The sequence below is a fragment of the Cellulosilyticum sp. genome (genome assembly GCF_982396655.1).
In genome coordinates, this window is record NZ_CEVXFV010000001.1 from 1 (window position 1) to 57,671 (window position 57,671).

The 57,671-nt window shown below is 36.1% G+C and carries 56 protein-coding genes (1 of these 56 running past the window's edge); 1 reads left to right on the forward strand and 55 read right to left on the reverse strand.

Annotated elements, in window-relative coordinates:
- Window positions 1–78: 78 nt before the first annotated feature.
- The 50 genes from AC1VAQ_RS00005 to AC1VAQ_RS00250 all read right to left on the reverse strand — a co-directional run bounded on the left by AC1VAQ_RS00005 (window position 79) and on the right by AC1VAQ_RS00250 (window position 48,298).
- On the reverse strand, window positions 79–603 hold the full coding sequence (locus AC1VAQ_RS00005; protein WP_479903341.1) for an ERCC4 domain-containing protein: 525 nt from the start codon (window positions 601–603) through the stop codon (window positions 79–81).
- Between the two features lies 1 nt (window position 604).
- A complete protein-coding gene (locus tag AC1VAQ_RS00010; RefSeq protein WP_479903342.1) occupies window positions 605–1,243 on the reverse strand; it encodes an AAA family ATPase in 639 nt (212 codons plus the stop codon).
- A 20-nt stretch (window positions 1,244–1,263) separates the two neighbouring features.
- Window positions 1,264–1,791: a host-nuclease inhibitor Gam family protein gene (locus tag AC1VAQ_RS00015; RefSeq protein ID WP_479903343.1), complete on the reverse strand. Its 528-nt coding sequence runs from the start codon at window positions 1,789–1,791 to the stop codon at window positions 1,264–1,266.
- The gene (locus AC1VAQ_RS00020; protein WP_479903344.1) at window positions 1,784–1,987 is read right to left on the reverse strand and encodes a hypothetical protein; all 204 of its coding nucleotides are present in this window, start codon (window positions 1,985–1,987) and stop codon (window positions 1,784–1,786) included. Before AC1VAQ_RS00020 ends, AC1VAQ_RS00015 begins: the two co-directional genes overlap by 8 nt.
- An 11-nt stretch (window positions 1,988–1,998) precedes the next feature.
- Complete coding sequence (locus tag AC1VAQ_RS00025; RefSeq protein ID WP_054744137.1) at window positions 1,999–2,193, reverse strand: helix-turn-helix domain-containing protein; 195 nt, start codon at window positions 2,191–2,193, stop codon at window positions 1,999–2,001.
- Window positions 2,194–2,428: 235 nt separating this feature from the next.
- On the reverse strand, window positions 2,429–3,415 hold the full coding sequence (locus AC1VAQ_RS00030; protein ID WP_479903345.1) for a tyrosine-type recombinase/integrase: 987 nt from the start codon (window positions 3,413–3,415) through the stop codon (window positions 2,429–2,431).
- 172 nt (window positions 3,416–3,587) lie between these two features.
- Window positions 3,588–4,403, reverse strand: coding sequence for a sporulation transcription factor Spo0A (gene spo0A, locus AC1VAQ_RS00035; protein ID WP_334306972.1), 816 nt, complete (start codon window positions 4,401–4,403; stop codon window positions 3,588–3,590).
- 137 nt (window positions 4,404–4,540) lie between these two features.
- The gene (spoIVB, locus tag AC1VAQ_RS00040; protein WP_303243887.1) at window positions 4,541–5,824 is read right to left on the reverse strand and encodes a SpoIVB peptidase; all 1,284 of its coding nucleotides are present in this window, start codon (window positions 5,822–5,824) and stop codon (window positions 4,541–4,543) included.
- Between the two features lie 158 nt (window positions 5,825–5,982).
- Window positions 5,983–7,668 (reverse strand): DNA repair protein RecN, encoded by a 1,686-nt coding sequence (recN, locus tag AC1VAQ_RS00045; protein ID WP_303243888.1) that lies wholly within the window; start codon window positions 7,666–7,668, stop codon window positions 5,983–5,985.
- Window positions 7,669–7,689: 21 nt separating this feature from the next.
- Entirely contained in the window at window positions 7,690–8,142 is a 453-nt protein-coding gene (gene argR / locus AC1VAQ_RS00050; protein WP_302600089.1) for an arginine repressor, read from the reverse strand.
- A gap of 10 nt (window positions 8,143–8,152) precedes the next feature.
- Window positions 8,153–9,013 carry an NAD(+)/NADH kinase gene (locus AC1VAQ_RS00055; RefSeq protein ID WP_303243889.1) on the reverse strand — a complete coding sequence of 287 codons (861 nt, stop codon included), beginning with the start codon at window positions 9,011–9,013 and terminating at the stop codon, window positions 8,153–8,155.
- A 16-nt stretch (window positions 9,014–9,029) separates the two neighbouring features.
- On the reverse strand, window positions 9,030–9,920 hold the full coding sequence (locus AC1VAQ_RS00060) for a TlyA family RNA methyltransferase (RefSeq protein ID WP_302600087.1): 891 nt from the start codon (window positions 9,918–9,920) through the stop codon (window positions 9,030–9,032).
- Window positions 9,921–9,924: 4 nt separating this feature from the next.
- A complete protein-coding gene (dxs, locus tag AC1VAQ_RS00065) occupies window positions 9,925–11,796 on the reverse strand; it encodes a 1-deoxy-D-xylulose-5-phosphate synthase (RefSeq protein WP_303243890.1) in 1,872 nt (623 codons plus the stop codon).
- 118 nt (window positions 11,797–11,914) lie between these two features.
- Window positions 11,915–12,490: a hypothetical protein gene (locus tag AC1VAQ_RS00070; RefSeq protein ID WP_302599259.1), complete on the reverse strand. Its 576-nt coding sequence runs from the start codon at window positions 12,488–12,490 to the stop codon at window positions 11,915–11,917.
- 714 nt (window positions 12,491–13,204) lie between these two features.
- Window positions 13,205–13,651, reverse strand: a complete 447-nt coding sequence (locus tag AC1VAQ_RS00075) for a divergent PAP2 family protein (protein ID WP_302599260.1) — start codon at window positions 13,649–13,651, stop codon at window positions 13,205–13,207.
- Window positions 13,652–13,661: 10 nt separating this feature from the next.
- Window positions 13,662–14,540, reverse strand: a complete 879-nt coding sequence (locus tag AC1VAQ_RS00080; protein ID WP_302599261.1) for a polyprenyl synthetase family protein — start codon at window positions 14,538–14,540, stop codon at window positions 13,662–13,664.
- A gap of 2 nt (window positions 14,541–14,542) precedes the next feature.
- Window positions 14,543–14,764, reverse strand: coding sequence for an exodeoxyribonuclease VII small subunit (xseB, locus tag AC1VAQ_RS00085; RefSeq protein ID WP_302599262.1), 222 nt, complete (start codon window positions 14,762–14,764; stop codon window positions 14,543–14,545).
- Window positions 14,757–16,013: an exodeoxyribonuclease VII large subunit gene (gene xseA, locus AC1VAQ_RS00090; RefSeq protein ID WP_479903346.1), complete on the reverse strand. Its 1,257-nt coding sequence runs from the start codon at window positions 16,011–16,013 to the stop codon at window positions 14,757–14,759. The genes xseB and xseA overlap by 8 nt, the downstream gene beginning before the upstream one ends.
- A 33-nt stretch (window positions 16,014–16,046) precedes the next feature.
- A complete protein-coding gene (nusB, locus tag AC1VAQ_RS00095) occupies window positions 16,047–16,463 on the reverse strand; it encodes a transcription antitermination factor NusB (RefSeq protein WP_302599265.1) in 417 nt (138 codons plus the stop codon).
- A gap of 22 nt (window positions 16,464–16,485) precedes the next feature.
- The gene (locus AC1VAQ_RS00100) at window positions 16,486–16,866 is read right to left on the reverse strand and encodes an Asp23/Gls24 family envelope stress response protein (RefSeq protein WP_302599267.1); all 381 of its coding nucleotides are present in this window, start codon (window positions 16,864–16,866) and stop codon (window positions 16,486–16,488) included.
- 325 nt (window positions 16,867–17,191) lie between these two features.
- A complete protein-coding gene (locus AC1VAQ_RS00105; RefSeq protein ID WP_302599268.1) occupies window positions 17,192–17,989 on the reverse strand; it encodes a SpoIIIAH-like family protein in 798 nt (265 codons plus the stop codon).
- 12 nt (window positions 17,990–18,001) lie between these two features.
- The gene (locus AC1VAQ_RS00110; RefSeq protein ID WP_302599269.1) at window positions 18,002–18,571 is read right to left on the reverse strand and encodes a stage III sporulation protein AG; all 570 of its coding nucleotides are present in this window, start codon (window positions 18,569–18,571) and stop codon (window positions 18,002–18,004) included.
- Between the two features lie 12 nt (window positions 18,572–18,583).
- A complete protein-coding gene (locus AC1VAQ_RS00115) occupies window positions 18,584–19,156 on the reverse strand; it encodes a stage III sporulation protein AF (RefSeq protein WP_302599270.1) in 573 nt (190 codons plus the stop codon).
- Between the two features lie 19 nt (window positions 19,157–19,175).
- Window positions 19,176–20,345: a stage III sporulation protein AE gene (locus tag AC1VAQ_RS00120; protein ID WP_479903347.1), complete on the reverse strand. Its 1,170-nt coding sequence runs from the start codon at window positions 20,343–20,345 to the stop codon at window positions 19,176–19,178.
- Between the two features lie 38 nt (window positions 20,346–20,383).
- Entirely contained in the window at window positions 20,384–20,770 is a 387-nt protein-coding gene (spoIIIAD, locus tag AC1VAQ_RS00125) for a stage III sporulation protein AD (protein WP_302599272.1), read from the reverse strand.
- 29 nt (window positions 20,771–20,799) lie between these two features.
- Window positions 20,800–20,997 (reverse strand): stage III sporulation protein AC, encoded by a 198-nt coding sequence (gene spoIIIAC, locus AC1VAQ_RS00130; protein ID WP_302599273.1) that lies wholly within the window; start codon window positions 20,995–20,997, stop codon window positions 20,800–20,802.
- 32 nt (window positions 20,998–21,029) lie between these two features.
- Window positions 21,030–21,545 (reverse strand): stage III sporulation protein AB, encoded by a 516-nt coding sequence (locus AC1VAQ_RS00135; RefSeq protein WP_302599274.1) that lies wholly within the window; start codon window positions 21,543–21,545, stop codon window positions 21,030–21,032.
- A 52-nt stretch (window positions 21,546–21,597) separates the two neighbouring features.
- Window positions 21,598–22,521, reverse strand: a complete 924-nt coding sequence (gene spoIIIAA, locus AC1VAQ_RS00140; protein ID WP_302599275.1) for a stage III sporulation protein AA — start codon at window positions 22,519–22,521, stop codon at window positions 21,598–21,600.
- A 130-nt stretch (window positions 22,522–22,651) separates the two neighbouring features.
- Complete coding sequence (locus AC1VAQ_RS00145) at window positions 22,652–24,577, reverse strand: LTA synthase family protein (RefSeq protein WP_302599284.1); 1,926 nt, start codon at window positions 24,575–24,577, stop codon at window positions 22,652–22,654.
- 96 nt (window positions 24,578–24,673) lie between these two features.
- Window positions 24,674–25,231 carry an elongation factor P gene (gene efp, locus AC1VAQ_RS00150; RefSeq protein WP_302599276.1) on the reverse strand — a complete coding sequence of 186 codons (558 nt, stop codon included), beginning with the start codon at window positions 25,229–25,231 and terminating at the stop codon, window positions 24,674–24,676.
- A 74-nt stretch (window positions 25,232–25,305) separates the two neighbouring features.
- Window positions 25,306–26,388, reverse strand: coding sequence for a M24 family metallopeptidase (locus tag AC1VAQ_RS00155; protein ID WP_303243892.1), 1,083 nt, complete (start codon window positions 26,386–26,388; stop codon window positions 25,306–25,308).
- Between the two features lie 168 nt (window positions 26,389–26,556).
- Window positions 26,557–27,093 carry a shikimate kinase gene (locus tag AC1VAQ_RS00160; protein ID WP_302599278.1) on the reverse strand — a complete coding sequence of 179 codons (537 nt, stop codon included), beginning with the start codon at window positions 27,091–27,093 and terminating at the stop codon, window positions 26,557–26,559.
- A 13-nt stretch (window positions 27,094–27,106) separates the two neighbouring features.
- Complete coding sequence (locus AC1VAQ_RS00165; protein WP_302599279.1) at window positions 27,107–27,559, reverse strand: pilus assembly FimT family protein; 453 nt, start codon at window positions 27,557–27,559, stop codon at window positions 27,107–27,109.
- 12 nt (window positions 27,560–27,571) lie between these two features.
- Entirely contained in the window at window positions 27,572–28,423 is an 852-nt protein-coding gene (gene aroE / locus AC1VAQ_RS00170; protein WP_302599280.1) for a shikimate dehydrogenase, read from the reverse strand.
- On the reverse strand, window positions 28,395–28,904 hold the full coding sequence (locus AC1VAQ_RS00175; RefSeq protein ID WP_302599281.1) for a YqeG family HAD IIIA-type phosphatase: 510 nt from the start codon (window positions 28,902–28,904) through the stop codon (window positions 28,395–28,397). Before AC1VAQ_RS00175 ends, aroE begins: the two co-directional genes overlap by 29 nt.
- 81 nt (window positions 28,905–28,985) lie before the next feature.
- Window positions 28,986–30,275 carry a hypothetical protein gene (locus tag AC1VAQ_RS00180; protein WP_302599282.1) on the reverse strand — a complete coding sequence of 430 codons (1,290 nt, stop codon included), beginning with the start codon at window positions 30,273–30,275 and terminating at the stop codon, window positions 28,986–28,988.
- Between the two features lie 11 nt (window positions 30,276–30,286).
- Complete coding sequence (locus AC1VAQ_RS00185) at window positions 30,287–32,908, reverse strand: hypothetical protein (RefSeq protein WP_479903348.1); 2,622 nt, start codon at window positions 32,906–32,908, stop codon at window positions 30,287–30,289.
- A gap of 21 nt (window positions 32,909–32,929) precedes the next feature.
- Window positions 32,930–34,156 (reverse strand): type IV pilus modification PilV family protein, encoded by a 1,227-nt coding sequence (locus AC1VAQ_RS00190; protein ID WP_302599335.1) that lies wholly within the window; start codon window positions 34,154–34,156, stop codon window positions 32,930–32,932.
- A 10-nt stretch (window positions 34,157–34,166) separates the two neighbouring features.
- Window positions 34,167–35,375: a hypothetical protein gene (locus AC1VAQ_RS00195; RefSeq protein ID WP_479903349.1), complete on the reverse strand. Its 1,209-nt coding sequence runs from the start codon at window positions 35,373–35,375 to the stop codon at window positions 34,167–34,169.
- Between the two features lie 15 nt (window positions 35,376–35,390).
- Window positions 35,391–36,056, reverse strand: coding sequence for a PilN domain-containing protein (locus tag AC1VAQ_RS00200; RefSeq protein WP_479903350.1), 666 nt, complete (start codon window positions 36,054–36,056; stop codon window positions 35,391–35,393).
- Complete coding sequence (gene pilM / locus AC1VAQ_RS00205; protein WP_302599329.1) at window positions 36,046–37,056, reverse strand: type IV pilus biogenesis protein PilM; 1,011 nt, start codon at window positions 37,054–37,056, stop codon at window positions 36,046–36,048. Before pilM ends, AC1VAQ_RS00200 begins: the two co-directional genes overlap by 11 nt.
- Window positions 37,057–37,084: 28 nt before the next feature.
- On the reverse strand, window positions 37,085–37,648 hold the full coding sequence (locus tag AC1VAQ_RS00210; RefSeq protein ID WP_303243894.1) for a PulJ/GspJ family protein: 564 nt from the start codon (window positions 37,646–37,648) through the stop codon (window positions 37,085–37,087).
- Between the two features lie 25 nt (window positions 37,649–37,673).
- Window positions 37,674–38,348 (reverse strand): prepilin peptidase, encoded by a 675-nt coding sequence (locus tag AC1VAQ_RS00215; RefSeq protein WP_302599327.1) that lies wholly within the window; start codon window positions 38,346–38,348, stop codon window positions 37,674–37,676.
- A gap of 33 nt (window positions 38,349–38,381) precedes the next feature.
- A complete protein-coding gene (locus tag AC1VAQ_RS00220) occupies window positions 38,382–38,849 on the reverse strand; it encodes a type II secretion system protein (protein WP_302599326.1) in 468 nt (155 codons plus the stop codon).
- Between the two features lie 38 nt (window positions 38,850–38,887).
- The gene (locus tag AC1VAQ_RS00225) at window positions 38,888–39,937 is read right to left on the reverse strand and encodes a type II secretion system F family protein (protein ID WP_302599325.1); all 1,050 of its coding nucleotides are present in this window, start codon (window positions 39,935–39,937) and stop codon (window positions 38,888–38,890) included.
- A gap of 31 nt (window positions 39,938–39,968) precedes the next feature.
- Entirely contained in the window at window positions 39,969–41,033 is a 1,065-nt protein-coding gene (locus tag AC1VAQ_RS00230) for a type IV pilus twitching motility protein PilT (protein ID WP_302599324.1), read from the reverse strand.
- Window positions 41,034–41,047: 14 nt separating this feature from the next.
- Window positions 41,048–42,727 carry a GspE/PulE family protein gene (locus AC1VAQ_RS00235; protein ID WP_479903351.1) on the reverse strand — a complete coding sequence of 560 codons (1,680 nt, stop codon included), beginning with the start codon at window positions 42,725–42,727 and terminating at the stop codon, window positions 41,048–41,050.
- Between the two features lie 918 nt (window positions 42,728–43,645).
- Window positions 43,646–44,647, reverse strand: a complete 1,002-nt coding sequence (locus AC1VAQ_RS00240; protein ID WP_302599322.1) for a GGGtGRT protein — start codon at window positions 44,645–44,647, stop codon at window positions 43,646–43,648.
- 13 nt (window positions 44,648–44,660) lie between these two features.
- Window positions 44,661–45,353 carry an iron-sulfur cluster assembly scaffold protein gene (locus AC1VAQ_RS00245; RefSeq protein WP_302599320.1) on the reverse strand — a complete coding sequence of 231 codons (693 nt, stop codon included), beginning with the start codon at window positions 45,351–45,353 and terminating at the stop codon, window positions 44,661–44,663.
- Window positions 45,354–45,475: 122 nt separating this feature from the next.
- The gene (locus tag AC1VAQ_RS00250; RefSeq protein ID WP_302599318.1) at window positions 45,476–48,298 is read right to left on the reverse strand and encodes an insulinase family protein; all 2,823 of its coding nucleotides are present in this window, start codon (window positions 48,296–48,298) and stop codon (window positions 45,476–45,478) included.
- A 142-nt stretch (window positions 48,299–48,440) separates the two neighbouring features.
- Here AC1VAQ_RS00250 and AC1VAQ_RS00255 point away from each other — a divergent pair, with 142 nt between their 5' ends.
- Window positions 48,441–49,784, forward strand: a complete 1,344-nt coding sequence (locus tag AC1VAQ_RS00255; RefSeq protein ID WP_479903352.1) for a peptidoglycan-binding protein — start codon at window positions 48,441–48,443, stop codon at window positions 49,782–49,784.
- Window positions 49,785–49,958: 174 nt separating this feature from the next.
- On the opposite strand, the gene AC1VAQ_RS00260 is transcribed toward AC1VAQ_RS00255, so the two are convergent.
- From AC1VAQ_RS00260 to AC1VAQ_RS00280, 5 genes are all read right to left on the reverse strand, one after another.
- A complete protein-coding gene (locus AC1VAQ_RS00260) occupies window positions 49,959–51,329 on the reverse strand; it encodes an ABC transporter permease (protein WP_302596422.1) in 1,371 nt (456 codons plus the stop codon).
- Window positions 51,319–53,724, reverse strand: coding sequence for a COG1361 S-layer family protein (locus AC1VAQ_RS00265; protein ID WP_479903353.1), 2,406 nt, complete (start codon window positions 53,722–53,724; stop codon window positions 51,319–51,321). Before AC1VAQ_RS00265 ends, AC1VAQ_RS00260 begins: the two co-directional genes overlap by 11 nt.
- Window positions 53,708–54,454 (reverse strand): ABC transporter ATP-binding protein, encoded by a 747-nt coding sequence (locus AC1VAQ_RS00270; RefSeq protein ID WP_302596419.1) that lies wholly within the window; start codon window positions 54,452–54,454, stop codon window positions 53,708–53,710. Before AC1VAQ_RS00270 ends, AC1VAQ_RS00265 begins: the two co-directional genes overlap by 17 nt.
- A gap of 196 nt (window positions 54,455–54,650) precedes the next feature.
- On the reverse strand, window positions 54,651–56,417 hold the full coding sequence (locus AC1VAQ_RS00275; RefSeq protein ID WP_302596417.1) for a S8 family peptidase: 1,767 nt from the start codon (window positions 56,415–56,417) through the stop codon (window positions 54,651–54,653).
- A 14-nt stretch (window positions 56,418–56,431) separates the two neighbouring features.
- Window positions 56,432–57,671, reverse strand: partial view of a S8 family serine peptidase gene (locus AC1VAQ_RS00280; protein WP_302596415.1) — the 3' portion only. The gene runs 524 nt beyond the window's last position; only the last 1,240 of its 1,764 coding nucleotides appear in the window; the start codon falls outside the window, past its right edge — the gene reads right to left on this strand; the stop codon is at window positions 56,432–56,434.

Genomic DNA, 57,671 nt, shown 5'->3' on the forward strand with positions numbered 1-57,671 from the left:
ATACATAAGCACCTACTGGTAACTTTCTTTTAGCTCCCATAATTTCTGTTGTTTCATATCCATTCCACTTTTTCATTTTTATATTTCTCCTCTTTTTAATAGTTCTCTTAAGTTGTAAATTAGTGTTTTATATATAAAGTCACCACTATAGGTGCTATCTTTCATAAAAGTAACATGCAAGTTATACCTTGCCTCAAAGGCTTTAAGGGTAGCCATAAAACGTTTTTTGTCATAACCTGTATTGTAGTTACCCAAAAGAATATCCTCATAACTCGCATTTTCTATGAGTAAATAAATCATCCCTTTTGCCCTCTGAAACTCTGCCTCGATACGCTCTCGCCCTTGCGTGAAATTACCACTTAACTCATTCAAATTAGCCTTGCGTTCTATGGCGCATGTGTTCTGCAAGTAATAGGGCTTGTGCAGGTGTGGTAAATCTACTTTGAGTGTATAATCTCCTGTGTCTACCTTTTCATAACAATAAGGTATTTTATGTCTGTCAAAATAACCTATAATGTGCTCACACTTCTGCTCTCTTGTATCCACTACCACAACAGCACGCTTTAAAATCTCGTTTATTTCTTTATCTGTGTACTTAAACATCCTAGTACTCCTCTAATACCTTCAAAACTGGCACAATGTCATTATCAATCTCATCTTCTTCAAAAGCTCCAAAGGGTGTTTTAGCTGTGGAATTATTGCTGTGTGTTTCAAAGATATATCTGCCATTCTTACATTTAGCCAGTAGTACCACATTAAATTTAGACTCCGGTACCAATTTATTCAGCTTCTTACCTGTGGTTTTCATACGTGTCCATGTATACCCATCATCCGTATGCTCTGTTTCACTGTGAGCTGTATAAATAATGGTTAAATCATCCCTTAAACTACTGACAATATCTAAAATGTTATAGACATACGTCACTAAATCCATCCACTTATCAAAGCCTTTCTCCTTAGACCTTCTCATTTCTTCGCCTACCATAATGCCATTTAAGGTATCTATTACAATGTATTTCATATCCGTTTTTTCACTGATTCCCTTCATAAGTGCTAAGACTTTATTAGGATCATCTGTGGCAATGTAATTTTTATTTTCGCTATTATATTGCTGCCTAAATCCACGCCATGCACTTTTCTTTTTATCTGCATCTATAAAATAAGTCTCCTGTGGATTTAAGTTTCTTAAAGACGTTGTTTTTCCTGCTCCTGATTCACCTATAATACATATTGCTTTAGCCATTACTATTCCTCCTAATACTTCTAGTACTTAATCTCTAATTCTTCTGATTTTACAACCACACCTAATCCATCTATCTCAAGCATTTCACCTGTTTGGGTGTCTATGATATTCTCATCTTCAATAACAAGATTCTTTTTAAAGTCAGCCCATTTAAAAGATAAGACTTCTTTCTTATTAATAAGCTCTTCTCTATTATTCTTCTGTGCCCACTCTAAGAGCTTAGTTGCATCTTTTTCAAAATCTAATTTAGATTTCTTCACTACCACATCTCCATTAATAAGCTGCACTTTTCTTTGAGTCTTTGTTTCACTTTGTGGTACTTGTTCAAATAGCTCTCTTAAATATCTTTCTTTTTCTTCCTTTTGAGCTTTAAAGTAAAATTGCTTTTCCTCAAACTTATCTTTTAATCTTTCAACTTGCATTTTAAACATGGCTTCTAGCTCTGCAATCTTTGTATCTAGTTCCATAATATCTTCAACTAAGTTATCCATTTCTACTTTTACTTCTAATGCTCTTTGATCTATATCTAATACTGCTTTTCTACTCATTGTCTTTCTCCTTTAAACCAATATCATCAAGTAATTTACACTTAATCACATATTGTGCTGCTAAAACATCTTCCTCACAAAGATAATCCATAACTTCTTTAAAAAGGCTTTTATATCTTTCAATCTTCCACTTCAATATTGCATTCTCTACTGTAAGCTCTGCGTGTTCATTTAATAGTTTGCTTGTAAATTCCATAGCCTTTCCTCCTACATCTCAAATAAGTATTCAATGCTGAGGTGTGGAAAATAAACCTCTTTAATTTGCATTGCTTCATTTAAAGTAAAGTGACTTTTCCCATTCATCTTACCTGAGATAGTTGCTTCTCTTACTTTTAGAAGTCTTGCAAAGTCTTTTGCTCGTACATTGTATCTACTCATTTCTGCTCTTAAGTTTCTTAACATTTCTTTTACCTACTTTCGTTTTTTAGTGCTGTGCTTTCGCTACAAGAACATAATAAAAGTTAAATTTGTACTGGGAATGAGCCGTTTTAAAGCCTTTTTTGAGCCGTTCTTGAACCTGATATGAGCCGTTTTTAAACCTTTTGTAAGCCATTTTTTAACCCTTTATGAAGGAATAAAAATGGTAAAAAAATAGAGCTAAGCATTTTATATGCTTAACCCTTCATATGCTGTGTTTTTAGCGATGTCTCATTTTAGCTAATGGACTGAAATTTTGATATCCTTGTCTAATATCTTCATCTGTTAAATCTAAATACGCTTTTTCTGTTACCTCTACGCTGCTATGCCCTAGTATTTGACTTAGTGTAAATATATTCCCTCCATTCATCAAGAATCTCTTTGCAAAATTATTTCTTAATGTATGTGGAGATACATTTTTAAGTTCTATTCTTTTGCAGTAATTTCTAAAATTCTTTTCGTAAATATGATTTGTAAATGGATTTCCTTTATGGGTTGTAAATAGGTACTCACTATTAGTATAAATATCTTTATATTTCAACCATCTCTTAAGGAGCACATTCATTTCATTTGAAAAGTACACCATTCTATCTTTTTTCCCTTTTGTGTTCTGAGCTGGTAAAAAAATAACCCTCTTTACTAAGTCCGCATCTTCTATCTTTATAAGTAGACATTCAGTAATTCGCATTCCTGTATCCATTAGTAAATTAGTTATTATATAATCTCGATACTCAACATATTTTGATAGATCAAAGACTCTAAGTAACATCTTAAATTGTGTATCTGTAATAAAGTCTTTTGCTCGTCTAGGATTATGTGCCTCTTTTATTTTCATTGCACAATTCTTCTTGACTAATTGAAATTCTACACAATAGGTTAAGAATGCTCTTATATTTCTTAAGTAATTGTTTACTGTACTCGTGGATACTCTCTTTCCTAAATCCGTTCTATTATGTGGCTTATTAATATTCTTTGTATATTCATCTGTAACTACTGTATATTTGCCTCTATTCTTCACATATGAAAGATACTCTACAACTATCTTTTCATTAACCTTTTTAATATCAGTAATCTTATGTGTATCCTCACAATACTTTGCAAACATCCTTAAAGTTTGTTCGTATGATTTAATTGTTTTTACCGACAAACCTTTGGTTCGACAGTATACTAAATAGTCTTCAATTTGAAAGAAAAACTCGTTAAACATGCAAAAATCCTCCTAATCATTGGTAACATATCTAACCAATAAATTAAAAGGATTTATAGCTTTTATCTTAAGAAATTTATCGGGTTTACTACCCTAAAATCTGCTATTAGTGCAATAAACGCGTAAAAGTGCATCTATTTGCAAATCGCTCTACCTCTTGTGGCTCAACACTTTATCCCACTTGCATTTCAAGGCGAAGTCTATCTGCAATTAGTGCGATGAATTCGCTATTTGTTGGTTTCCCTTTACCATTATTTACTGTATAACCAAATAACATATCGATTGTATCCATTTTACCTCTTGACCATGCAACTTCGATTGCGTGACGAATGGCACGTTCTACGCGGCTTGGTGTGGTGTTGTATTGTTTTGCAATATTAGGATAAAGTTGTTTCGTGATAGAGTTTAAGATATCCATATCATTAATAACCATAATAATCGCATCTCTTAAGTATTGATAACCTTTAATATGTGCTGGTACACCGATTTCATGAATTACACTTGTAACTTGTGTTTCTAAATTATGTGCTGTTGGCATACCTTTTGACTTTGGTAATAATTGTGTACTTGCTGCTGCAACTTGTACTGAAGCTGTAATAGGTGCTGTTACCTTGCTTACTGCTGTAGCTTTTAGCTGACGAATACGATTAATAAGTGTGTCCATGTCAAATGGTTTTACAATATAATATTCTGCACCTAAAGAAAGTGCACGTTCTGTAATCTTGTCTTGTCCTACTGCTGAAAGCATAATAAAAAGTGGTCGTTTTTCAAAAGTCATTGTTGCCACACGTTCTAATACCCCAATACCATCTAAATAAGGCATAATAACATCCAATATTACAATATCTGGCTGTTCTTCTTCAATAAGTGTACAAGCCTCTTCACCATTAGCTGCTACATTCACAACTTCCATATCTTCCTGTCTATTTATAAATTCTTTTAAAATATCAGAAAAGTCCTTATTATCATCTGCAATTAGTATTTTCATTTTTGACTCTAACAAAAATATCCCCCCATTAGCTTATATTTTTAATTTTTATAACATTTATACTATTCATTATACCCTATCATAAAAAAAAATCAATACCAATATTTGTAATATTTATTTTATTTTTACATATATTTCTATCTTTTATCATTATTAAGCATATTCTCAATAAAAATTCCATATCCTCGCGTAGGGTCTTGGATAAATACATGGGTCACAGCACCGACTAATTTGTCATCTTGTATAATAGGACTACCACTCATTCCTTGCACAATGCCGCTTGTTAATGACAAGAGTTTTTCATCTGTGATTTTAATTACCATACCTTTTGAAGGCGCGCTACTATACTTTGTAACCTTTTGAATCTCAACGTCATAACGCTGTGGTCCATCTTGGGTTAAATCAGCTAAAATACTTGCTTTTCCCTCATGAACTTCATCTTGAAAAGCAATAGGCATTGGTGAAAAACTAAGCTCTTCTGTAAAACTGTCATTTAACGTCCCAAATATACCTAGCGGCGTATTATCTAAAACTTCTCCATAAACATCTTTATCATAATCTATAATACCACTTATTTCTCCTGGCTGCCCTTTTGCCCCTTTTTTTATTTGCGTGATATTTGTATTTACAATATCTCCTTCTCGAATAGGCATTAATTTTTTTGTTTCTGAATCGGTAATCCCATGCCCTAATGCCCCAAATTCACCTGTTTTAGGTGCTACATAAGTAATGGTGCCTATTCCTTGTATACTATCTCTAATCCATAACCCAATTTTATAAACATCATCTGAAGGAGAATACATAGGTGTAAGTGTTTCTTCTATTATTTCATCATTACGCTTTAATGTGACTTTAATAGGTTTGCCTTTAGATGCCTCTACAGCTTTCTTTAAATCCTCTTTTTCTTCTAATGCCTTATCATTACAGCTTAAAATAATATCACCAGGTTCTATAATTCCCTTACAAGGTGAACTATTCTTGCCATCGGTCTCAAAACTTCCCACACCTAAAACTAAAATGCCGTCCATATTGACACGAATACCTACAATTTCGCCACAGGGAATGACCTCTTCATAAGGTACAGCTTCTACTGATACTGTCTTGAGTGGAATAAGGCCAAAAAATGAAAGCTTTACATCCAAACTCCCTTCATCCTCTACCCGCATATAAAAAGGTTTACTTAAATTGACATTATCATTCTGTATAGGTGTATGGTCTGCGTTTTCAAGCTGCAAGGTAGTATCGCTCTTAAAACTCGCCCTAAAAGGAATTGAGAAATTAAATAAATGTTCTTCTCCTGCAACGATACGGACTTGTGTAGGCAAACAAAAATATGAGATTAAAAAAGGACCACTAATCATAAGCGTGATCACAATTGTTATAATGCTTATAAAGATAAGCTTTTTGCCTCTTGATTTCATGTATTCACATCCTACTTTTTTCTACTGTCATATTTTTAAGTTAACCTTTTTGCAAGGCATTTATACAGTTTAGAGAAAAATATGTTGAAAATATAAAAAGCTACTCTAGGTAGGATGAAATTTCCTTCCCTAGAGTAGCTTTTTGGTGTTATATTTATTTAACATGTTTGTTTGTAGTGATTTGCTAACGTTTTGATTTCTGCCGCGCTTTGAAGGGTATTTTGCGTAACAATTCCCCCCATCAGTCTACAGAGCTCTTCATGAATTTTTTCTTCAGTTAATTCTTCTAAGTGCGTTGTAGTACGCTCACCATCTACACACTTCTCAATGAGATAGTGTGTATCGCCCATAGCAGCAATTTGTGGTAAGTGGGTAATACATAAAACCTGACGGTCTTTTGCAATCATTGCTAGCTTCTCAGCCACTTTCTGTGCAGCAATCCCACTAATACCTGTATCAATCTCATCAAAGATGACTGTACTAATCGTATCGCCCATTACAAGCACTGTTTTAATCGCTAGCATTACCCTTGAAATCTCTCCACCTGAGGCAATTTTTGAAAGTGGGTGTAAATCATCACCTAAGTTGGTACGAATTAAGAATTCCACTTCATTTTGCCCATGCATATTGAAGGTATCTAGTTCATTAATAGCTACTTCAAATTTAGCATATGGCATTTGAAGATCATGTAAATGTCCATCAATCGCCACTTCTATTTTCTCAGCAATTTCTTTACGTCCTTTAGAAAGCACTGCTGCAAGTTCACCTAATTTATGTTCTAGATTTTCACGTTCTTCTAGTAAACGCTCTTTATTTTGCTCACCATCTAGAAGCTCTTCTAATTCTTTTTCACATTCTGTTTTATAAGCTAAAATTTCTTCAATGGAATTACCATATTTTTGTTTTAGACGATAAATTACATCTAAACGATTTTGAATTTCTAAAAGTAATTCAGGTGAATATTCTACTTCATCTGTATAGCGTCTAATCTGATAAGTAGCATCTTGAAGTTCTGCTTGGATAGATAAAAATTGATCATACAAACTTCTAATTTCAGCTGTAATATCACTAATGTCTTGGAGTGCATGAATTGCTTGTCCTAAAAGCAAAGTAGCACTTGCTTCGCGCTCTCCATCTAATAAATTATAAGACTTTTGACACTGTACCATGATTTTTTCTGCATGAGAAAGTACCTCGTATTGTTCCTTAAGATCTTCTTCTTCATGGGGTTTTAAGTTTGCTGCCTTAATCTCTTCTATTTGGAAACTGAGCATATCACGCATTTGCAAACGCTTACGATCATTATCTCCAATCTTATCCAGAGCAGTTTTTACTTCTTGCCAGCGCTCATAGGTCTTTCGATAGTCGTCTTTTACTGCTATGAAATCTTTTTCTCCAAAGCTGTCTAAAAGTCTTATATGTGTTGCAATATCTAGTAAAGATTGAGGTTCATGTTGTCCATGAACATCTATAAGTAATGTTGAAAGTTCCTTGACCACCTGACGCGTAGATGTTGTGCCATTGACCTTATAGTACGTACGCCCTGATTGATAAATACCTCTTTCAATGACAATCTCCTCATCCTCATAAGGAATACCCTGAGTCTCTAGGTACTTCAGTGCCATGCCCACTTTATCTTTAAATCCTAAAATAACAAAGGCATAATCTTGTCCTTTTCTAATAATTTGCTTAGAGGTGCGATTACCTATAGCAAATTGAATCGAATCAATAAGCATAGATTTACCAGCACCTGTTTCACCACTAAATATATTTAGTTTAGGATTAAGGCTGAGTTGTACCTCCTCAATAAGGGCAATATTATTAGCTTTTAAATAGGTTAACACCGTTAGATTGCCTCCTTAAATTTAAGAATTTAAAATATCTTTAAATTGATTCATAACTTCTTCAATATGATCTAAATGCTTTACTGCACAGAAAATCGTATCATCTCCTGCAAGTGTGCCTACAATCTCACTAAAGTTAAAAGCATCAATTGCAGAGGCAACTGCATTTCCCATACCTGTCAAAGTTCGAATAACAACAATATTGCCTGCATAATCCATGCTTACAAAAGCATCTTTGAAAACACGAATAACCTTTTCAGATACTTGCTGCTCAAAGTTAGCTAATGCTACATATTTTTGTCCACCACTGCGACTTGCTACTTTCGTAAGCTTAAGTTCACGAATATCTCTTGAGACAGTGGCTTGTGTGACACTAAAGCCTTCATTTTCTAATGCTTGTGCTAAATCTTCTTGTGTTTCTATATCTTTTTTTTGAATCAGTCCAAGTATTGTAGACTGTCTTTGTTCCTTCATTCCCATAATGTTATCGCCTTCTTTCTACCATCTTATCCCGTAATATATCAAAAAATTTGCGATCTGAGCATTTAATAAGTTTTGTTACATAAGGTGATTTTTCTATTTTCACTACATGCTGCGGTGTTAAATACATTTTCAGCTTACCATCAATACTAAGTGCCATGCTCTTATCATGATCTTCTAGCGTTCTAATCTCTACTATATCTTCTTTGGAAACAATAATAGATTTTGAATATAGCGTATGTGGACAAATAGGTGTAATCACATAAGTATTTGCCCCTGGCAGTACAATAGGACCACCCGCTGATAAATTATATGCTGTAGAACCTGTAGGCGTTGAAATAATAATACCATCTGCTGGATAGATATCACATAACTCCTTGTTCACACTAATTTGGAAGTCTACAATACGTGCAAAATTCCCTCTTGTTACATTAATATCATTAAGTGCATGAAATACTTGTACATCTTCACCTGGGCCTGTTACCGTTGCACGAAGCATCATACGCTCATCAATGGTATATTCTTCATTTAATATTTTCTTAAGTGCCACTTCCATCTCTCTTACTTCAATATCTGCTAGAAAACCTAAGCGTCCTAGATTGACACCAATGATTGGTACATTTTGCTTACACGCATCTTCCGCTACACCTAAAATCGTCCCATCACCGCCAATGGCAATAATGCAATCACAGTGACGGTATAGATTCACGCCTTCTAAAACGCCAACCTTTGTCTGAAGTACCCTTGCCACTTCATCCATGGCATATACTTCTAGACCTTCTTTTTCAAGCCAAGCTGCAATTTGTTCTGTAATACGAAAATCCTTATCCTTAAACCTATTAGGAATAATGCCTACACGCTTCATCATATCCCCCCGTTATTTATAGACTTTGATGTGATGCTGTTACAATATCATAAATTACCTTGTCTTTATCTGCTGTATAATCTTCTGTTTGCTTTTTACTTAAGTGAATAAGATATTCAATATTTCCTTCAGGTCCTTTAATAGGTGAAAAATCTAAGCCTAATACACCAAAGTTTAACGTTTTTGCATAATCCCATACATTATGGATTACTTGTTCATGTACTTTTGGATTTCTAACAACGCCATGTTTTTCAACTTGCTCTCTACCAGCTTCAAATTGTGGCTTAATGAGTGCGACAACTTCTGCCTCACTGCTTAAGAGCAAACTAACTGGCTGTAATACTTTAGTCAGTGAAATAAATGAAACGTCAATTGAAGCAAATTCAATGTCCTCTTCTAAGCGGTCTCTTGTTAAATAACGAATATTTGTTTTTTCCATGCAGACAACTCTAGCATCTTGTCTGAGTTTCCAAGCAAATTGCCCATAACCTACATCCACAGAATACACTTTAATCGCACCATTTTGTAACATACAATCTGTAAAGCCACCAGTTGATGCACCTACATCCATACATACTTTATTTTCTAAAGTAATCTCAAAATTAGCCATCGCCTTTTCTAATTTCAAACCACCACGACTTACATATTTCATCTTTTCACGTACTTCAATCGTACTACTACGTTTCACTTTAAGCCCGGGTTTATCTTCTCTTTGTCCATTGACAAAAACAACACCGGCCATAATATATGCTTTCGCGCGTTCTCTCGATTCTGAAAGCCCTCTTTCAAAAATAAGCACATCAAGTCGCTCTTTGCTATCTAGTATTTTCTGGTCAATTACAACCTCTACTGTTTCTGCTGCTAGAGCTTTCTCTAATGCTTGTTGTTCTTCTTCTCTGCCCTTCATCTATTTACTCGCTTTCTTTAATATGCTCTAAAATTTTTGCTGTTAAGGATTTTGCATCTAAGCCTTCGCGTACAAGTACAGCACTTACTTCACCATGTGAAATCATACCAGTCTCATAGCCAAAAGCTTTCCCTTTAATCGCGTGGCTTTGCATCATAAGATAAGCAAAGATGCTTTCACCAAATCCGCCTTCTAGTATACCATCTTCTAAAGTGAAGAGATAGTCGTAGTGCTGAGCTACCTCATCTAATCCTGCCTTGTCTAATGGGAATAAACAAGGTGCTTCAATAACTGCCATATGGATGCCTTCATCTTCTAATAAGCTGCTAATCTCTAAGGCAGTTTGCATACTACGCCCACTACTTAGAATAGCCATAGTATTGCCTTGTTTTAAGGTTTTCAAACAAGTCCATTCATCACAGTTTTTAAATGCCTTATCAATCTGACTGCCACCTCTAGGATAACGAATAGCCACTGGTGCCTCAAGACTTAAGGCATAACGCATAGCTGATTCCATCTCTTCCGGCATTTTAGGTGATAAGATTGTCATGTATGGCATGTTTTTAAGGAAGGCAATATCATAAATACCTTGATGTGTCGACCCATCCTCGCCTACAATCCCTGCACGGTCAACACCTAAAACAACAGGTAATTTTTGAAGACATACGTCATGTAAAATTTGATCATAAGCACGTTGTAAAAACGTAGAATATATGGCCACAAACGGATGATAACCACTGCTTGCCATTCCTGCTGCAAAAGTCACTGCATGCTGCTCTGCAATCCCTACATCAAAGAAATGTCTTGGATAACGTTTAGAAAACTCTAAAAGTCCCGTACCTTCTGGCATTGCCGCTGTAATGCCCACTACTTTTGGATTATCTACTACAAGCTTACACATGGCATCACCAAAGGCACCTGAGTAAGTCCCTGCGCCACCTTTTTTTAGGCTTTCTCCTGTCGCAATGCAAAATGGTGCTACGCCATGAAAACTACTTGGTTTTTCTTCTGCAATGCGGTAGCCTTTGCCTTTTTTGGTTTTCACATGAATTAAGATAGGCCCCTTCATTGATTTCACATTTTCAAAAAGATGAATGAGTTCTTCTAAATTATGCCCATCTACTGGCCCTAAGTAAGTAAAGCCTAATTGCTCAAATAAAGTATTTTGAATCATAAAGCTTTTTACGCCTTCTTTAGTACGTTTAAGTGTCTGTACCATATGATCTCCTACTACGGGGACCTTATGTAGTACATCTTCTACATCTGCCTTAACGCGTAAATAATCTTGACTTGAACGTAAATGATTTAAATATTTGCCTAGTCCTCCTACATTTTTAGAAATAGACATTTCATTATCATTTAAAATAACGATTAGATTTGAACCACCACGTCCAGCATTATTGAGTGCTTCAAAGGCCATTCCACCTGTTAAAGCGCCATCCCCAATAATAGCAATGACTTCATTATCTTCGCCAGCTAAATCTCTGGCCTTCGCCATCCCTAATGCTGCTGAAATAGAGGTAGAGCTATGACCCGTTTCAAAAACATCATGTTCACTTTCACGGCGTTTAGGAAAACCACTCATGCCACCTATTTGTCGCAAGTTTTTAAACTCTTTTCTTCTTCCTGTGAGGAGCTTATGTACATAAGCTTGATGGCCCACATCCCATATCATCTTATCTTTGGGTGAATCAAATACATAATGAAGTGCTAGGGTGAGTTCCACAACACCTAAGTTAGACGCTAAATGTCCTCCTGTTTTTGACAAGGATTGCACCAAAAAGCTTCTTGTCTCTTTTGCTAATTGCTCAAGTTCCTTTGCATTTAAATTTTTTATATCATTTGGGCTATGAATCTTCTTTAGTAACTCTAGCATATTCATTCCTCTTTCTTTTCTTAATATTTCTCTCTATTTTATATTGACTATTATCTACGCTATAGGATACATACTTTCCTAGTCTACAAAAAATGACAACCCCTATTAGATTGTCATTTTATACTTTGTGCCTGTTAAATAATTTTTTAAGATGATAAATTATAAGCCCTACATAATAGACAATATACCTGGCGCGTTCTATAGCAAAGCTTTTTCCTAAAGCCTTTCCCCCAACTGTAAGGGCTGCTACAAATCCGCTCATTGCAATAGATAATATAACTGATTTTATGCCAAAACCTTCTTCTATAGCGAGTACAATAGCTGTGGCTGTACTTCCTGAAATAATACCAGCAATATCACCAATTACATCATTCATCAGATTAGCCACCATAGGTGCATTACGGACAAGCATAATACTCTCCTTTGCCCCCTTCACCTTTGAAGCGGCCATGGAATGAAAGCTTACTTCATCCACCGAAACAACCGCATTACCAATTCCATCAAATAATATCCCAATGAGGATAATCATAATCAGCATCAAGAATGCAATTAGTAATGGCACATCACTTAATAAAACTTCAAAAATGTAACTAAAAAGCGTAGCAATCACGAAGGTTACACCTATCGTAAGCCCCAATGATTTTGCTGTTTGCTTCTTAACTTTTACCTTCTTAAACTTTATCTTTTTTGGCATAAATGTACTCCTTTACGTCGGCTGATCACCCACTTCTCAAAATATAAGATAATAATGATTGTAAATTTTGTGGCATATAGTCTAGCAGGTTTTCCCAAGTAAGTACTTCTTTGTCGCCAAAGTAGCGGTTTCCCTTTAAACCTACCTCAAGAAATAAATGCAAAGTGCACCTATCTCTCACGCCAGATCGCCTTAATAACCACACTGTAATCCAATCACGATTTCCCTAAAGAACGGTCTAGGAGTTTTCCTCAAAACAATCTGAAATGCTCCTATCCTCTTTTGCGAATCAGGTTTCTATCAACAATAGGCTAGACTTTTTGGCCGAAAAGACTAGCTGTAAATTGATGTCCCCCCTCTTCACTCAAGGCAGGCTACACTACCCACAGCTAACACCGCATGGTAGGTTTAATCCTAAGTCGTACATCATCCCCTATGAGGATGTGCACAAGCATAGGTCTCCACGGTAAAAGGGTCAACGCCCATATGCCCTTATGGATCGCCCTCAAACCTTAACCCCCAGTATCAGCCCATAGCGGGGCGCTACAAGCCAACACCAGGAACTTCATCGATATGCCCTAAAACGGATTTTTAGGCCCGTCTTCAAAGCATCTCAGATTGACTAGAATACCGCATCTTATTTTTTGAAAAGCGCGTCATCAGCCGCTTTTAGAACATTATAACAATAAGCCTACGTTTTTTCAACGTTAGGCTTTACATGAATGCTAAAAGGCCAATGACAATCCCTAAGATACAACCTGCTGCCACTTGAAGTGGTGTATGACCTAAAATCTCTTTAAGGCGCTGTTCAGCATTTAAATTAGGGTCCTCTAATACTTTTATAATCTGATTAATCATTGCCGCTTGTTTTCCAGCTTGAAGCCTTACATTGGCTGCATCATACATAACGATGAAGCTTAATACTGCTGCAATGGCAAAGTAACTACTATCATAGCCATTCACCTGTCCTATGCCTATAGCCAGTGCTGTTACAAAGGAACTATGTGAACTTGGCATTCCCCCTGATGAAATAAACTTTCTAAAGTCTATTTCATGTTCATGTACCAGTGTAATAATAAATTTTAAAAGTTGGGCAATAAACCAACTTAAAATTGCTACACCTAGAATTTTATTTGCAAATAATCCTGCAATACCATTCATTCATCCACCCTCAATTTCTTCTTGTAATAAGCTGTAACGCAATTTCTCTCAATATTTTTGTGTCTCCACTAACATGATCTAGCACTTTAATTGCCTTTTCAGTAAGTGTCTTTGCAATCTCATAGCATTCTTCTACAGAATAAAAAGTAAGGTACGTTGTTTTATGATTTTTACTATCACTTTGAATTGGTTTTCCTAGCTCTTCCATTGTTGATGTTTCATCTAAAACATCATCTATAATCTGAAATACTTTACCGATATACTGACCATAGGCTTCTAAAGCGGCAATTTCCATCGGTGTGCCATGACCTAATATTGCACCCATTTTAGTGGCTGCTGCTAAAAGTGCACCTGTTTTATTAAGATGGATACGATCTAATGTGTCTAAATCAATCGTCTTATTCTCACTTGCCATATCTAATATTTGTCCGCCAACCATACCTTGTGCACCACTGGCATGACTTAACACATGCGCTGCACGTACCTTGGCCATATCTTCGGATACAAGTGCATCCTCCAACATTAGATTAAATGCCTCGGTTAATAAAGCATCACCCGCTAAAATAGCTGTAGCTTCATCAAATTTTTTGTGATTTGTAAGTTTTCCTCTACGATAATCATCATCATCCATAGCAGGTAAATCATCATGAATCAGTGAATACGTATGAATCATTTCAATGGCACATAAAAATTTTCCAATATCTTCGTTGCCACCGACGCTTTCATAAGCAAGCTGCATGAGTACTGGTCTAATACGCTTGCCCCCTGCTTGTAAACTATAATTCATCGCTTCATATAGTCTTCTGAAATCATCCATCGGACCCATTGGTAAAGCCTTTTCTAGGTAATCATTAACTTGTGCCTTATAGAATGCATAATCTTTCTCCAAGCCTAATCCCCCTGTTCTATTTTGTGATATTGTCCCTGTTCATATACATAGATTTCTTGCTCTGCCTTTGTGAGAATCTCATTGCAAAAAGCTGCAAGGTCCATTCCTTTTTTGTATTCTTTAATGCTTTCTTCTAAAGTGATATCGCCACTTTCAAGACGCTTTACACTTTCTTCTAAGGCTAAAAGTGCTTCTTCAAAGTTTTTTGCTGGTTTTCTAGCCATTGTTTTCTTCCTCCTTGCATCGCTTTGCCGGTTTCTTGCCTTTAGTCCTATCATATGTGCTGCTTACACTTGCACTGAAACTACCATCTGCCACAGTAATTTTAAGCTGGTCTTCTACTTTTATATCGTTCACAGACTTTACAATATTTCCTTTAGAATCCTCTACAAGTGCATAGCCTCTTTTTAAAGTATTTAGAGGTGAAAGCTTTTCTAACTTCTGCAGTGCAATTTCATACGCCTTGCTACTTTCGTGCACCTTTTTCGTAAAACCATAATTAATCGCTTGCATGAGGTGATCTACTTCTTGCATTTTATTTTTGTAAAATAAATCTTTTCTTGCGTAAATCGGTCTACTTGTTAAGTACTCAAGCTGGCTACGTGCATTCTTTAAACGTGCATTCACCGTATATTGCATATTTTGCATAGTACGCCCTATACGTGTCTCTAGTTCCTGTTTAGAAGGAATAACAATTTCTGCTGCTGCTGAAGGTGTCGCTGCTCTTTTATCACTTACAAAATCAGAGATGGTAAAGTCTATCTCATGGCCTACAGCAGATACAATAGGAATTTCTGATTCAAAAATTGCCCATGCCACTGCTTCTTCATTAAAAGCCCATAAGTCTTCTATAGACCCACCACCTCTGCCTAGTATAATTACATCTACTTTTTTTTCTATATTTGCAAGTCTTATGGCCTCTACAATCTCACCTACTGCATATTCCCCCTGTACATGTACAGGATAAATATAAAGCGGAATACTTGCACAACGTCTACTAGCAACTTGTCTAATATCCTGAATTGCTGCACCCGTAATGGATGTAATAACACCTACACGTCCTGGAAATGCAGGTATCTGTCTTTTATATTTTTCGTCAAATAAACCTTCACCGGCAAGTTTCACCTTAAGTGCTTCAAATCTTTCATATAAGACGCCCATACCTTGTTTTTCAACGTCTTGTACATAGGCTTGATAAACACCTGTCTTTTCATAAATGGTAATACGCACACGAGCATATATTTTCATACCTTCTGCTAGTCTAAAAGAGAGCCTTTTAGCATCTCTTTCAAACATCACAGCATTAATACTGGCTCTTTCATCTTTAATTGTAAAATAAACATGTCCTGAATGATGATATTTACAGTTTGAAACCTCACCTTGAAGCCATAGGTCATTAAGCATATAGTCTTCTTCTATGAGGTGACTGACATAACGATTCACTTCCCATACAGATACAATTTTTCTTTTCATTCTAAGCCTCTACTTTTCTTAAGCCTCTATCTTTTAAGCTTCTACTTTCTTAAGTACACTTCCTAAAACACCATTAATGAATTTAGGTGATTTTTCTGTACTATAAGCTTTTGCAATTTCAAGTGCTTCATTTACAGCTACTTTATGTGGTACATCTGTATATTTAAGTTCATAAATTGCAAGTCTTAAAATACTAAGGTCTACCTTAGCAATACGACTGATGCTCCAGTTTGTTGCTGATTCAATAATCGCTGCATCAATTGCTTCTTTATGTGCTAAAATGCCATAGTAAGTCTCTTCAATAAATTGAAGAAGCCCTTTATTAACATGTTCTGTTTCTTTTAACATTTCAATTTTTTCGTTATAGAGACGGTCACAATCTTGTTCTTCATGGAATGTCCCTTCATATAACATTTGCATAATAAGTTCTCTCGCACTACGTCTAGTCATTTTTTCCTCCTAATACTTCCTCTTACTCTTCTTGACCTTTATCAAAACTTACACCTACTACGTGTACATTAACTGATACAACTTGTAAGCCAGTCATTGTTTCAACTGAGTTTTTGATTTTTTCTTGAATTTCTAAGCATACTTTATGAATTTTAACACCGTATTTTACAATAACAGCTACATCTATGAAAACTTCAGCTTCACCAACTTCTACTTTGATGCCTTTAGATTTCTTTTTACCACTAATAGCTTGTACAAAATCTGCCTTGCTTGGAGCAGTACCTACTACACCTGCAACTTCTAAAGTAGCAATTTCTGCAATTACTGCAATAACATCGTCCGCAATTTGAACTTGATCCATCTCACATGTTGTCTCTAGTCCTACGATTTTTTGTTCGTCCATCTTAATACCTCCTATAGCAATAGCTTCATACTTATGTTCCTATTATATACAAAAAAGATAAGCGTTGCAATTTTATTTTAATTCCCCCTTAGAAAAAAAAGGAAACCTTACTTAAAAGTATCGCTTATTTTATGATAAATATTCATCTCACCATACATTTCCTTATCTTCCATGCCCTAACTTCACCCACAACACTAACCATTCATCTGCTACAAATAACTCCCTTTTTAATCAATAATGAATAACACATAAATTAAAAGTACCTAATGAAAAGTAAATTCTCATTAGGTACTTTTAGGCTTTCTTCACTTTTTACGCTTATTATCTATTTCTCACTCTTAATCGTGGAATTAAGTGGTGTAATCTTAATCTTACCTACGCTATATCCTGTCTTACGATTAACGATTTCTTCAATTTGTGCAATATCAGAATCTGTTAATTCGCTCTTACTGATGACGACATCTACGCCATCATCATCAATACGTACATAGACTTCTTTAAATCCTTTTGCACGAAGAAGTGCTTCAGCGCTGCTTTCTTTTTCAATACGTTCTTGAATCTCAAGTAAGTTCTCTGCTGCCTTTGCCTTAGTTTCTTGGTCTAAATTTTCATTTGCTACATATTGTGTAAGCTTTTCTACTTGTGACGCACGACTTTGGTCACGAAGTAATTTTTCTTCGGCAAAGTAATCTGTATCTGCACTTTGAGCTGAGGCTTGATTAGTATTAGCAGCTGCAGTAACTTCGCTTGTTACAGGTTCTTTCTTTGTAATAAGTGCTTGAAAACCTTGGCCACCTTGTTCTTCATCTTCTGGAAGTACCGCATCGTCATTTAAATTAAATGTCTGGTCTGTTTCATTTTGTGCTACCTCGTCAGTTGCTGCTGCTTGATTCTTGTCACCTTCCACCCCATTAGATAAAGCTTCTTCACTTTGACCATTAGCAGCATCATAAGGCTCAAAGAAGTCCTCTTCTTCTGGTAGATTTTCTGCATTAAACGTAGTATTATCCACTAAATTCATAGGCGTATTACTACTAGGTTCTTGTGTGTTTAGATAGGCTGCAATAGCAATCATAAACACCAAAACCGTAATAATGATTTGATTTCTCTTGACATTAAACATTCCTTTTTCCCCCTAGCATTGTTTTTTTAATACTGAAACTTTATGTACTGGAACATCTAGCAAGCTCGCAACAGCTTCTGTAATTTCACTTCTTACGACGCTATCATCTGCTCCTTCAGCTAATATAAGTACCCCTTTAATCTCTGGTTTATTTTCTTTGATTACATAAGGAGTATTGCCACTTTGAAGCACAACCTGATGATTACTACTTATATTTTGGCTACTTCTAGTACCTCCTGCCTGGTCCTTTTCATCTGTTTGCTGGCTGCTCTCATTTTTATCTTCTGCAAGTACCTTTTCCTCATCGGAATATGTTGTTACCATCACACTTACCTGTCCAACCCCCTCCATTTTCGTTAAAATAGAAGCAAGTCTCTTTTCAATTTGCTGTTCATATGTTGCATCATCATTTGCTGCCTCTTTTACTGCTTGTACGGGTGTTACCTTTTTGCTATTGTTGCTACCAGGCAGTGGCATAAATGTTAGTAAAATACCGACTACCGCCACGCCGATAGCAATTAATAAATATTTCTGCTTCTTACTATCTTTTGTTGCTTCTTGAATTTTACCTTTAACCCCCACATGCGTCCCTCCTTAATTCTTTTGTACTGTAATATATATATTACAGTCTTGTACGTTATAGAAGTTATTAAGACAAGTTTTTATTTTATTTTTTAATTTTTCTTCATCACCATCTACTGTATCGCTTTTATTACCAATATGTATGGGGGCAATTTCAATCACTGATTGTGCTTTGCCATCCCCTACCGTAATATAAATATCTTTCATCTCCATCTCTTCATCACAAGTTACTTCTACATTTGTCACTTCTATTTGTAGTTGTTCTTCCAAAACACTTTTCATGCCTTGCTCATAAATTTCTTTTAAGCTCTCTTGCTGCTTATCAAGTTGCTGTTTATAATCACCTGTTACCTTGTCACCTGAAAGTCCTAACTGTCTTTCATATCTTTGAATATATGCTTCATAGCTTTCACCACCCGATGGCAAAATGGCTATAATCGGTTTTAACAAGGTATAAACTAAAATACAGCCTAAAACAAGTTTAATGTACTTACGATGATCCGTATCTGGAAAGACCATTTCAATCACAATTACAAATAACATCATCCAAATAAGTAACTGCATATATCCTCTTATCTGCTCCATACTTTATGCCACCTCTCTTCTAAACTACTTGGCCGCCTACACTCATGCAAATCACCAAGACGACAATACATAGTACCGTTACAATTCCTACAGCACTCATAATGAACTGACAGCCTTTAGAAAGCTTCGTGGCAATATTAGCCATCTTTTTATCACCTATAGGTTCAATGACTGCACCAGCTACTTGATAAACAATAACGTAAGCAAGTATTTTAATAAGTGGAATACTTACAATGACTATAATCCAAAAAATCACTGCAATAGCAAATGTATTTTTAATAAGTCCTAATGCACCTGTAACAAATTCTAATGCACCACTGGTGGCATTTCCGACTACCGGAATAAAAGCTGCAGCAAGTTTCAAGGTAGATTTCTTAAGTGCGACATCTACATAAGGAAGCGTCATACGATAAACACCTAATAACGAAATACTGACACCTACAATCGTTACTAGCACCCATTTAATCCCTTTATAAAAAAGTTTAATAAACTTATCAATTTTAAATTCGCTGCTCATGGTACTTACAACCTCTAGAATTACTACTGAAATAATGCAGGGTAGTACCAAATATTGTACAATGCTACTCATTAAATCAAGTGTCCCTACAATAACCGGTGCCATAGCTGTTGTGGAACTAATATAGCCGGTAGTTGCCATAAATGCTAATAATGTTGGCAAACATACATACATTACCTCACACAACTGTTTAATTGTTGTTTGTGCCAAATTAACCATCACTTGAAAAGATTGCACTACACTTAAAATAATGACCATATAACAAACAAAGAAACCTATTTTACTTGTGGCCTTTGTTTTAAAAGAGGTCGTTAGCACCTGTAATAAATTACATAGTAAAACAATTAATATAAATCTGGCACCAATCTGAACAAACATCCCAACTTCTTCAAAAAGACTTTTACCTATTAAATTTAAAACACCACCTACGGTTAACTCTTTTTCACCTTTTAAAAGTGCTGTCATTTCATCCTTTAAGCTAAAATCTTTATCTCCCGGAAGTGCCGTTTGAAGCTGATCCTCCAGATTTTCAATCTGTTCCCAATTAAAAAGCCCTACGCCATAATCAATGACATCCTGTTGCCCTGTGTCTTCCGCTTTAGTGGAAATCATGCACAATATAAAGCTTAGGAAAATCACAATAATTAGGCAAACGATTTTCTTTTGTCTCATGCCCATCCTACCTTTCTACTTAGTTTTTTTTGCTTTCACTACAGTAGATTGGCAATCATATCTACTAATGCAAAAATAACAGGTGAGGCGACCACAAAAATCATAACTTTCCCTGCAAACTGCACTGCATTTCCTAAAGCCTCCTCATTAGCATCCTTACACAGTTGATAGCCAAACTCTGCTAAATATGCTATCCCCACTACTTTAAGTACAATATTTAAATACAAATTATCCATCTTAATACGTGCCGCCAAATCATAAATAATTCGAAGGACACTACTAAGCTGCGTCGCAATGAAAACCATTAAAATAACAACACCCGCTAAACGAATGTAAAATTCACTGCCATATGTATCCGTTTTAGTAAATAGCTTAATAAGTAACGTAGTGGCCACTGCAAAACTCACTAATCTTACAATCTCCATATAAACCTCCCCTTAATAAGCTTTTATCTTTAAAATGTAAACATCGTCTCCACCACTTGAAAAAGTTGTCCCACATGTTGTGCTACTACATAAAGCGCCATAACAACACCAACTACTGTAATCGGCAAAATCACCTCATCTGCCCCTGCTTTCTTAAGGAGCGTATTAATAATGGTAATACAAATGCCTAGACCAGCTAATTTAAAAATCACATAAATATCAAACATTTTTATGCCTCCTCTTTCCTACTTCTTAAACTCTATATCAAAAAAATACTAATACAAGCGCCTATAAAAAAGCCTAGATATTTATTAAGCTTTGTATTTTTATCATAATGCTGCTTTGCGTCTAATGTCCTTGCCTTGAGGCTTGCTATAACCATCTCAATATTCTTTTCCTGCATCTCTTTATCTAGATAACCACAAGCTTTACCAAAACCATTTAAAACACTGTAGTCTTCCTCCTTCAAATAAAGATTCTGCTTTTCTTCCTCAATAGCGTTTTGCCACATTTCCTCTATATTCCAGGAAGTCTTCTCAGCCATTTGTTTTTCAAAGTTCCCAAAAACCTTGCCTACATCACGGCTTGCAAAACGTATGACAGCTTTACAAGCTTCTCTCAAAGGTGTCAGCTGATAGTCAATGTCTCTTTTTAAAAGTTCAAAGATATAAATAAAATTTTCAAGTTCCTTGATACGCTTTCTTTCCCATCCATCTATGATAAAACCGCTTACGGTACATCCTAGTAAAATAAAGCTAATCCCTATAAGTTTCACCTTCTCCACCTCCTCCTTTGTGTCTTCTTATATCTTTTCTCACCTATGACTTCTAGATTTTAATAATCTCTTCAATGGTACAAGGCCCCTTATGATGAGATAAAATTATAACTCTTTCAAATGCACCTTCTTCAAGTAGTTGCTTTAAAAGGGGCTTCTTTTTACACTCATCTAAGTCTCTCCCATGTACCGTACATAAGATGCTCACCCCAGCACAAAGCATTTCTTCTATCGCCCCCACATCCTCTCCCTTGCCAATCTCATCAACTGCCACCACATCAGGTGCCATAGAACGTAGTAACATACGCATGCCTTCTACTTTAGGACAATTATCTAAAATATCTGTTTCAGGTCCCAAATCATTTTGCGGTGTCCCTAGATAACACGCACCAATCTCGGAACGTTCATCTACTACACCCACTGTATACGGACCAAATCCCGAGAAACCATAACTAAGCTGACGGATTATGTCTCTTAAAAGTGTCGTTTTACCACATCCTGGTGGGGAAACAATCAAGGTGTGATACACTCTATTTTTCCCTACAATATAAGGCATTACGCTACTTGCACACCCTATCACTTCATGGGCAATACGTATATTCATGCCACTAATATATTTCAGCGTCTTAATTTCATTATGTTCAAGTACTGCTTTTCCAACGATTCCTATTCGGTGCCCCCCCTCAATAGTAATAAAGCCCTGTTTGATTTCATCTTCTAAAGCATACAAAGAAAAATCACTAATACACTTCAAGATGTTTTCCATATTTTCTCGTTTCACCTTATATCCTTTATGCAATGCTGTCGTGACACCCTTTTCATTCAAACCATACTTCTGACCATTTATACGCAGTATAATAGGTTGGTTCATACGCAGTCTGATTTCTTGTAATGTCTTAAAAACTTCAGGTGAAATATGCTCTAGCATTTCTCTTAAAGGGCTCGGCATCTTTTGAATAAATCGTTCTCTTTCCATACCCTCTCCTCCTTTGTAAGCCTTGCGATATTCTAATATATGCAAACCTAGGACGAGCTAGAACAAAAAAAAGCATTTTTAAATCTAGCGTGCTCCTAGTTCACTAGATTTAAAAATGCTTTCATAAGCGTTATTCCTTTTTCTTTTCCTGCTCTCCATCTGGCAAAGTCTGCACCACTAATTGCGTCGGTGTATACAATGTATTGTCATCAGTTAAGTAACCTTTGCCCAGTACCATATCATATCCTATTAAATTCAGTTTATCATAATAATCTTCATCTGATTTAAAAAGCTTTTGTGCGCTGCCTATTATTCCTTCTGGTAAATGATAGGCTTCAAATAAACTAGGATAAAGTGTATACGCTGGTTTCGGTGCATCCTTTGATACAATGCCTTCTGGTATTGATTCATTACTTACAATGAAAAACGGTACCTCATAGCGTGGATATGTTGAATCGGCTGTAATCACATCCATTGTCGGAATATGATCTCCATAAACAACCAAAACAGTAGGTTCTTCATTAGATTGCACAAAGTTTATTAACTTTCCAATCATTTTATCTGCTTCATGAAGCCGGTCCACGTAATCCTGTACTTGACTTACTGCATCCTTCCCCACATTACCGCTCACTTTAATCTCCTTATTTTCAGAGACATAATCATAATGATAACTAGAGTGTGTCCCAACCGTAACAGCAAATATAAAGTCTAGTTCAGAGGTCTCCTTTAAAGTCTTTTCAATATAAGGCAAGAACACTTCATCCTTTGGCCAATCTCCCATATATGTCACATTTTCCATACCTTCTAGTGGAATAAATTGTTTGAAGCCCAATTTATTATAATTTTCACTGCGATTATAAAAGGCACTATTATTATTATGCATAGCCGTTGTATAGTATCCTGCTTTTCTTAGAAGTTGTGGGGCAGATTCAAGGCCTCTATCATCTAACTTGCGGCTTGTATAAGGTACTTCCGCTGGAAACAGCTCCGCAATACGAATACCTGTTAAAATCTCAAACTCCGTCCTTGCTGTATTAATATCTGGCATTTGTAATATTCCACCATTTTTTCCTTCAATAAAGGGACGCATATAAGGAATTGGGTCCTTATCGTAAGTCACGCCCTTTAAACTATATGGATCAATGAATGACTCTACTTGTAAAAAGATAATGTTAGGTTTTGCACGCCCACTTTCATCTTGCTTGTTTATATCTTCTTCAAGCGTTTTCTTCAATACTTCCATACGCCCTTCATCATAGTTCTCAGGCACATAACCTAATTGACTCTCATATGATGCTAAGAAACTATATAAAAAGCCATCTTCTTCATAATCCTTAGTAATATCCTCATTTTCTTGCTGGCGACGTGCTTCTTCTATTTGTGTCACTTTTTCTACAGGTGTTATACGTTCACGCATTTCTTCTAACCGCTTAAGTTTTTCTTTGATACGCTGTAAACTTATACTTTCATCATCTGTGGCTATTGTCTCTTCTTCCTCAGATAATATTTCATTAATGTTTTGTGCAATTTCGTCTGCTTTTTGTACTTCTATGATAGCTACTGTATTTAAAATCACTATCACTGCCATGAAGGTAACCAAAATTTTAGGATGACGTATTTCTGAATGAAACTTATAGCTATTGACTAAAAATAACGTAGCCCCTAAAACAAGTCCACCTATAATAATAACAAGCGGCATAGATACATATTTATTGGCAATAGTAAGTCCATCTTTTAAAATAAAAAAATCAGCCCATCTTAAAGGCAATCCTCGAATCACTAGCATAATTCGATTGGCATATGTCAGTCCTATTAATGTAATACTAAACGTATTAAATACAAACAGCATCTTATGAAAAAGAACGCAAGGTGCTGTTACAATAAGTACAATAAGATAATTTAATAAAAATACATCCATATGTTGTAATAAATAAAGACCACGTGTTTTCAATGAGGTTGCACTAATACATTCAATTGTTATATATAACAGTAAACTAAGGCTCATCCATAATTCTATTCGTTGACCAGCATTTCTATATCTATTTTGATCTTCCATCTTTTTCACCCATGCTCCTCAAATTTACAATAAAGTGCATTTTTTGCCACCTAAATTAAAAAAGCAGCTGGCGTATACCTGCTGCTTTTTAATTTATTATGCTCTACCTGTGTATTCACCTGTACGTGTATCGATACGGATTTTTTCACCTTGGTTGATGAATAATGGTACCATTACTCTAGCACCTGTTTCAACGATCGCTGGTTTTGTAGCACCTTGTGCTGTATCACCTTTGATACCTGGTTCTGTTTCAGTGATTTCAAGTTCTACTGAAAGTGGTGGTTCAATTGCAAATACGCTACCTTGGTGAGATGCAATTTTAACCATTTCGTTTTCTCTAACGAATTTTAAGCTATCGCCAACTGTGTCAGCGTTAACTGCGATTTGGTCATAAGTATTAACATCCATGAAGTGATATAATTCACCATCTGAATATAAATATTGCATATCTTTACGTTCGATATGAGCTTTTGGCATTTTTTCAGTTGGACGGAAAGTTTTTTCAACTACCCCACCTGTTTTGATATTTTTAATTTTACAACGTACGAACGCAGCACCTTTACCTGGTTTTACGTGTTGGAATTCAATAATTTGATAAATATTACCTTCCATTTCGAAAGTAATACCATTTCTAAAATCACCTGCTGAAATCATTACATTTCCTCCTAATATTCTTTTCACATATAGTGTAAACTACATTGTTATAATTTTCAACGATTTTTTTTGTACTACTTGATAATTATAAGCTCTTTTGGCGAATGTGTCACGTTTAAAATGCCATTTTCTGTCACAATCACCATATCTTCAATTCTAACGCCACCAAAGCCTGGCACATAGATACCTGGTTCTACTGTCATCACCATGCCTGCTTTTATAACTGCTTTTTCTGCTGGAGAAAATCTTGGACTTTCGTGGATGTCAATTCCTACGCCATGACCAAGTCCATGACCGAAGCAGTCCCCATATCCAGCTGCTGTAATAATATCCCTTGCAATTTTATCGACTTCTTGCCCTGTCATTCCTGGTTTTATTTGTTCAAGCGCAGCTTTTTGTGCTTTTAACACTGTATTATAGATTTCAAGATGTTTATTAGTTGGCTCACCAATTAAAATGGTACGTGTCATATCAGAACAGTAACCTTCATAAATACAACCGAAATCCATGACTACAAAATCGCCTTCTTTAAGTGTTACATCTCCTGGCACAGCATGTGGCAGAGATGATTTTGCGCCACCTGCTACAATAGAGTCAAAAGATGTTCCAGAAGCACCATTTTTGCGCATGATGCGCTCAAGTTCTAAAGCAATATCATTTTCTGTAAGGCCATTTCTCCAGTTGGCTTCAATAAATGGCACAATGCCTTCAAAAGCTAAGTCACCAATGCGTTCCGCCTCTGTAAGTTTTTTTAGTTCTTCTTCATCTTTAATTTGTCTTGCTTCTTCAATGAGTTTATCTGTTGGTACGAATTCAAACTCTGTATTTTTGGCAAGTTCCAAATAAGTGCTGTAAACAGTATGTTCACTTTCAAATCCAATACGCTTAGCACCCTCTTCTTGTGCTATTTTAAGAGCTGAGCCAATTAGTCCTAGGGTACCTTGATTGAGACTTTCAAAGTTTGGGCATTGAATGCTCACTTGTTCCATATAACGAAAATCAGTAATAATCACTTGCTTTTTCTCTGAAATATATAACATCGCACTAGAGCCTGTGAAGCCACTTAGATACATACGATTTGCTTTACTTCCTACAAGAATGGCATCTAAATTTAATGCTTTCATTTTATTTAATAAAGTTGTTATTCTTCTTTCCATTTTAACTTCTCCTTTATGTGCAGTTTTCTGTCATTATAATTTTTACATTAAATATCTTAGTTTTTATTTTTGTACATTATTAAACAATAGTATAACTATTATTAGACAATAGTATAACACATTTTGTATGTAATGCGTTGTCTTATGCCAACTTTATATCGATTAGTGTTATAAATTTGCGTACTTTTCATTCAGTGAATCATTTCCATCTTTCATAAGCGCCTTCAAAATGCTAGCTACCACTTCATCTACTGTTTTTCCTTCACATTGAATCATTTCTTTACTTGCCGCATCATAAAGTGCTTCACGCCCCTTATAACGCATATGTACTTCATCATAACTTGTAGCAAGCGGTCTTGCTGTATCACCCGCAATACGCTGATAAAGTGTGTCAAATTTCCAATGTAAATAAAAGGTCGTCTTTTCTGCTAATAAGGTGACATTCTCAGGCGTTACAATAATACCTCCGCCTGTAGAAATAACAGTGTCTTCTTGCTGAAGTGCTTTTTTCAAATACTGTGTTTCTAGACTTCTAAAATAAGCTTCCCCTTTTTGGGCAAAAATATTTGCAATGCTAGTGTTTTCCCCTTTTGCAATTTCTGTATCTAAGTCGACCCAATGCCAACCGATCTTCTTTGCTAAGACTTCTCCTACAGTAGTTTTCCCACTACCCATAAATCCTATTAAACATATATTACTTGCCATGTCCCACCTCTTATCATATTGATTCAAAGTAGACTGTGGTTTTTCCTGTGGCTACTCTTATTGTAATACGCGCCTTTTTCTTCAGACCCTGATGAATTAATACAATGGTGCCTGCCTGTGAAGGTGCCATCTTCCCATGAAATTTAATATCTTTGCCTGTCATAAATGTTCCGTCAGCATTTTTTGTAGGAATTGTCACCTCATCCCCCACTTCTATTTTATAAAGTGGGATATTATTGCCCTGTCTGATATAAATCTTCTGCTTTGTACAATATACGTTATATTGCTTTCCTGTGGCCACAGCTCGTTGTTGTGCATATCTAATGCCCTGCTCCACCTTAGTCACAAGTGCCTTAAACTGCACTTCCTGTACAATGCGTGTACTAAGTACAACCCCGCTGCCTACTATACTACTTAATAAAATAACTATAATCAGTTCTAAAAAAGAAAAGCCCTTTTGATTCACTTTTTCTCCTTATTATTTAAGCAATTCGCCCTTTATTTGGAGAACTTTTTCCTTATCACAGCGCATATGATGCATTAACTCAAAGGCAATCACGGCTTGATAGTATAACATACCAAAGCCATTGATACATGTGCATCCCTTCTTTTTAGCTTCCCTTAAAAACAACGTTTCCCAAGGTTCGTAAATCAGGTCAACAGCTACCTTTGCACTTTCTAAGACACTTTGACTACACTTTGGCATCTGTGTTTTTAAAGCACCCATTCCTACACCTGTTGTTTGAATCACAAGATCGGCCTCTAATTTGAGTGCTTCTTGGTCTTCATACACAAAGGTAGGTACCTTAAAGTACTGCGCCATATGTGTTTGTAAAGTCTTAGCATTTTCTAATGTACGGTTAATAATGTAGATTTCTTTTGCCTCATCGGCTACGGCTGTGTAAGCTGCATAAGCTGCGCCTCCACTTCCTATAATTGCCACTTTTTTATCTTTCCATTCCACAAGATGCTCTTTTAATGAAAGTGCTAGACCTTTGGCATCTGTATTATGTCCTATGTAGCCTTTTTCTGTATACACTAATGTATTGATAGCCCCCACCTTTTGGGCTTCTGATGCGACTTCTACTACATATTTAAACATTTCCTGCTTATGTGGCATTGTTACGTTTAAACCCTGAATTCCTAAAGCATGCGCACCGCTTACAGCTTCTTTTAGATTTTCCTTTGTAACACAAAAGGGCACATAAACTGCCCTTTGTCCTAAACTTTTTGCAAGTGTATTATGAATAAGAGGTGATAAAGTATGTTCTATAGGATTACCAATCACGCCACATACTTTATCACTTCCCTTGATGTACGCGTCTTTCATATGCTCTTATCACCCTTTTTTCTATTCCTCTTTTAACTTTTGTCTTCCATTCATCCTTGTCACTTACTGGTTTTACTAAAATGGTTTTAATTCCCGCTAAGTTGCCACCATATACATCTGTAAAAATTTGATCCCCGACAATCACAGCTTCTTCTTTTTTACATGCCATTAAATGAAGGGCCTTTCTAAAGTTTTTACCAAGTGGTTTTTGAGATTCATGCAGTGCAATTACCTTAAGCTTTTCATTAAATTTTACAACGCGGTCTTTTGTATTATTTGAAACCAATGTAATTTTAAAGCCTTCCTCTTGCAATTTCGTAAAGAATTCAATTATTTCATCATGGGGTTCCAGCACATCATATGGAACAAGGGTATTATCTATATCAAAGATAATACCCTTGATGCCTTGTGCCTTTAATTCTTCTAAATCCATATCATAAATCGATGCAATATACGCTGTTGGGTATAACTTTTTAATCATTGTGAGCCTCTTTTTTAATTACTTTTTAGTCATTTCTCTCTCACCCAGGTTATCTATTTGAAGCTTAAGTATACTTTTCCGCTAATGTCTACTGACATTTGACATACTTGCATTATAGTTTTCCTCAGTGAGTGATTCCATATTCACGAATTCAATAAATTCCACTTTATCGCCATCCATGCCTACAAAATACTTATATTTATAATATACTATTTCATTATTGCTTAGTAAAGCTTTAATTGGCAAAGTCACCATAAAACGCATTTGCATCTTTGTACTATAAATGCTCGGTATGATTTGAATCGTATCGGCTGTAACTGTTATGGCGATGATATTGTCCTTATAAGGATTAATTGTATCTGAAAAAGCACTTGCATAACTTGTCGGTTCTAAAATCATCTCCTCTAGAAGCCCCTTTTCTTCCCAAAATAATTTAACAGCTTCATATCCCGTTTCTAGCGCCTTATGATAATACTTAAAATCTTCTTTGAAGCACCCCATCATTTGATTAAAAATTTTCTCTATTAACATTTTTTCTTTTACATTCGCTGTCACCTTATAAGCGACTCTTGTGACATGCTGATTGCACGTTGCCTTTGCTCTTGCATTCTCTTGTACCATTATAGGCTGCACCTCTTGAATGCTTTTTATCTTTAAAAATTCTCCTGACGCTACTGTTACCCAATATTTTTGTATAAGCTTAATCTCATCCTTTTTCTCATCTGTTGCAGCAACTGCATAAATGTAATCATCCGCTTCTGGCATTTCTTCATTTTCACTATATGTTAAAACACTTCCCGTCTGACTTAATACATTTTCTCGTAAATCATAGTAACCTGTTTCAGCTGCCCATACATAATTTTCTTCAAACGCCCTTAAGTTTTGAACCGGGTTAACTGTGGTAGCTGCCACTTCATAGACTATGTCTTCTCCCCGCAACCGTGTGGATATAATCTCCACTTTCTCCAATCTTCCGCTACCATATGTAACATAGTCATTAATCATTAATTTTTTAGGTAGCTGAATCTCATTGCATAAATACTGTTCCCCAAGCTTTTTCTTAACATCTGCACTCAAATAATTCCCTATTTTATCTAAAATGCTTTGTTTATAACTTTCTAAGTTCTGCCAGTATGCACTATCCACGCGCGGATAATTTCTATTTAAACTTAAAATTTCTTCTTCAGATAACGAAAAGTACTGCGCAAAGAAACTGTAAAAATCTGTTTCTGTAAATTGAATCTCTTCTGGCCGTTCTTGCCACTTCGGTAAAACTTCTGTAATTTCAGCTGTTCTTTCCACCGTTTTATCTTTACACCCTACACTCAAACTCATTACTATCACAACTGCCATATACAGTATTTTTTTCATTCTATCTCCTCCTATTCCCTCTCCTTCCTTAAATGCTCAATCTGCACTTTAATATCTTGTGTTTGTATTTCAAGCGCAGAATCTGTTCTATAAAATACCTTTCCTGCAGAATATTTTAACTTTTCATCTTCATAAGGGCCTAAAATCTGCTTTAAGTCAGTATTTTCTTTATATTTCGTAATTTTAAGAGCATCTAATATCTGGCGCATTAAAAGAGCGTCGGATACGTCTATCTTTAAAATCATATTCGGGTCATGGACTATTTTAAGTTGACTGCCTTCACCTACTACAAGTCCCGGACTATAATTTCCCTGCTCCGTTTGCCCTGTCATACGTATAGCTGGATTTGTAGGATTGCTGCCTTCATGTGCCCCCCCTACAATGATACTTCCTTCTATTTTTACCTCACCTTGAATCTTCACATCACCCTTACTGATAATTACGCCCTTAAACGTATTATTTTTTTGGCCTTCTTCAATTGTCAGCGTCCCATTTCCTGCATTTACAACAATACTTGGATAAGCTATACCTTGTCCATCAATTTGTACATAAAATTCATCCATCGAAATTGTTTGGTCATCTGCAATAAACACTTGTATTGGCTCACTGTAGCACCAAGCATGTGCCTTATTAGGCAGTTCACCTATCACATCTTCAAAATTTAAAAGTTGCGGTCTATTTTCATCATTCACAGTACCATAAAATACGCTTCTTTTAGCCGTCATATAACTACGCAGTCCCATATAATTCTCAATATACTTATCATCAGTATACGTTTTACCATACATAAGCTGTCTGCTATACCATGCATAATCCCGCTCTAGTTCACCTAAGTTTCTATAGTAATTAGCATGATTTCTATCTTGTTCTATAATATATGCAAAAGGCAAGTAGTCGCCATAGTGTTCTGTAAAATCTGCAATTGATGGCCGCTCTACATCCGTCGATAAAAAACCAGTCATAAAAAATTTTTTAGCTGTTAACTGATTTTTTAATCCTGCACCTGTTGTAATCTCTCCATTTGCAGTAATCTTAGCTGGTGCATAAGAGGTTTCATTTATATTGCTATCTCGTATTTGAATTTTATTTTTTTCAATTTCTTCATAAAAAGGTGAATCGGGCGCTAAATAACTACCATTCGCAGCCTCATCCTTTCCTTCACTATAGCCCTCCCATAAGGCCACTTGTGTAAAAGGCGCACCTACACTTTCCCACAGTTTCATAGGCCTTGCATCTTCCCACAAACGCATATAAGGTTGTCCACTTACTAAAATACGATAAGCTGAAATTACCGTATTAAATCCTCTTGCAAAAACGCAGCTACTATCGTTGGACACCTCCCACTGCTGCTGTAAATGCTTCCCAGATTCTACTTCTAAACTACTGCCATCATTAACGCCAAATATTACCCCCCCAACATCAATTCGGGAATCTCGCACGCCTTGGCTAATCATCACATCATTACTTGTAAATACATTTTGCCCCACCTTAATCCACAAGTTGCTGCCTTCTTGGTTCAACCCCTTTTGATTCGCTGTTTCTTCATCACCATCATCTATTAAACCTACCGTTCCTGCAATAATATCCCCTGTGTCTACCAAGATTCTTGTCCTTAAATCATACGATGTATTCGCCAGCCATCCATTGGTGGCTACAACATTATAAATACATGCAAGGTCTCCATTTTTTATATGTAATTCTCCCCCATTACTTACAACAATGCCACCCGTCTGCCTGGCATCTACCTCATCATTTAACGCAAGATATTCTACTCCCCTGCCATCTGCTTTATAAGTATGCCGTCTAGCTATCCCTTTCACTTGCATGTCCCCTTCTTCTATAATCAAACTTCCTCCATCAGTAATGACCACATCAGAGAAACTAATAAGCCCGCTAGCTACAATTTCTGGTGGTTGTGCCGCCCAAGCGTATTTTTCATGAATCTCATGTGGAATTTCCTCAGGTATAACAAGCATGACATCGGCAATCACCGTCTGACTGTCATAAATTGTACCATCTTCTGTATTTTTCGTTTGTGCTGTTCCAATAAGTTTAAAACGACTTTCATCAATTGCATTTTTCTCTACCTTCTTCACCACTTCTCCTTTGACTGTTATGATGGTCTTATAATCATTTGTATCAATCTGATCACTTTGCACTTCATAAGTAAAAGGGGGCTCGTTTATAAAATTTTCCATAATAAATGCATATAAGTATTTTTGAATATTTTCTCTTAACCCTTCCTCACTTTCTTCACCAGCCTTAGATGTTTTAATCATCAGTTTATCCTGATCATAATAAAATAGGTCATATTTTTTACAGCCCGCCTGCCCTTCCATAGCTTGTACTCTTTCATTTAATGCAGTCGGTGTCCCTAACTTAACCATATATTCATCTGTCAGCTTTTGAATGATATAAGGCATTGCATGTGCTAATGACTTATTGATTGCATCCACCTGTTTTTCTACACCTGATTTTGCCAAATAATAGGTATTGCTTGTCTGCCGCTCCACCATTGACACATCTAACTGCACATTAGCTATATGTATACAGCTCACAACAACTATAGTAAGTATCAAAATTACAATGGCGGTCATCAACATAATGTTTCCACCTTGTTCCTGCCTACGCATATTTTTCCCCTTCATTTCATTTTACTCATAGCTATATACATCTATCATTTGTTTTACAACCTTCCCCGCTTCTCCTATCATTGGCTTCATATCTCTGGTAACAATTGCAATGATGAAGTTATCCTTAAATCCTATATCCTTGGTATATTGAATACTTGTTTTACTATGTATTCCCTTATCAACCGCTACGATTTCTATCTTTTTATTGCTATGTTCTAAGCTGCCGTCTTTCACATCCTCATTATTCTGACTACCTTCTATCACTCGTATTACCTGATTTCTTTGTGTTTGATTCACAAATGTCAAGGTGAGCTTCTCATTATCCTCTAATGTTTCAAGACCATTACGCCCTAAAAGCTGTCGTATATCTACATTAATAATGCTCATTTCATCAGACTTGTAATCAGTTCCCATTATGCTTGTGTAAATAATTCCTATAAGTCCCTTGTTATTTTTAACTGGCTTTGGTTCTTCCATTATAATTTTCTCTCCACTGGATATTCCTGTTATCCCTGAAGAATCATTAAGTTTACCACTTATATTCTCTATCCCTTCTTTGCTTAATGTAATCGTATGTTCGCCTATTACTTTTAAACCATCCATTTCCCTAGGTGCTAACTGGGCTTTCCAAAACTTCGTTTTTAAAGCTTCACCCATTTCAAAGCTAATTTTTCTACTCTCTACTTCATAGTCATTAAAACAATATATTGGATGTGTATAAAATTTAGCTGCTCGTTCTAAAGCCTCCTTATTAAACACTAAAGCCTCTTTACTCCTATCGATATTTTCTGTGCGCCATATGGCCACTTCATAGGCATACCGTTCACTCCCATAGCGTTTGTCCATAACTTTTTTATCTAATGCTTTAAAATCTTGTTCCCATAAAAAGTCAGAAAGTAGACCTTTTTCTAGAGGTGTGGTATCTATATACACCTCTTCTAAGCAAATTTCAATACTTCTTCTCGCTTCGCCTCCTACTGGATACTCTAAAATCTCATGATTATCTTTTTGCTTCTTTAATTTAATGTCTTGTGTTAACTGTTGTTTGATTCTTTCTAATAAGGCTTCTGTATACACTGTACTTTCCGTCAAAGCCTGTGCTGTCCCCCGCACTTTATTACTGGCTACAAAACTCATACAAATGGGCCCGATTACACTGGCAATTATAAGCATACAAACAAGTACTTCCACATATGTAAAACCTGCTGACACCCTTTCTTCATACCTTTTATGCATTCTTTTTATCATTCTCCTCCCCCTACTCATCCTCAGTAAGTTTTACATTTCCCTTTGTTTCTCCTGCTTGTACTTCTTCATCAAACTTGTCATAAATATGAATATGACTTAATAAGCTCCCCTCTAAGTCCACTTGTATTTCATCTTTTCCATAGTTATAGACATAAATATGTACATGAGGCATGGCATTTTGTACTTGTCGCATACTTGAATGAATATATAATACAGGTTGCTGCATTATTTCCGCACAAGTTATCTGTTTAACATTTCCATTTTCATCTTCCATAGAAAACTCATATCCTGCCTCATTAATTGTAATCGTAATATATACATTGCTTTGTGTAACAAGGCCTAAATATTGCTTTTCTTTACCTGGCCCCATCAGTTTATATGTATCTCCTGATGTTAAAATATCTTCTACATACAACTCAAAAACTGAATTTAAATACGGTATTTCTTCATATTCTTCTACCCGATCTGCACTTAGCACAGATGATGACATCACAACTTCCTCCGCTTGCCCCTTACCTGCCAAACGATTTGCAAATCCCACACCATCAAATGGTTTGGCATTATTGTTAATGCTATTAAAACTTACGGCATATTCCTCCTGCTCTTCTTCCATTTCTGCTCTGACATAAATAGAAAAGTTTAACTGTACAGATACTACCTCTGATAAATCTTCTCCAAAAAAGCCTTGTAATGTTTCTAGCATCTCTTCATTTTCTGTGAGCTGTAACTGATTATCTATCTGAATATTATTCATGTGAATAATCTGATATGCCCCATTGATATTCTCAATAAAATCCTTTACTTCCCCATAATAACTCGTAAAACTAACATTATAATCTTTTTGAATAATGGGTATCATCTCATCTTTAATAGGTACACTACTTACTTCTACAACTTGTACATCATAAAACTTATTGGTATCAAAAATACTATAGATTTCCCCTAATAGTTTTGCAGTAGATGCCATATTGGGCATCGTGCTTTTCACAGCCTCTTGCTTAGACCTTATAGTTTCTAATTCTTTTTTTGTTTCAGGTAATTGCTTTAATCCTTCTTCTAATCGTACTATATACGCTGTTGTCTTTTGAATCTCATTAACCTGATTATTAATCTTAGCTTGATCTTTACTATAAATATTAACTAAATAATATCCTTGTGCACCTAATATGAAAACAAGCAATATCATAGAACTTATTTTCTTCCCCCCTATAAACTTCATCCTAACTGCCCCCATCTACCATGCTTCATCTTCTTCTAATACTTCCTCTATGTCTTCCTCTGCAATCACCTGTGACGCTGTTATTTCCTCCACACTCCCTATTGCTATCGTATAATTATAATAAGACATTCTTTCTCTTTCTTGCTTGTCTGCGGTAAAGCTTACATTGCCTCCGCCATATTTGCTTTCCAAGGTTGTCACATAACGCAATACGGCATTATAATTTGAAGCAACACCTGCTAAATTAATTGTATCCCCCATTATCTCCTCACCCGCTGTAAGGCTTAATGACTGAATAACTACACCTGTAGGTACACTGGTCGTTAAACTATCTAATATTCGTACACTAATAAAATTGGAGCTTTTTAGTGTCTCATATCTTTCTGTCCATACCTTTAATTCAGCCTGTGCCGCTTCTAACAATTTCATTGCCTCATCTACCCCTTCATACTTAGAGACATTGACCTTTGCTTGTAAGGTATCTAAAGTTGCCTGTTGCGCCTTAAGCCTTATGTGAGGTATGATTACACTCACTATAGCAAATACAATGCATTCTATAACCAAGATCCCTATACCTATGTATTTATAACTTCTCATTTGTCGTTCCCGGCTATACATGACAGGGAGCAAATTAATTTTTTTGATATCTTGCTTCATACCTTCCCCCTCTCTATAACCCATTAATAGCTCCTAATATATTCATAAAAAAGCGTCTATATGGCTCAAATTCAACACCAGTCTTTTCAGTTACCCTACTAAATTCACTCAGTTTTTCTACAGGTATATTCAGCGCTTTAGCAATACAATTTTTAATCCCTTTAATATTAGCGCCACCACCCATTAAATAAATCTTTTCAATAAAGCTATTTTCAAAACTTGCATAGTAAAATTGCAAAACACGTTCTAATTCTTCAATTAAACTATATTTTATCTGCTGATGAATCACTTCTTTTAAGTGCAACTCCTGAGTACACGCCTCCTCTTCACCCTCTAATTCACCCAGTTTTTCATTAACTACCTCATTAATATTTTCTACACCAAAGTCAATCGTCTTTGTAATCACTGCTTGTTCATCTACAATAACCGTTACCACTGTACTACTTGCGCCAATATCTAAGACCATCAAATGACTGGCTGTCTCATAAAGGATGCCGTGTACTTTACCAAATGCAAATTCTAGTGCTTCTGAAGGAATCGTAATCAAGACAGGTGTTTTCTTTATACTTCTTATAAGTTCTGCAACTGGTAAAACAACTGTATTAGGTGCCGCTACTAAAAGTATTTCATTTTTAATTCTGCCTTTCTCTTCTCTTTCTCCTACAATTTTATAATCTATTTGATAAAGATCCTTTTTAACCGGCAAATACTGTTCTACTTTAGTCTCTAAGTTTCGTTTCATCAGTTTTTCTGGCTGCTTATCCACAGTAATCTTGCGAATAATGATATGACTACTTTGAACAACACTTACCACCTTACGTGCTTTATACTTCTTATCATGTATTTCATTTAATAATACAGATTTAATGACTTCCAAGTCCTTGAGCTGTCCATTACTTATACAGTTTGGCGGCGTATCAATCAAAGAAAACTTTTGAATCTCTAATGTTGCTGCACTTTTAACCACTTCTATCATTTTGATGGTATGACTTCCTATCTCTATCCCCATAATATGTTCAGCCATCATTTCACCTCTTTCAAGTTCCAAGCTTTTAATCTATTTTTTCTTTATAAGCTAACGATTCTGTAAAACTCATTTGTTCTCCCATTGTTTGATTTACACCGCCTATAACACATGTAAAAGTAATATAATTTGAATCAGCCATTCGTACCACCTTCAATTCATCTACCAAATCACTAATCAGATTTTGCGTATCACTTTCTTTCCCTTCATAAAACAAACTATATTTTCCTTGCTTAAGATTATAAATACTGTTTTTTCTAAGCCTAATTTCACCCACTGTATTTTCTGCTGTAACATACTTAATCTCGTCTAGCATTCCTTTTATTTCTAAATCAGAATCTTCAGCGCCATTTTCAATCACTTTAACACTGCTGCCATCTTGTACCTTAATGCTTACTTTAGTGGCTCCCCTTATTTCATCTCGAATAAAATCACTTACAATACGTATCTGTTCACTGTAATTCACCTTTGTCCGAAACCTTACAACTCCCTCATAAATATTAGAAACAGTTACAATCATAACCTGTAGTAAAACAGCCGATAACATAATACTAAGCACCATTTCTAATAAACTAAAACCCTTTTGTTTCATCAACCTCCTCCTTAACTCATACTTTTTATACCTCGGCTCCCCATATCAACATAAACATTGTGGCAACACACAGAAAAGGACCAAAAGGATAAGGTTCACTCTTTTTCCTGATTACTAGCAAAATAGCGCCTACGCCTATTGCCATGGCACAAGCGATTATCAGCATTGTACAAAGTTGCCAACTTCCTATGAAAAGGCCTAGCATGCCCATTATACGCACATCCCCAAAACCAAGTCCCTCTCTGTGCATTAACTTATTAGATATACTATAAATAAGATAAAACCAAATGTATCCTGCACCTCCAGCTACAAGACCTGCCCATAAATAACCCCAATCCTGATAGATGATACTTAATACTACCTTAAATCCAATTCCTAAAAGGCTCCCAAATATAATTATGGATGTGGGTAAAATCATACACCTCATATCAATGAGACTTAGTATAATAAGCACTATACAAAAGCTCATATTCATCAAAGTAATTACAGACATACCTTCTGCGAAAGACCTGTCTTGCCTCAAATAACAAAATCCCAAAACAAGCCCCGTATAAACACCAGTCAATACATAACGTCTAATTCTCTTGTACTTACTATCACACGTACGACCTTTCCCTTTAGGCTGCCACCTCTTCTCCATATACTTATTCAAGCAACATCCCATCATCATGCCTAATATCATCACAACAACTTCTTCCATTACCCTCCTCCTTCAGTAACCAGTCCTCACATATTATTTAACATTTAAAGTAACATCCTTCTCACCGTCTTTTACAATCCATATATCTTTATTCGCATCATTTACTTTTAACATATCATAGTTTGCTTCATCTACTACCAACACAAAATGATTTAGCTCCCCAGAAAACTTACAGGCCGCTGGCGTTGTTTGAAGCATTAACTTGGAATCCATCAAATACTTCGTGTCTAAATAGCCATTTGCAAGCAAATCCTTTAGCACCTTTCCTTCATTAATATCACCATCTACATTAAAAGTTCCTGGCGTTGTTCCTACATCAGCTTTGTAGATGTCAATTTGCTGCTGGATTACTTTAATGCTCGCAGCATCTGTTGTCAATCTAGCTCTTGCTGAAATCGTACTAAATTGTGGTACAATAACGGCACCCAAAATCGCCATAACTGCTACAACTACAATTAATTCAATCATTGAGAATCCTGCCTCACCTTTTGTTTGCTTCATCTTATTACGACTCCTTTTAAATAGCCTGCCTTATTCTCTTACATAATAGCTGTAGCCGCTGAAAAAGTAGGTTGCACAACTGCCAGCATGAATCCTCCTACCAAAAATGCCATTACAATAGTAAGCATAGGCTCCATCAGCACCATCAGCTGCTCTACTGCTAACTGAACTTCTTCTTTAAAATAACGACTCATTTTAACCAACATATCATCTAAGGCACCTGTCTCTTCTCCAATATGAATCATGCTCTTTAAAATAGGTGGATAGATGCTACTTTTCCTTAATGCATCATATAAACTGCTCCCTTGTTTTAAATCCTTCATGACCTCTTCTAATTCTTGACGAACTACTGCATTATCCATGACTTCTTTTGTAATCTCTATGGCTTGCAACATTGGAATACCAGATGATATAAGCATCGACATAGTAGCTGAAAAATTAGCTGACATTGATTTTTTCTTAAGCTTTCCAAAAACAGGAAGCACTAAAGCTACTTGGTCTATCATCTCTTTCCCGCCTTTAGTTCTTGGGATCAATATACTTATCCCTACCCCTATGACACACACTACTAAAATGATCAACCAGTTTCCCATAATAAAATCACTTAACCCTATCATTATCCGTGTAGAATTTGGAATCTGAGCTCCTGTTTCTACCAGTAAAGTCATAAAGTTTGGTACAACCTTTATCATTAATACAATCACAACACAGATTAAAGTCAAAAGTACTAAAGTAGGATATGCCAATGCCCGCTTAATCCTTTGCCTAATCTGTAATTGATTTTCAAAATGGTCAACAGTTTGACGCATGACTTGTTCTAATCTGCCAGATGCTTCACCACATTCAATCATGTGAACCAAAAGTTTTGGAAAAATCTTTTCTTGAACTGCTGCCTCCGAAAGCCGGTCACCACACATAACTGCTTCTTGAATATTTCTAAGATGGCTTTTCAGCCTTTTATTTGTACACTGCTGCATACAAACCTCTAAAGCCATAGAAATACTAATGCCAGCTTGTATCATAGCGGCAAACTGTTTACAAAAGAAATTAATATCCTTTAAAGCAATGTGCTCCTCTAAAATTAACATGCTAGTCTCCCTTCACCTACATCATTTAACCTTAAGCTTTTGCAAGTAAACATTTAAATTCTTCTCCCCTAGGTGCATAATAACTAGCTGTTTCTAATGTAATTTTTCCTTCATTATAAAGTTGTGCAAGAGAGGCTTCCATGGTTCTCATGCCTTGTACCATTCCTGTTTGAATTTGAGAATAAATTTGATGTGTTTTTTCTTCACGAATAAGATTGGCAACAGCTGTATTGGTCAGCATAATCTCTAAAGCCACACAGCGACCTTTGAGTGTCTTCTGTGGCACAAGCTGTTGGGAGATTACACCTTTTAAAATATCTGCAAGCTGCATACGAATCTGCTGCTGTGCATAAGGCGGAAAAATATCAATAATACGATCAATGGTTGCTACTGCCCCTATTGTATGCAGTGAACTTAATACTAAATGGCCCGTTTCAGCAGCCGTAATAGCTGTAGCAATAGTCTCTTGATCCCTCATCTCACCTATTAAAATGACATCCGGATCTTCTCTTAGTGCTGCACGCAGCGCCGCATTATAATTTTGACTATCTATACCTATTTCACGCTGATTCACCATACTATTTTTATGCGCATATAAAAATTCAATGGGATCTTCTAAAGTTAAAATATGTTTATGATATTTTTGATTGATATAGTCAAGCATTGTTGCAAGTGTCGTAGATTTGCCACTTCCAGTAGGACCTGTTACAAGGATAAGCCCTCTTGTATGGTCTGCTAAACTTTGTAATATAGAACGCGGCAGTCCCATTTGTTCCATAGTGGGAATCTCTACACCAATATAACGTAAGGCAGCGGCCCAACTTCCTCTTTGCTTAAACACATTGACACGAAAACGTCCCTTATCGGCTAAAGTATATGAAAAGTCTACTTCATTGTTTCCTTCAATCTGTGCTACAAGTCCCTTTGCTTCTAAAAGCTGTCCTATAAGCTGCCTTGTTTCTATCTCTTCTAATACGGGTAAATCTAACGGTATTAACTGGCCATGTAATCTAATGGTTGGCGGAATTCCCGCTGTTAAATGCAAGTCAGATGCTTGCCTTGCAATGACCATGCACAATAATTCATTAATGTTCATTCTGCATCCCACCCTTACTGCTCATATGTGATACGTAACATTTCTTCCAAAGTTGTAGTACCCTGTCGTACATTGTAATACGCATTTTCCCACAAGGTACGCATGCCTTTTTGCTTAGCTACTTCTTTAAGTTCTTCTGCCGTCGTCTTACCCGAGGCAATCATTTCTTGCAACTGATTATCCATCACTAATACCTCATGAACAGCACTTCTTCCCTTATATCCTGTTTGATGACAGCTTACACATCCTCCTGCTTCATACACCTCTATTCCTTGTGGTACCTTATAAAATGCGGCCTCCGAGGCTGTTACAACATGCTTTTTACAACAAAGAGGGCAAAGTTTGCGTACCAGTCGCTGAGAAATGACACCTTTAACTGCAGCACCTACCATATAAGCCTCTGTTCCCATATCAATAAGTCTTGGAATCGAACTTGCTGCATCATTTGTATGCAGTGTACTTAAAACCAAATGCCCCGTAATCGCTGCACGAATAGCAATACTACTTGTCTCTGCATCACGCATCTCACCTATCATAATAATATCTGGGTCTTGACGTAAAATTGCACGAAGCACCGCTGCAAAAGTAAGTCCTATTTTATGATTCACAGCCACTTGATTAATTCCCTCTAACATATTTTCAACAGGGTCTTCAACTGTCACAATGTTTAGAGATTCCTTATTAAGTCGCCTTAAGGTAGCTGCTAATGTAGTCGATTTTCCACTTCCTGTGGGACCTGTCAGCAAAATAATGCCATGAGGATTTTTAAGTAAATTTTCTACCTTAATATAATCCTCAGGAAAAAATCCAATCTCTGAAAGTTCTCGTTTCTTGTCCGTCCGATAAATGAAACGAATAACCGTTTTTTCACCATAAATTGTGGGTAAAATACTAATACGTAAATCTACTTTCTGCCCCTTAACGATTTTCGACATACGCCCATCTTGTGGTAAACGTCGCTCTGCAATATCTAGTCCTGATACAACCTTAATATGAGATGTTATGGCGCTTAACGTTTCTTTGCTCACATTTATCACTTCACGCAGCTGTCCATCTACTCTGTAACGTACGCATACCACCCGTTCAAAAGGCTCAATATGCAAATCTGATGCACCATCTAAAATACAGCGTTCTAAAAGATTATTTACAAGCTGTACCTTTGATGAATCTTCTCCCATTTCCCTTTCAGCTACTCTTGTCTCCTGCTTTTCTTCTTGAAGTTCCTTCTCAACTTGAAAAACAATATGCTTAGTTTGTGCAGAAATATACACTTGGTTAATCAGTTCATCAATAGCCCTTCCTGAAGCTAAAACTGGCAAAATCTCCATCTTTGTGCTAATTCTAATATCATCTAGGGCATATATATTTAATGGTTCTGTCATAGCTACGCGAAGCTTATCCTTCTCGGCGCCTATAGCAATGGCCCTATGCCTTCTTGCAATAGGTTCCGGGATTTTGGTCGCACTACTTAAATCAATAGCGCACTGCAATAAATCTACATAAGGAACATTTAACTGCTCTGATAATATCCTTAATAAACCCACCTCTGTTACAATCCCCTTCAAAATAAGGATTTCCTCTAATCCCTTTCCCGTTTTTTCTTGCTCGTTAGCAAGGTCTTGTAATACCTTGGGTGTCATTATATTCGCCTCTAAAAGCAACGCCTGCAGTGTTTTTTTCTGCACCTTTTTCATATGTTATCTCCTTAACATGTCTATTTTACCCCTTACACTACATTTTGTTTTTATATTCAGAAATTTTAATCAATTATTGTAATCATTATACTATTTAACTGATCTATAAGCAACATTTTCTTAACAATTTATTCCATATTCACTTTTATATACTAAATATAGCCTTAAAAAATAACATTTAGTCACCTATACTAATTTTTTATTATTTTTTTGCAATTAGTGCTACCCATTAAATCAGCTTTTTTATAGCTAACGCAAAAAACCTCAAACTTAGCTCTGCTAAGTTCAAGGTTTTTACTTTACCTATTAATTTTACCTTTTCTAAACTTTGTCGTTTATATATTTCTATGTTTTCCTACCTTTCTTGAAAACAACCTACACTTAATTTCTTCTAAGCATAAGCTAGGCATTACCCTTATAAATAGCCTCCCGATGCTTTATAAATTCGCAAAAATCGGTAAGTCCACTTAGAAATATATATTTTATAAAGTTCAGATAAGGGGGAGGCCAACCTTTTTTTAATTACTACATGAAAAGTTTCTGTTTAAACTGCTACTTAAACATCTACCTTGGTACCCATAACTAAAAAAGGCCATCTAACTTTAATAATACAATGAATTGATATGTGTGTAAGACCTTTTCACCCACTTAACTAAACTAAGCTTTATAAGCATCCTTGCCGCCATAAGTTTGACAGTGCTCATCCCACCATGTTAGCTACTCGTCCCGCCAGCTTAAAAAATAAGCTTGTCAGCTTTGCCCTTCAAGTTCTGTGATTTGCCTTACACTTATCTATATGTTAAGTTTTAAAAAAATCCCTACCTATTTTATAAAACTTTATAAAAAAATAAGCCACATCATAAGCAAAATGCTTAGTGACGTGGCTTATTTTTTTACATTTATTTATGTAATAAATGATTATTTGTTCATTGCTTCTTGGATTGCAACGGCAACTGCTACAGTAGCACCTACCATTGGGTTGTTACCCATACCGATAAGACCCATCATTTCTACGTGAGCAGGAACTGATGATGAACCAGCGAATTGTGCATCTGAGTGCATTCTTCCCATAGTATCTGTCATACCGTATGAAGCTGGACCAGCAGCCATGTTATCTGGGTGAAGTGTACGACCTGTACCACCACCAGAAGCTACTGAGAAGTATTTTTTACCTTGTTCAATACATTCTTTTTTGTATGTACCAGCTACTGGATGTTGGAAACGAGTTGGGTTTGTTGAGTTACCTGTGATAGATACGTCAACACCTTCCATGTGCATGATTGCAACACCTTCACGAACATCATCAGCACCATAGCAACGAACTTTTGAACGTTCACCGTCAGAATATTTGAACTCTTTAACGATTGCTACTTTACCTGTTGCATAGTCAAATTGTGTTTGAACATATGTAAATCCGTTAATACGAGAGATAATTTGAGCAGCATCTTTTCCAAGACCATTTAAGATAACTCTTAAATCTTCTTTACGTACTCTGTTTGCAGAACGTGCAATACCGATAGCACCTTCAGCTGCTGCGAAACTTTCGTGACCTGCTAAGAAAGCAAAACATTTAGTTTCTTCTCTAAGAAGCATAGCTCCTAAGTTACCGTGACCTAAACCTACTTTACGGTCATCAGCTACTGAACCTGGGATACAGAATGCTTGAAGACCTTCACCGATAGCTTCAGCTGCATCTGCTGCTAAGTGAGCATCTTTTTTAAGTGCGATAGCTGCACCTAATGTGTAAGCCCAACCAGCATTTTCGAAAGCGATTGGTTGAATTCCTTTTACGATTTCATATGGGTCAAAACCTTTTGCTTGACACATTTCTCTTGCTTCTTCAATATTTTTAATGCCGTATTTTTCACATACTGCATTGATTTGGTTAATTCTTCTATCATAAGACTCAAATAATGGCATTTCTCGGCACCTCCTACTCATGTCTTGGGTCAACTGTACGTACAGCGTCATCAAATCTGCCGTATTGACCTGTTGCTTTTTCTAATGCTTCACTTGCATCCATACCTTTTTTGATCATATCCATCATTTTACCAAAGTGAATGAATTTGTATCCAATGATTTGATCATCTGCATCTAAGGCAATGTTTGTTACATAACCTTCAGCCATTTCAAGGTATCTTGGTCCTTTAGCTACTGTTGAGTACATTGTACCAACTTGGCTACGAAGTCCTTTTCCAAGGTCTTCAAGACCAGCACCGATTGGAAGTCCACCTTCTGAGAAAGCAGTTTGAGTTCTTCCGTATACGATTTGTAAGAATAATTCACGCATAGCTGTATTAATAGCATCACAAACTAAGTCTGTGTTAAGCGCTTCAAGGATTGTTTTACCAGCTAAGATTTCTGCTGCCATAGCTGCAGAGTGAGTCATACCTGAACATCCGATTGTTTCTACTAACGCTTCTTCGATGATACCATCTTTAACGTTAAGTGTTAATTTACATGCGCCTTGTTGAGGTGCACACCAACCTACACCATGTGTGAGGCCGCTAATATCTTTAATCTCTTTTGATTGTACCCATTTACCTTCTTGTGGGATTGGCGCTGGACCATGGTTTGGTCCTTTAGCGATTGGGCACATTTGTTCTACTTCATGTGAATACATCATTTGTCATGACTCCTTTCCACTTGTGTATATTTAAAGATAAATCTTTAAATCAAAAATTTAACAATACATACATATTGTATCGGCGGATAAGGAATATGTCAATATTTATCCTTTTTAAATTGTTATTTAAATTGGTAAATTTTATGTCCCGTCACATTTTGAGGTAGTTTTTTGGTGGCAATGCTCAAGGTACCTTCCCTTAGTAAATCCTTAAAAATACAAGCTTTTTGTTGCATTTTCTGTCCTGTTGTGTCTAAAATTTGAGCTTGTAAATTTTTTACAACATTTTTTTTATTCCCCAATAAAAATTGTACTTCTAGTACATCTACTTGTTCTAATCCTTTATCTAAAAGTCTAAATTGCTGGTGTACTCTTGTTAATGCTTCTGTTTGACTTGCCTTTAATGCAGCTTCATTAATAGGTGTTTTATCTAAAAATTCCCCACTTTCTGCAATAACCTGTAAAGAATGTTTAAAATCTGGGTCTCTATAGGTATAGATATTAAAGGTTGTTGGATATTGACAGTTACAACCTGCACCATAAGCACCTAAACCAATTCTTATCTTAGGATTAAAATAATTTTTTGCCATATAGGCCGCTGCCACAAAATCGCTTCCTTCTACTGGCTTTTTCAATGTATTTTGTATATAAATATAATCTACAGCCGTATCTAGTTGTAGAAAGCTTGTCTTAGGCATTTGTTCAAATTTATACTCTGTACGATTTAATGATTCATTCTTTTGTCCCTCTTTGATAATCTTTTTTAAGCTGTGCAAATAACCATTACTTGATTTATAAGGTGAGGTGATTGCAACAACAAGTCCATTCGTCTGGTATACACTTTGATCCATTTGTTTTACTTTTTCAATCCAAGCAGTACCTTGTTCTTTTAAGCAAGCCTTGCAAAATTCATAAAAAGGATAGCCCTGTTCATATAGATAACGTTTTTGTGCTTCAGCACCACCTAGACCTAAGTTACCTAATGTACCCAGCACATTATTTTGGCTAGCAGCTTGGCTTCCATTAATAAACTTCTTAAGCTTATATTCATACCAGCTCGCATCTTGACTTAATAAATTTGCTCTAGCTTCTTCTAATATTTCACCATGCTCTTTTTCTTCTTTAGGTGTAACCATTGTTATTTTAAAATAAGGTTTATAACCTGCTTCTTCATTTGGCAAGGCAATACAATTCGTTTTTAATATCCCCTTAAAAGGTGTTTGTTCCCTTCCGCTTTCCTCTAATAAATAGCTGTACAAAAAGAGATAAGGCAAATCTTCTTGTTTTACATTCCCTGTTTCATAATAAAGCTGACTACGTGCAAATTCTGTTTGAGCCTTAGTTGTTAAAAGTGTATATTCCCCTTTGGCTGTTTCTTTAAGACTAAGGTTTTCATCCAATACAAGTTCCTCTAGTGGAACACCTTCTAAATTACATTTTTGACCTTGCCACTGGGTCATTTGCTTTTTAACTTGTCTCCATTCTTCTTTTGTAAGCTGTGTCAAAGTAAGGGGATCTTCTATCTGCATTTGACCAGGTGTTAAAAAGAATGTACACATACTTGCTTCTTGCCATAATGCCCTACACGCTTCTTTTTTAATCGCTTTAATTTGGTCTACATATTCTTTACGCTTATAATATTGACTTTCATCTTTACCATGTGCCCAACCATCTAGTATCGTCTGTGGAATAAAAATACTACGTTCTTCGTCTTCTTCATTTTGCATTTGTCCCCATTTAGCTTCTAAGAGTACATCTTCCTCCATAGCCTCTTCACGGCTTTCAGAAATCTTAAGTAGTACCTCATCTAATATTGCATTATATAAATTTAGCTTTTCCCGTGGAATATTTTTCACCACTAACGTATACATCATATAAGGTAGGTCATCATCCTTCAGTATTTTTATTTCTTGACAGCCTAACTTTTGAAGTGTTTGTTGCATAGGACTTAAACGGCTTCCTAAATAGGCATTAATCCATAAATCCATTTGTACCTCTTCTTCTACACTTAGCGCATGTGGCATCACAAAACTTTTAGCAATAGCACACTTACTTCCTGGATTTAATACTGCACTTTTTACCATTTTAGGCACTTGTAACGTTTTTACTTCAAGACTTATATTTTCTCTTGGCTCTTTTGAACTGTGTAAATATGTTTCAATTATTTCAAGTACTTCTTCTATTGGTAGCTGCCCATATAATACCACACGCATGTTACCTGGATAATAATAACGATTGTAGGTATCTATAAATTGCTGATATGTCAGCTTCGGTATTTCATTAGGATCGCCACCGCTATCATGACTATATAACGTATCGCGATATACCGTTTGCCTTACTGTGCGATATATCTTGCGATCTTCATTCCCATAAGCACCTTTCATCTCATTATATACAACACCACCACTACGTTCTTCTTCTGGTGCATAATTAAAAGACTCTTCATAAAATCCGTAAGGCTGATTTAAAAAATCAGGATTAAAAATACTATCTAGGTAAATATCAAGTAATGCCTTATAACAAGTCATATAAGGTGTTGCAAAAGGAAAGATTGTCATATCCCCACTTGTTAAAGCATTCATATAAATATTAGGATAACTGCTACTTGCATCAAAAAACAAACTGGATGATGGATACTTCTTTGAGCCTGTAAATAGGGTGTGTTCAATAATATGATTGACACCGGTAGAATCTACAGTCGGCGTACGCACACCTAATGTAAAACTCTTATTCGTATCGTCATTTTCAATCCAAATTACTTCTAAGCCACTATTTTGATGCACATATTTGTGCAGTACATCTTTCCCATGTCTTTCTTTAGCATATTCTTTAAACTGACTTGTTATCTTAGTATTTTCTACATTTTTTAAGTTTTCAGCTTGCCCATAGCAATTGGTCGTCACCAAAACTGCTGCCAGCATTATAAAAAAACATCTTTTTAACATGCCCTTCACTCCTTTTAGTTAGAATGTGCAGCTCATAGCGTTCTCATACACAAACTTACCTTTTCCTTTTGTTCTAGGAAAAAGTCTTTTTTCATATATTATAGTTAGCATAAATACTTATTGATTCTAGGAGGGAATTTAAATGTCATCTTCTTCAAAGAGTAATCCAAACTCCTTTTACCCCCCCAATAACGCTAGGCAAAATTTAGGTCAACTTATCGTACAACTTTCTACAGATCCAGAACAAGGTACCCTCACACCTATCTCAAATGTACAAATTACCATTAAACAAACAGCACCTACTGGTGAAGAACAGGTACTTGCCAACTTTGTAACAGATGAAGTAGGTCAAACCCCTTCCATTGAACTTCCTGTACCCCCTATAGATTACAGCTTAGATCCTACCAATACGCAAATTCCTTATGCCACTTATCGGATTGAAACAACTTCTACAAATTACATTGACACCATTGTCCGTGGCTCCCAAGTATTTGCTGATACTTTATCTGTTCAACCTATTTACTTACAACCTACTACACGATTCCAAAGAGGTACAGGACGTCATCCACGTGAGAAATTTATACGACAACTTTCTGAGGACATTGTTATAGGTCCAGCTACCTTATATGGTAATTATCCTGATAAAATTCCCGAGGCCGAAGTAAAACCAATTATTCCCGGCTCCGGCTTTATCACGTTATCTAGTGTAATTGTTCCTGAATTTATCATTGTTCACTCAGGTAGTCCTAATGATAATACAGCCCCCAATTACACCGTTCCTTTCTTAGATTATATTGCTAATGTTGCCAGCTCCGAAATTTATCCAACCTGGCCAACTGAAACAATTAAAGCTAATGTTATTGCCATTGTCTCCTTTACCTTAAATCGTGTTTTCACTGAGTGGTACCGTAATCAAGGTAAGTCCTATACCATTACTAATTCCACGGCTTATGATCATGCTTTCTTCTATGGTCGTAACCTATTTGATACAATCGTCCCTATTGTTAATGAAGTATTTGATATATATGTCAAACGTCCTGGTGTTCTCCAACCACTTCTCACACAGTATTGCGATGGCGTTAAATCGCAGTGTCCAAATTGGATGACACAGTGGGGCAGTAAAGATTTGGGCGATGCAGGATTTAGTGCTGAGCAAATCCTTCGTAACTTCTATGGTAATATTGACTTAAGTACAGCTCCAGCTGTAGAAGGTAATCCTGAATCCTATCCTGGTACGCCACTTCAAATTGGCTCTAGCGGCCCAGCTGTAAGACAGCTCCAACAACAACTCAATCGTATTTCACAAAATTATCCACTTATTCCTAAAGTAGCTGTCACTGGTAATTTTGATGATGCCACTGCTGATGCCGTAAGGACCTTCCAACAAATCTTCCATTTAACACCAGATGGTATCGTCGGTAAAAGTACATGGTATGAAATTTCAAGAATATATGTTGCAGTATCTAAACTAGCAGAGTTGGGGTGATTACCAAAATGATTAATTTAATTATCTTTTACTTTAAGAATAATAAAGCACATCTTTTTATGACAAGAAAATCAGGTCGAAAAAAATCTGATTGATTTAAAAAAAGGAAGGTCTACTTTTGTTATGTAGTACCTTCCTTTTTTGACTTATTAAATTTTTGACTTATTAAATGATTTATTCTGTTTTTATTGCTGATAATGCAGATAGTTTAGTGGCCTTTTTAGCAGGGAAATATCCTGATACAAGCCCTACTAAAGTAGCAAATAAAGTAGCTGCTGCCATAAGCCAAAGTGGCACAATTGAAACAACACTTGCATCATACATACCAAGCATTTCTGCAATAGGCCCACCAGCCATATTCATCAGCTTTGAAAGTAAGAAAGATATCAGCGATCCCACAATGCCACCTATAGCCCCAATCATTAAAGCTTCTATTAAAAACATATGCTTAATGTCCGTGAGCTTCGCACCAATTACTTTCATAACACCTATTTCCTTTGTACGTTCATAAATACTCATCATCATTGTATTGGCAATACCAATTGCTGCAACTAAAAAGGATACAATACCTATACCACCAAGTGCCATACGCTTGCTATTAGATTGCTCTTTTACACGTTCGATGTATTCCATACTACTATCTACATCACTATAGCCTAATGCCTTAATCTGTTCAACGACTTCTAATACATTATCACGGTGATTGATTTTAACCGCTACCTGTTCATAGGTTGGCAGCTTATCTTTATCCTTCTTATTATCAGAACTCTCGTCTCCCCAACCTAACTTTTTGCGATAAGCCGCTTTAGCCAGTTTAATTTCTTCATAAATATTGCGTGTTACAAAAATTGTCTGCTCCATGCCATTGTTGTTATTTGCAAGTTGCCCTACAACTTTCACTTCAATACCTTTAGGTTCTTTAATTTTCCCTTCTGTGCCATCTAAAAAAGGCTTTCCTTTATCATCATAGTCTGCAGCTTCTAAGACAATTTTATCACTGCCTATTTCAATAGGGAGTGTAGGGAGTTCTTCCCCCCACACCATGTTATCCCAGTTAAACTGTTTACCAATCTTATTCATATAAGCAAGTACTTGACCGCCTATCACCACAGACTTTTTCTCTTCCTCATCTACAAATCGGCCCTCAGCCAATTCATAATCTAAGGCTTCCATATCTTCCTTGTCTAGTACCATAACTTGCATTGAAAAAATACTTCTTTGTTTGCCAAGGGTAATATAGGCATCTGTCGTAAGCTGTGGAATCACGTGTTCTACATTAGGGATTTCTTCAATTTTTCTCACAACTTCATCTGTAAGCTTAGGCGCTTCATCGCCCCCCCAGCTATAGCTATAGATATTAACTAAAGTCAAATCTCCCCACTGCGCAAATTGCTCCTCCATATTTTGATCCATGGCAATTCCTAAAGATAACATAAGCACAATAGATACTGTACCAATGACAACACCTAATACGGTCAGAGCTGTACGTAGTTTCCGCCGCCATAAAGAGCGAATACTCATACTAATTAAGTCTCTAATCTTCATCCAGCATCATCTCTTCTTTTTTCTTTTTACGTTTTTTGAGCATAATTATTACAATAACAATGATTACAACTATAACTGCACCAATACCTGCAATATATGGCCATTTTGCTTTTTGTGGTGCTTCTTCTTCCATCATCATATCATCCATAGGCATCTCTTCCATCATATCCATGGCAGGATCTACCTGGAAACTAAACTCTTCAACTACTTGTTTTGCTTCACCTGTTGTATCTTCATAATCAATAATAAGCCTTCCAGTTAAAATCCCTTCTTGCTCTGGAATAAGTACAGGTTCATAACTTTCTTGTGCCTGACTTTCAAAACCACCAATAAACACTTTGTTATCTTGTACACTAAAGCCTTCGCCTTCAATATGGACAATAACATTTGTTACATTCGTTTTACCTGTATTGTAAAGTGTAGCAGATAAATAAGTTTCCATCCCTACTTGTCCAATATCTACATTAATATCACCAATTTCAATCTTTGTCGCCTGTTCTACAGGGATACCAATGCTTTCTGTAGCTGTCACTTCATTCCCTTCATTATCCTCATAAGCCATCTCTAAGCTGACTTCATAAGTCTTAGGTTGTGCACTTGGAATGGTGTACATTGTAATTTTCTTAGTTTGCATTTCACCTGGGTTTAAGTCTGCAATATAAAATGTATTACTTGCCTTAACAGGTGCAAATACTGTTCCTGTATTATTTTCACCTTGTTCAACAATTTTTAAGTTAGCTTTTAAGTTATGTACAGATTCAAGTTTATGTGTGTTTAAAAAGCCAATTTCAAGTTCAAAGTTTTCGCCAGCTTTAACAACTACTGGATTTACAGCATATTCACCAATGATAACTTTTGGTTTGCCTTTTTTGTTTTCTTCATCCTCATCATCCTTGTTATCTTCTTTATCTTTTTTAGGATTTGTGATATTTACACTGCCATATTGATTAATAACAATAGGTGTCTCACCCTCCCCATATTCGACTTCAATCTTAATAGGATGAGAACTGCTTACTGCTGCTGCAGTCGCTGCAAAACTTACTGTATACTGCTTTGTTGCACCCTTTTCTAACTTGTTAAGGAAGAAAAGATTTTGAGACTTAGGTACGATGCCTTCATCTCCTGTTACTGTAATCTTAAGTTTTTCTGCGCCACTTTTTGAAGAAAGATTAAACTTCACATTGAAGTTCTGATCCACCCCATATGTAGCTGTAGGCGAAATTACATTGCTAATCACAACTTCAGAAGAAGCTGCTGAAGCTGTTGTATTTAAATAAACATATTGGCTATCTTCTTTTTCTTCACCTGTAGAACTTAAATAAGTCAGTTTTAACTGCACGGGTACTGTACTTGATTTCACACTCGTAGGTACTTTAAGTGAAAGTTCTACTTGCTGAGACCCTTTACTTGCTACAGTTCCCACATGCTTAACATTTCCGCCACCTACGATAGAAATATTTTCTGAGTTAACAACCTCAACACGCACATTTTTTGCATCACGATCCCCTACATTTTTAACTGTAAGTGTAAGCTTATTGGCTACACCTGGTGTAAAAATCGTATCACCTTTTGTACTTACCTCTAAAGCTGATGGGACTACATTTGTATCTACTTGAATCTTCACATCATAGCTTGTCCCTAAAATAGATACACTTGCTGGATAAACGCCACCTTTAGTTTCTTCATCTACATTTACTGTAAATGTCAAATTACGTGTTTCCTTAGATTTTACATTGCTTAAAGTTGCTTCACTCTCCTTGATTGTTAATCCTTTAACACTACTATTTAATGAAAGTGTTGCCTTTGCCTGATTAATTATACTACTTGTTCTATTTGTTACTTTTACAGTTACCTTTTGTGTCTTTCCAAGACCTACAATAAGGTTTTCTGTATTATCAATAGAAAAGGCATCTTTATAATCTTCACTTGTTTTAGCTGATAGTGTATAGTCAAGTGACCCACTTGTAACATATATTCCTTCATCTGAAATATCATTTGGATTCTTCTTAGTTCCTACAGGAATATTTACACTAATCTCCTTATCATCGCCTTTATAAATCAAGCCACTAATTGTAACAGTTCTTGGTACCCCATTACTAATTATTGCTTCTGAATCTGATACACTATATGATAACTTAGATGCATCTACTCCACCCCCACTTACAGTAGGCTTTAAAATATAAAGTGACTGATTTTCATCTGGATTATTTACAACTACTTTCACTTGTAAACTAAAGCTATCTCCTAATTGAAGCGAATTCTGGCTTTGTCCTATACTCTTAACCTGAATAGTTGCTTCTGCACCATAAACTAAATTAAAATTTCCCGGCAATATGTATGTAGCTACCACAATAAGACTTAACAGCCATGTGAGCCAATTATGATTGTGTTTCATAAATTATTTCCTTTCCATTCGGTGTATTTTTTTCAATCTTTAAGATGTTACCATCCTGTACTGTAATAATTTTATCTGCATAATCTGCAATTTCTGCATCATGAGAAACGATTATCATCGTCTGATGATGCTCTCTTGCAATTTTCGTAATCATTTCCATAACCTCAATTGTCGTATGAGTGTCTAAATTCCCGGTTGGTTCATCTGCAAATAAAATTCTAGGATTATTGACAAAAGCACGGGCAATACTTACCCTTTGCTGTTGCCCACCACTCATTTCCTTTGGCTTATGTTTTAGTCTACCGCCTAATCCTACAGCCTCTAACATTTTTGTAGCACGCTGCTCTCTTTCTTTCTTAGGTACCCCTTGAAAAATAAGCGGCAATGCCACATTTTCTAAAGCTGTCAAAGTAGGAATAAGATTATAAGATTGAAAGACAAATCCTATATACTTCTGTCTAAAAATTGCAAGCTGTGATTCATCTAATCTTTCAACATGTACATTTTTAATCTTAATAGTCCCCTTAGTAGGTTTTTCTAAACCTGCCAACATATTTAAAAGAGTTGATTTACCTGAACCAGAGCTTCCGAATAGGCAGCAGATTTCTCCTTTTTCTATCTCTAAATCAATATGATTTAAAGCGACAATTTTCTCTTTTCCCATACGATAAACTTTTCTTAGATTCTTTACTTCAATGATTGATTCCAGCTGATTTTCCTCCTTTCTCATACTTTTTGCATTCAAACTTCATTTTTACAAAATAGTATTTCTTTAGTATAAAATTCCACATACTATAGTGTAACATACCTTTATTTGATATACTATCCATTTCATTGTTTAAAATATATAAAAAAAACTAAAAAAATGAATAAAAGAGCTACTCCAAAACTATTTGACTAGTTGCGCAGTAGCTCCTTTATTCATTTTAAAAGATGAGTTGTCTTCTTAAAATATCCAAGCTATTTTCAATACATAGTTTGCCATATCCCCATTCACGACTTGGATACGTTACACCAGGAACATCTTTCTTAGTGCCTCTTAATAAATAGGTTTTTAAATTCTCACCATATAAATACACATTATTTCTCTCTACAATTCCCCATTGCATTAAAAGTGCTACACCGCCTGTCACATGAGGGGTCGCCATACTTGTGCCACTTAAAACTTTATAACCTGTACTTGTATTACTAGGACCTGTAATTTCTACGCCTGGTGCCACTAAATCGGGTTTAATGACACTATCGTTCCTTCCAAATCCTCTTCCGGAAAAAGGCGCTATCTGATTGGTGACATGATTATATGCACCCACCGTAATCACTAATCTAGCCGTTGAAGGTGTTGTAAGCGTCGTATCTGCTACAGGTCTTAAAAAGTAGCTATTTCTTCCTGTCACTTCTACAGTAGGCCCCCATGCATTATAATTTCCATCAATAACATTTATCCCATATATCACAACTGTCCAGCTCCCACTTGTAATAGGTTTAGTAGGGTCTGAAGCCGTTAAGTAGATTGCAAATTCTTCATCTCCATTTAAGGGCGACGGTCCTGCAAATGTTGTATAAACCTTCGTCCCGCCTAATCCATATTGTACAGGACCTGTTGCATAAATTAATCTTGGTGTCTGTCTACCTGAAGGATCAATGACTTGAAATTGAAATTCATCAATAAAACTTTTCCAAACAGACAAATTATATTGTGTCACATTTTCACCGATTTGAAATTGAAAACGTGCTTCTCCCCCTTGTGTTACTACACCTGCTGTATGATTTTCCGTATTCCCTTCATTACCACTTCCTACTACTATGTTATTTTTCCAGTGCGTTGCTGCATCGTCTAAATATTGTTCTAAAAGTGCATTTCCATCATGGGGTCCTGCATTCATACCTATACTAATATTAATAGCTACCGGTTTACCAAGTTCTGTTGCCTTTTCTATAACATAACGTACAGCTAGCATAATCTCTACATTTCTCACAAAGCCTTCAAAATCCGGCTGACCTAACTTAACAATGATAAATTCTGCATCTGGTGCCGCCCCTTTATGGTTCCCATTTGCACCTCTGCCATTACCTCCTGCCGTCCCCGCCACATGTGTACCATGCCCGATAACATCTTCACTAGGGACTATAGCTAATCTCTGGGCGCGTGTAGGTTGGGCTAATGCTTCATTAATTTGGGCCCTAGTGTATTCTGTTCCTGTCAAGAACCCGGCTGGTGGACTACCTGTAATTGTTTGATCCCATATATATTCAATGCGTGTCGTTCCATCAGGATTTCTAAAGTCCGGATGCGCATAATTAATACCAGAATCAATAATGCCTAGTAAGACTCCTGTCCCTGTTAACTGATACGGGGCATTATTTTGAACACTGGTAATGCAACTTGCTTCCATATTAGTGACATCGTAAACCATCCGTTTAGGCGTCTCCATATACTCAACTTCTGTGTAGTTTAATAGATTTCTAATATTTTGCTGAGGGATACTTAATACAGCAAATTGATCATTAATAATTTGAGCGACACCACCTTCTCTCGCTGCAACGGCTGCAATATCGCCATTATATTTGACAACAATTTGCCATCTTCCCGTTTGCCCGAAACCTAGTAAAGCTAAATACTCTTCTGAAGCAGCAATTTCCTGTTCTGGTACAATGCTTAATATACTTAAGGTTGCATCTGTTTTGTTTTCCATAACATTTCACCACCTTAAGTACTCGTATTGGCAAGATCTAACATATAACTTAGGGCTGCCTCTATGCATAATACACCATACCCCCAGCTTTCATTGGGATAAGGTGCATAACTTGAGGCCCTTGTTGCGGTACGTACAAGGTATACTCTTAGGCGTTGGCCATAAAAATTGCGTTGCTGTAAAACAAAAAGTCCATATTGAAGTAAAAGGGCATAGGCTCCTCCTACAAATGCTGCTGCTGCACTAGTTCCTGTAAAGTTCACATAGCCAGTGGTACTATCTTTATTTGCTACAGGAATATTAATTCCAGGTGCTACAAGGTCTGGTTTTATCCTATTATCTGCTGTATATCCCCTTCCGGAAAATGGGGCGATTTGTGTCGTTTGTGCATTGAAAGCACCTACCGTTGTACCGCCTCTAGATGTTCCAGGACTTGTAAGTGTTTGTTCAACACTCGGATTAAAAAAACGACTACCACTCTCTGTAATTTGTGCCCACATATTATAATTACCTATTAAAACACTTTTGGGTGTAACACTAAAGTTCCATTGTCCTTTATTAATGTTCGCTGTTCCTTGTGCCTGAAACCATATAAATATTTCTTGTCTTGTAATATTACTGACAGGTTCTAAAAAATTAACCAGTACTGCTGTATTATCAAATAAGTAAGCCCGATTAGGTGTTCTACGGCTTAGCGGGTCTGTTCTTTCTCCATTGGGTGCTTGAATAACCATTTCAGCTTCATCGATGAATTCTTTCCATAAGCAGCACCCATAACTTCGCTTATCTCCTTGCATCACAAACTGTATTGTTTCTGTGACCCCTTCTTTAAATTGACCACTTACATGACATCCCTTATTGGCTTCATTCCCTGCTCCTACAGTCACGTTACACACCCATACATAAGAGATTTCTTCTATATAACCTTCAAGTGGTGTATAACCATCATGACCTGTTAAACTATTACCAATTCCTAATATAATGCTGATAGGCATATTAAGTTCCCGTGCTTTACCTAATACATAATCTATCCCTTCCATAACATCCATATCTGTAGGCCGACTACTACCTAATTCATAATTACCTATTTTAACAATAATTAATTCACTTTCTGGTGCAACGCCTTTATTTGCCCCATTAGATGCTCTGCCATTTCCAGCTGCTATGCTTGCCATAGCTGTTCCATGTCCACTGTCATCTTCTGAAGGTACAATTTCAAGCTGCGCCTCTCTATTTTCCGCCTGTAAGGCCTCA

What these genes read in the sequence shown, in the direction of transcription:
- spoIIIAD (WP_302599272.1), bottom strand. Translation starts at nt 20,770, where the DNA reads ATGGAGATTGTAAGATTAGTGAGTTTTGCAGTGGCCACTACGTTACTT.
- AC1VAQ_RS00190 (WP_302599335.1), bottom strand. Translation starts at nt 34,156, where the DNA reads ATGATAAAAAGAATGCATAAAAGGTATGAAGAAAGGGTGTCAGCAGGT.
- xseB (WP_302599262.1), bottom strand. Translation starts at nt 14,764, where the DNA reads ATGGCTAGAAAACCAGCAAAAAACTTTGAAGAAGCACTTTTAGCCTTA.
- AC1VAQ_RS00010 (WP_479903342.1), bottom strand. Translation starts at nt 1,243, where the DNA reads ATGGCTAAAGCAATATGTATTATAGGTGAATCAGGAGCAGGAAAAACA.
- AC1VAQ_RS00180 (WP_302599282.1), bottom strand. Translation starts at nt 30,275, where the DNA reads ATGAAAAAAATACTGTATATGGCAGTTGTGATAGTAATGAGTTTGAGT.
- dxs (WP_303243890.1), bottom strand. Translation starts at nt 11,796, where the DNA reads ATGCTAGAGTTACTAAAGAAGATTCATAGCCCAAATGATATAAAAAAT.
- spo0A (WP_334306972.1), bottom strand. Translation starts at nt 4,403, where the DNA reads ATGAAAATACTAATTGCAGATGATAATAAGGACTTTTCTGATATTTTA.
- AC1VAQ_RS00030 (WP_479903345.1), bottom strand. Translation starts at nt 3,415, where the DNA reads ATGTTTAACGAGTTTTTCTTTCAAATTGAAGACTATTTAGTATACTGT.
- AC1VAQ_RS00200 (WP_479903350.1), bottom strand. Translation starts at nt 36,056, where the DNA reads ATGGGTTATAGAGAGGGGGAAGGTATGAAGCAAGATATCAAAAAAATT.
- AC1VAQ_RS00220 (WP_302599326.1), bottom strand. Translation starts at nt 38,849, where the DNA reads ATGAAGCAAACAAAAGGTGAGGCAGGATTCTCAATGATTGAATTAATT.
- AC1VAQ_RS00215 (WP_302599327.1), bottom strand. Translation starts at nt 38,348, where the DNA reads ATGGAAGAAGTTGTTGTGATGATATTAGGCATGATGATGGGATGTTGC.
- AC1VAQ_RS00105 (WP_302599268.1), bottom strand. Translation starts at nt 17,989, where the DNA reads ATGTTTAATGTCAAGAGAAATCAAATCATTATTACGGTTTTGGTGTTT.
- xseA (WP_479903346.1), bottom strand. Translation starts at nt 16,013, where the DNA reads ATGAAAAGAAAAATTGTATCTGTATGGGAAGTGAATCGTTATGTCAGT.
- AC1VAQ_RS00145 (WP_302599284.1), bottom strand. Translation starts at nt 24,577, where the DNA reads ATGGAAGATCAAAATAGATATAGAAATGCTGGTCAACGAATAGAATTA.
- nusB (WP_302599265.1), bottom strand. Translation starts at nt 16,463, where the DNA reads ATGACTAGACGTAGTGCGAGAGAACTTATTATGCAAATGTTATATGAA.
- AC1VAQ_RS00245 (WP_302599320.1), bottom strand. Translation starts at nt 45,353, where the DNA reads ATGATGTATTCACATGAAGTAGAACAAATGTGCCCAATCGCTAAAGGA.
- AC1VAQ_RS00005 (WP_479903341.1), bottom strand. Translation starts at nt 603, where the DNA reads ATGTTTAAGTACACAGATAAAGAAATAAACGAGATTTTAAAGCGTGCT.
- AC1VAQ_RS00160 (WP_302599278.1), bottom strand. Translation starts at nt 27,093, where the DNA reads ATGGCAAGTAATATATGTTTAATAGGATTTATGGGTAGTGGGAAAACT.
- AC1VAQ_RS00250 (WP_302599318.1), bottom strand. Translation starts at nt 48,298, where the DNA reads ATGTTAAAAAGATGTTTTTTTATAATGCTGGCAGCAGTTTTGGTGACG.
- AC1VAQ_RS00055 (WP_303243889.1), bottom strand. Translation starts at nt 9,013, where the DNA reads ATGAAGCGTGTAGGCATTATTCCTAATAGGTTTAAGGATAAGGATTTT.
- AC1VAQ_RS00210 (WP_303243894.1), bottom strand. Translation starts at nt 37,648, where the DNA reads ATGAAACAAAAGGGTTTTAGTTTATTAGAAATGGTGCTTAGTATTATG.
- AC1VAQ_RS00155 (WP_303243892.1), bottom strand. Translation starts at nt 26,388, where the DNA reads ATGGAAAGAAGAATAACAACTTTATTAAATAAAATGAAAGCATTAAAT.
- AC1VAQ_RS00100 (WP_302599267.1), bottom strand. Translation starts at nt 16,866, where the DNA reads ATGGACGAACAAAAAATCGTAGGACTAGAGACAACATGTGAGATGGAT.
- AC1VAQ_RS00175 (WP_302599281.1), bottom strand. Translation starts at nt 28,904, where the DNA reads ATGATTAAAAAGTTATACCCAACAGCGTATATTGCATCGATTTATGAT.
- AC1VAQ_RS00020 (WP_479903344.1), bottom strand. Translation starts at nt 1,987, where the DNA reads ATGGAATTTACAAGCAAACTATTAAATGAACACGCAGAGCTTACAGTA.
- efp (WP_302599276.1), bottom strand. Translation starts at nt 25,231, where the DNA reads ATGATTTCAGCAGGTGATTTTAGAAATGGTATTACTTTCGAAATGGAA.
- AC1VAQ_RS00225 (WP_302599325.1), bottom strand. Translation starts at nt 39,937, where the DNA reads ATGTTAATTTTAGAGGAGCACATTGCTTTAAAGGATATTAATTTCTTT.
- AC1VAQ_RS00230 (WP_302599324.1), bottom strand. Translation starts at nt 41,033, where the DNA reads ATGAACATTAATGAATTATTGTGCATGGTCATTGCAAGGCAAGCATCT.
- AC1VAQ_RS00185 (WP_479903348.1), bottom strand. Translation starts at nt 32,908, where the DNA reads ATGCGTAGGCAGGAACAAGGTGGAAACATTATGTTGATGACCGCCATT.
- AC1VAQ_RS00270 (WP_302596419.1), bottom strand. Translation starts at nt 54,454, where the DNA reads ATGAGAAAGGAGGAAAATCAGCTGGAATCAATCATTGAAGTAAAGAAT.
- spoIIIAC (WP_302599273.1), bottom strand. Translation starts at nt 20,997, where the DNA reads ATGTTTGATATTTATGTGATTTTTAAATTAGCTGGTCTAGGCATTTGT.
- spoIVB (WP_303243887.1), bottom strand. Translation starts at nt 5,824, where the DNA reads ATGAAATCAAGAGGCAAAAAGCTTATCTTTATAAGCATTATAACAATT.
- AC1VAQ_RS00120 (WP_479903347.1), bottom strand. Translation starts at nt 20,345, where the DNA reads ATGAGACAAAAGAAAATCGTTTGCCTAATTATTGTGATTTTCCTAAGC.
- AC1VAQ_RS00240 (WP_302599322.1), bottom strand. Translation starts at nt 44,647, where the DNA reads ATGCCATTATTTGAGTCTTATGATAGAAGAATTAACCAAATCAATGCA.
- aroE (WP_302599280.1), bottom strand. Translation starts at nt 28,423, where the DNA reads ATGAAAGACGCGTACATCAAGGGAAGTGATAAAGTATGTGGCGTGATT.
- spoIIIAA (WP_302599275.1), bottom strand. Translation starts at nt 22,521, where the DNA reads ATGGAAAGAGAACGATTTATTCAAAAGATGCCGAGCCCTTTAAGAGAA.
- AC1VAQ_RS00115 (WP_302599270.1), bottom strand. Translation starts at nt 19,156, where the DNA reads ATGGAGCAGATAAGAGGATATATGCAGTTACTTATTTGGATGATGTTA.
- AC1VAQ_RS00255 (WP_479903352.1), top strand. Translation starts at nt 48,441, where the DNA reads ATGTCATCTTCTTCAAAGAGTAATCCAAACTCCTTTTACCCCCCCAAT.
- AC1VAQ_RS00075 (WP_302599260.1), bottom strand. Translation starts at nt 13,651, where the DNA reads ATGAATGGTATTGCAGGATTATTTGCAAATAAAATTCTAGGTGTAGCA.
- AC1VAQ_RS00070 (WP_302599259.1), bottom strand. Translation starts at nt 12,490, where the DNA reads ATGCCAAAAAAGATAAAGTTTAAGAAGGTAAAAGTTAAGAAGCAAACA.
- AC1VAQ_RS00260 (WP_302596422.1), bottom strand. Translation starts at nt 51,329, where the DNA reads ATGAAGATTAGAGACTTAATTAGTATGAGTATTCGCTCTTTATGGCGG.
- argR (WP_302600089.1), bottom strand. Translation starts at nt 8,142, where the DNA reads ATGAAGGAACAAAGACAGTCTACAATACTTGGACTGATTCAAAAAAAA.
- AC1VAQ_RS00275 (WP_302596417.1), bottom strand. Translation starts at nt 56,417, where the DNA reads ATGGAAAACAAAACAGATGCAACCTTAAGTATATTAAGCATTGTACCA.
- AC1VAQ_RS00015 (WP_479903343.1), bottom strand. Translation starts at nt 1,791, where the DNA reads ATGAGTAGAAAAGCAGTATTAGATATAGATCAAAGAGCATTAGAAGTA.
- AC1VAQ_RS00195 (WP_479903349.1), bottom strand. Translation starts at nt 35,375, where the DNA reads ATGAAGTTTATAGGGGGGAAGAAAATAAGTTCTATGATATTGCTTGTT.
- AC1VAQ_RS00025 (WP_054744137.1), bottom strand. Translation starts at nt 2,193, where the DNA reads ATGTTAAGAAACTTAAGAGCAGAAATGAGTAGATACAATGTACGAGCA.
- pilM (WP_302599329.1), bottom strand. Translation starts at nt 37,056, where the DNA reads ATGGCTGAACATATTATGGGGATAGAGATAGGAAGTCATACCATCAAA.
- AC1VAQ_RS00265 (WP_479903353.1), bottom strand. Translation starts at nt 53,724, where the DNA reads ATGAAACACAATCATAATTGGCTCACATGGCTGTTAAGTCTTATTGTG.
- AC1VAQ_RS00060 (WP_302600087.1), bottom strand. Translation starts at nt 9,920, where the DNA reads ATGAAGGGCAGAGAAGAAGAACAACAAGCATTAGAGAAAGCTCTAGCA.
- AC1VAQ_RS00235 (WP_479903351.1), bottom strand. Translation starts at nt 42,727, where the DNA reads ATGAAAAAGGTGCAGAAAAAAACACTGCAGGCGTTGCTTTTAGAGGCG.